We start from the raw sequence: 57,671 nt of genomic DNA on the forward strand, positions 1-57,671 counted from the left end.
AGAAGAATTGTAACAAAGGTAAAACTTTAATGAAAAATGTAAATCCATCACAGCGACAATTAAGGGTAGGAGAGCAAGTGCGTCATGCGATAGCTCATGCGCTGCAACGAGGTATTTTACTTGACAATATTTTAAAAGAGATTGTGATTTCTGTTTCTGAAGTGCGCATGTCGCCAGATTTAAAAATTGCTACTTGCTTTATTTCTCCTCTCTTCACTCTTAATAACGATTCTAATGCTGATATCGTTAATATCCTAAATAAATATAGTCGCTTTATTCGTGGAGAAGTCAGCCATTCGTTGCGGCAAATGAAATATATACCAGAACTGCGTTTTCGGCTTGATAGAAGTTTTGATAATTTTGCAAAAATTGATGCCCTACTCCGCTCCCCCGAAGTAGCACGTGATCTAAGCAATAATGATGAACGTGAGGAAAAAAAGCATGACAGAGAAACGTAAAAAAAAAGGGCGTTCTATTTCTGGTTGGATAATATTTGATAAACCAAAAGGAATGAGGTCAACAGAAGCTGTCTCACAAATTAAATGGCTCTTTAATGCGCAAAAAGCAGGACATGCAGGCACGCTTGATCCACTTGCTTCTGGACTTTTACCAATCGCATTAGGCGAAGCGACTAAAACTGTGCCTTATGTTATGAAAGGTACAAAAACTTACCGTTTTCATATCATTTGGGGAGAAGAACGCTTAACAGACGATCTAGAAGGTGAAGTCACTAAGACATCTTCTAAACGTCCAACACAAGAAGAGATACTTGCTCTTCTCCCTAAATATACAGGTGTTATTTGGCAAACACCTCCACAATTTTCAGCAATTAAAATTGCTGGGAATCGCGCCTATGATTTAGCACGTGAAGGTGAAATTGTTGAAATTCCGCCACGACAAGTGGAAATAAAAACTTTTAAATTAATCGAAGCAACCACCAAAGAGCATAGTGTCTTTGAAATAACATGCGGAAAAGGAACCTATGTACGTTCCTTAGCACGCGATATGGGGCGTGATCTTGGTTGTTATGGATATATTGATAATTTAAGACGCATTGCAGTAGCACCTTTTTATGAAGATGATCTCATTACATGGGATGAGCTAAAAGCAGCAATACGCGATAGTAGTGCAACAAATCAAAATGGTACCCTTCAGCAAAAAGATTTCACAGAACTTGATGGATTATTAATAAAAACAGGAGCTGCACTGGATTGCCTTTCTCATTATACTCTTAGCGAAACACAAGCACAACGTGTAAAAATGGGAAATCCAGTATTTCTATTTGATCATAATGCATCCATTGATGACGACGAAGTTTGTGTGATCTACAAAGATCAACTTCTCGCCATAGGTTCTCTTGACAAAAGTCAATTTAAACCGAAGCGAATTTTCACAATTTAATAAAAGCAACCGCTTAATATAAGCGGCCTGTCTACGACAACATTATACGGAAAGAATATTTTTTCATTCGCATAAAGCAGTGAGAACAATCTCATTGTTTTATGCTTGCCCCTAAATTATTAAGGTAAGTGGTCAGCAGATGGTTTTAAATGCATTTCATTGACTTGTGGTATTGTTTGCCTCTCAATCATGCGGTGTATTCTTATACCATTAGGCGCATAATTTAAGCGACGCAGGTGCTTATTCACCTCTGCATCTGCTTTTGTACGACGATGATTATGGCGCAAATAATCTACCCATGTTGGCATATGGTAAGCTTCTGTCCAACATTCAGGTCTTTCAAGGTCACGTAAAAGAACCCATTGGCGAGCACCATCACGTAAACGAATATGACGACGACGTGTCATCACTTTGAGAAATTCTTCAAGATCACTTTCATGAATTTGATAATCGATCATAATCATAATTGGGCCACTTCGTGCTTTCAAATCGAGTAAAAGCTCCGGCTCTCTAAAATGATCAAGGGGATCAAAATCTATCTGAGGAATTTCTTGAATTTTAAACTTTATTCCTGCAAGAGCTCCAAAAACCAAAAATAAAGCACAAGCACTCAAAGCAATTACTGGAGAATAACCATCCGCGACAGCGCCCCAAATTGCGCTTCCAATGGCCATACCGCCAAAAGATGCGGTCTGATATAATGATAAAGCACGCGCAACAACCCAACGTGGAGTAGAAAGTTGTACAGATGTATTAAACAACGATAACGCTAAAACCCAACATAAACCTGCTGGAAACAACACAAAATGACTTATAATCAATGAACGGCTTATTGCCAACAAAAAACAAGAAAAAGCAGAACCAATAAATGAACCTACAACAATCGTTTCTGACTTAAAATAATGCCGTACAGTTGAATTAATAACGCCAGCAACAATCGCTCCTAAACCGAAACAACCAAGCAACGTACCATAAAGAAATGCACTCCCTCCAAGAGTTTCATGCACAATAATCGGCAATAGTGCCAAAATCGAAATCGCTCCAACCCCAAAAAGGAATGCTCTGACCATAATGCTAAGGAGGTTAGGTGACATAGCAACATAGCGCAAACCATCTGCAATAGCTCCTAAAAATCTCTCCCGTGGCAGTGGATTGCTTTTATAATTTGGTTTCCACAAAAATAAAGTGCCAATTAAAAAAATATAACTTATCGCATTGAATAAAAAAGCCGCAGTTATGTCTAGAACAGCAATGATAGCACCACCAATAGCAGGTCCTACACTACGCATCAAATTAAAGCCAACACTGTTTAGACTAACGGCAGCAGGAATATTTTCTCTACTTACAATATCTCCCATTGTTGCTTGCCAAGAAGGATTATAAAAAGCGTTTCCACATCCAATCAAAAATGTAAAACATAGTAAAAGCCAAGGAGTCAAAAGTTCCAGATAGGACAGAATAACTAAATTAATTGATAGAACCATCATAATAATCTGCGCACACAACATAATGCGACGCCGATTAAAATTATCGGCTAATGCTCCTGCTATCAAAGAAAACACAACAAGTGGCAACACCGTCGCACTTTGAACAAGCCCAACCATAGAGTGCGAAGAACTAATCAACGCCATCAACCAACCGGCTCCTACATTTTGTATAAGCCCCCCTAAATTAGAAACGAGTGTGGCTGACCATAAATTACGAAATATCGAATTACGAAAAAGTTTTAATGTTGAAATGCTCTGCACCTTTTGCCTCCAAATCGACATTCTATCGCCCTTGCCCCCATAAATACGCTATGCAAAGCAGTAATTCTTATATAAAAGAATACGTAATTTTTCTTAAAATTTCTCATAAAACATCCTTAAAATCAACATTTCAAAGCAAAATCATTTATTAAGGAAGATTTTTTGAAATACCTTTAAGGACTAGCTTCAAGGACTAGCATTTTAACCTTCTTTCCTATATAAATGCCAAGGCAAGTAAGAGTCTCCTGCTCTTCTTGTTTCTTCGCAAACCCTTGCTGAACGACATCTCGGCTAGGGAATGAGTTTGGTGCTTTGTTTTTTGAAAGGATAATACGATGTCGATTACAGTTGAACGTAAACAAGCTATTATTGCAGAATATGCAAATAAAGCCGGAGATACAGGATCACCAGAAGTGCAAGTTGCTGTACTTTCTGAGCGTATTTCTAATTTAACTAATCATTTTAAATCTCACAAAAAAGATAACCATTCTCGTCGTGGTCTTTTAAAAATGGTATCTCAACGCCGTCGCCTTCTTGATTATCTTAAAAAAACTGATTCAAATCGTTATCAGATACTTATCGGAAAATTAGGTTTACGTCGCTAAAAGAAAATGAGTGGATGGTGTTTTATAAAATCCATCCACTTATTCTGTTTTACTGTTTTTAGTTAAAAACTTTAAAAATTACTGAATAACCGTCATGGAATAGGATTACTGAGTGCTTCGCGTTTTAATTGCGATTTATTTTTTCTTTTTGCACAAAAAACAGAAGTGTTTTGTTATCCTGCCCATAGCTTTAAAACATGCTAAACAGAACTGGAATTGTGAACACTTAACATTTAAGATGTGAACACTGGCCATTAAGGATAAAAAATGTTCAAAACGCATAAAGTAGAAATTGAATGGGCTGGTCGGCCTCTCACCCTTGAAACAGGGAAAATAGCGCGTCAAGCTGATGGTGCAGTAATTGCTACCTATGGTGAAACCATTGTCTTAGCAACCGTTGTGTCGGCAAAAAATCCAAAACCAGATCAAGATTTTTTTCCACTCACAGTTAATTATCAAGAAAAATCTTACGCTGTTGGCAAAATCCCTGGAGGATACTTTAAACGTGAAAGCCGGCCTAGTGAACATGAAACATTAATTTCACGTTTGATTGATCGTCCAATTCGACCTCTCTTTGCTAACGGTTATAAAAATGAAACGCAAATCATCGTTTCTGTCATACAGCACGATCTCGAAAATAATCCTGATGTTCTTGCAATGATTGCATCTTCTGCTGCACTAACTTTATCAGGAGTTCCTTTCATGGGACCCATTGCTAGTGCTCGTGTTGGCTACTGTAACGGACAATACGTTCTTAATCCCAATATCGATGAGATGCCTGAATCAAAACTTGATCTTATCGTTGCAGGAACAGAAAGTGCGGTATTGATGGTTGAATCAGAAGCACAAGAATTGCCTGAAGATGTAATGTTGGATGCAGTAATGTTTGGGCACAAAGGCTTTCAACCTGTTATTGATGCTATAATTAAGCTTGCTGAAGTTGCTGCAAAAGACCCTCGTGATTTCATTCCTGACGATCTCTCGGATCTTGAAAATGCTATGCTGAAAATGGCTGAGCAGGATATAAAAAAATCCTATACAATTACTGATAAACAAGAACGCCATGCTGCAATTGATGCTGTAAAGACAGAAATTATCAACAAATTGACGCAAGAAATCGAGGGGGATTGTAAATTTAGTGCCGATCAAATTGCAACCGTCTTCAAACAATTGCAAGCAAAAATTGTCCGTGCAAACATTCTTGATACAGGAAAGCGCATTGATGGACGCGACCTTTCAACAGTGCGTCCAATCCAATCGGAAGTTGGTATCTTGCCTCGAACACATGGGTCAGCACTTTTTACCCGCGGAGAAACACAAGCAATTGTTATTGCGACACTAGGGACTGGTGAAGATGAACAATATGTTGACTCCTTAACTGGTATGTACAGAGAAACATTCCTTCTCCATTACAATTTTCCGCCATTTTCAGTGGGAGAAGTGGGACGTCTTGGCTCCCCTGGACGCCGCGAAATTGGGCATGGAAAATTGGCATGGCGCGCCATTCATCCTATGTTGCCAGCTAAAGAATCTTTTCCTTATACTATTCGCGCTGTCTCAGAAATTACTGAATCAAATGGATCTTCTTCAATGGCAACAGTTTGCGGAACTTCACTTGCGCTGATGGATGCTGGTGTTCCTTTAACACGTCCCATTGCAGGTATTGCCATGGGATTGATTAAAGAAGGCGAGCGCTTTGCCATCCTATCTGATATTTTAGGAGATGAAGATCACCTTGGTGACATGGATTTTAAAGTAGCAGGCACAGAAAATGGTATTACTGCTTTGCAAATGGACATCAAAATTGATGGTATTACCGAAGAAATTATGAAAATCGCACTTGAGCAAGCCAAAGGTGGACGAATCCATATTCTTAACGAAATGGCCAAAGCTTTAACCAGCGCGCGTGATGAACTTAGTGAATTTTCTCCACGCATTGAAATTATGAACATTGCTGTCGATAAAATTCGTGATGTTATCGGCTCTGGTGGAAAAGTAATCCGAGAAATTGTGGAACAAACTGGAGCTAAAATTAATATTGAAGACGATGGGACAATTAAAATTGCTTCTACTGATGCTAAAATCATCAAAGCAGCAAAACAATGGATCCATTCGATTGTTGATGAACCTGAAGTTGGTGCTATCTATCAAGGAACAGTTGTAAAAACTGCTGAATTTGGCGCGTTCGTAAACTTTTTTGGCTCACGCGATGGGCTTGTTCATATATCTCAGCTCGCATCAGAACGTGTAGCTAAAACAACAGATGTTGTTAAAGAAGGTGATAAAGTTTGGGTCAAATTAATGGATTTCGATGAACGTGGTAAAATTCGATTATCAATGAAAATTGTTGACCAACAAACTGGTGAAGAAATTGTTAGTGATGATTTAGTAAAAACAGAAAAAGAAAATGGCGCTGATGAAAAAAATACATCTGAAAATAAGCGCCGTCGTAAGAAAAAAGAAGGTTAATATTTCTTTCTTATCATGAAATAAAATGCCATCCTAAAATTAGCATGGCATTTTTCTTTAAAAGAGTCACATGTGTTATTATTTTTACCCTTTAAAAATTGTGATCTTCCATTTCCCAAACCCAACCAATATTGGCTGAGTTTTGGTTTAATTGCCCCCCCTGCTCCAGAATGGGCAAAAAATTTGAAAGTTATAACACCTTGGCGACCAGACTTTTTGAAATTTTCCGATGCCAAATTTTGCTGTTCTCCCAACATAGATCAAACTTCCATATATGATGGTGCACTTTTGCACTTAAGCAAATATCGTGGACTTAACCAAAATTGTTTTCTCGATTTATTAGAACGCGTTAAACCTGGTGGATGGATTGTTATTGGTGGGAATAAAACTGCTGGCGCTGCTTCAATGATGAAATGGGTCAAAACAATTGTTCCCATAACAAATAAATTATCTAAAAATCACGGTTTAGTATTCTGGCTTCAAGTCCCACAACAAATAGACAAGCAGAACATTGCACAATTGCGCTCACCACCACTTTCTTTTGAAAACAAATTTCAAACCACTTCTGGCATGTTCTCGCACGGGCGTATTGATCTAGGATCTGCTGCGCTTGCTTTACATATGCTCAAAGCAATTTCCGGAAAGACCGCCGATTTTGGTGCTGGTTGGGGCTTCCTTTCTTACGTTGCACTTGAAAGAAGTGAAAAATTAACTACACTTGATCTTTATGAAGCCGACTATAACGCTCTAGAGGCTGCAAAACAGCACCTGCAGCATATAACAACTTCTCTTCCGATTCATTTTTATTGGCATGATCTTGTGCACGAGCCCATCACAGAACTGTATGATACAATCATTTCAAATCCACCATTTCACATACAGCAAGTTACAGATGTTTCATTAGGTCAGCATTTCATTATAAATGCTGCAAAACATTTAAAACCAGGTGGCAAACTGCTTCTTGTTGCTAACCGCCACCTGCCTTATGAAACACTATTAAGAAATATTTTTCATACAGTATGGATAAATGAAGATACTCCTGGTTTCAAAATTATCGAAGCACGTCGATAGACGATGAGAACAAGCAATCGTTAAAGAATGAAACGTGAAAGATCAACATCAGCAGCAAGATCGCCTATAGATTGTCTGACGTAAGCAGCATCAACCTTAAACAAAGTCCCTGCTTTATCAGGCGCAGTGAAAGAAATTTCATCCAAAACACGCTCCATCACCGTTTGCAAACGACGTGCCCCTATATTTTCAATCCTTGCGTTTAAATCTACAGCAATATCCGCTAAAGCATCAATCGCATCATCGGTAATTTCTAATTGCACCTCTTCCGTTGCCATTAAAGCGATATATTGTTTAATCAGACTAGCTTCCGGTTCGGTTAGAATGCGTCGTAAATCTTCTCTTGTTAAAGCATTTAGCTCCACACGGATAGGCAAACGACCTTGAAGCTCTGGCAATAAATCAGATGGCTTAGAAACATGAAACGCACCTGAAGCAATAAAAAGGATATGATCTGTTTTGATTTGTCCATATTTTGTGGCAACTGTCGTTCCTTCAACCAAAGGCAAAAGATCCCGTTGAACCCCTTCACGCGAAACGGCGGCACCTGCTCCACCATCTCTGGTTGCGATTTTATCAATCTCATCGATAAAAACAATTCCGTCATTTTCAGCGACGCGCAGCGCTTCTTGAATAATTTGATCTTGATCAAGAAGTTTTTCAGATTCATCATAAACAAGCGGCTTATATGCATCTTTTACTGTTGTTTTACGGATCTTCGTACGATTACCCATTTTGCCAAAAATATCTGACAAATTCATAATTCCCATTTGTGCACCAGGCATACCAGGAATATCAAAAGTTGAAGCACTATTGCTACTATTATCAGCTAATTCTATTTCAATTTCTTTATTATCCAGTTCACCATCGCGCAATTTTCTGCGAAAACTATCACGGGTAGCAGGACTTGCCGTTTTACCAACAAGAGCATCTAAAACACGCTCTTCAGCATTAATGTGCGCCTTTGCTTTGACTTCATCCCGCTTTTTTTCACGCACAAGAGAAATTGCAATCTCAACAAGATCACGAATAATCTGCTCAACATCACGCCCCACATAACCCACTTCAGTAAATTTAGTAGCTTCAACTTTTACAAAAGGTGCTCCAGCAAGCTTTGCTAATCGACGCGCTATACCTGTTTTTCCAACACCTGTTGGTCCTATCATCAAAATATTTTTTGGCATTACTTCTTCACGCATTGGAGCATCAAGCTGTTGTCGACGCCACCGGTTGCGTAGTGCAATAGCAACAGAACGTTTAGCATCATTTTGACCAATAATAAAACGATCAAGTTCAGAAACAGTCTCACGAGGGGAAAATACAACACACATTCAAATAGCTTTCTCTAAAGAAGATAATTCTACATCCAATGTTTCGATTGTGAAATGATCATTGGTGTAAACACAAATTTTAGAGGCAATATCCATAGCTTTACGAGCAATGGCTTCTGCATCCAAATCCATATCCATAAGTACCCTTGCAGCAGAAAGGGCAAAATTACCACCAGAACCAATCGCCATAACTCCATCCTCTGGCTCTAGGACATCACCAAGCCCTGTTAGCGCTAAAGTTACTTTCTTGTCAGCTACGAGCATCATTGCTTCAAGACGACGCAAATAGCGATCTGTTCGCCAATCTTTTGCAAGTTCTACACATGCACGCATAAGCTGATCAGGGTATTGTTCAAGCTTGGTTTCTAACCTCTGCAACAATGTGAAAGCATCTGCTGTAGCTCCTGCAAAACCAGCGATAACTGCTCCGCCTTTTCCAAGACGACGCACTTTACGTGCATTACATTTCATAATTGTTTGTCCCAGTGAAACTTGGCCATCACCAGCCATCACTACCTTGTCGCCTTTTCGTACAGTAATAATAGTCGTACCATACATTACATCAGGCTTATGTTCTGCCATAAAGAAACTCCTTAATATTGATTTCTCTTCATCAAACATAAAATCCAATCATTATTGTCTTTATTTAAGAACATATACAAAAAAACACAATGATTAAGCACAACTCAATTTATTGGAATAAAAAAATGATATCATTGCTGTCAATGCAAATTGTTGCTAAATAACTTTTGTAAACAATTTGCATTTTTTTGCATCTTTAAAGGAAAAATTATGAAAAAAATAGCCATAGGAACACTAGGAGGAACAATTGCAATGGCTGCTGACAATTTTGGCCAAATGCAACCAACTTTAACTTCAGATATACTCATAAAAAACGTTCCTGGCTTAAATAATATTGCTAATATTCAGGCACAAACACTAACCCAATTACCAAGTGGATCATTATCTTTTAAAATTCTTTTTGAAATAATAGAGTGGGCAACACAACAGATAAAAAATGGTGCAGAAGGTATTGTTTTAACTCAAGGGACTGACACATTAGAAGAGACAGCTTTCTTTCTTTCTCTTTACTGGAATAAAGCTGAACCACTCGTCATAACTGGTGCTATGCGTATACCTCATGAAGCAGGAGCTGATGGACCTGCTAACATTTTGGCCGCAACTCGTGTTGCTGCTCATTCACAAAGCTGGAATAAAGGCGTTTTAGTTGTAATAAATGATACAATTCATTCACCTTATTGGATTCAAAAAAGTCATACTGTAAAAGTTGAAACATTTCAGTCAGGATTAACAGGAGCTTTAGGAACTGTTTTAGAAGGAAAAATCATTTATTTCAATGATAAAAAATTTTTTCCTACGACTTTCGAGCTTCCCAAAAACAATAATCATCAAGTTGCTCTTTTATATTCCTCTTTATCCTCTGATACACAATTAATAAAATTTTGTCTTGAAAGTGGACATTACGCGGGTCTTGTTATCGCTGGTTTTGGCGCAGGACATTGCAGTTTTCAAGTAGCAGATATCGTGCAACAATATACACAAAAGATACCCATTATTATCGCTAGCCGTTGCTATAATGGCTCAACAACCCGTATGACCTATGGCTATAAAGGCTCAGAAACTGATATGATCGCTTCTGGTGCCTTAATGGCTGGTTATTTATCAGCAGTAAAAGCGCGCTTACTTTTATGGTCTTTTTTGGCACAAGGGTTATCATTGGCACAAATCAGTGCGTGCTGGAATGACTGGACTATAAGCTAACTGAGGATATCTTAAAGAAGAAAACATGCAAAAGAAAATTCGTTTAAATATAAAAAAGTTTATTCTTTGCCTTTAATTATTACCGTACCAAAAAATTTAACTAATATAAATTGTTGATATGCCTATATCAAAAGTCTTTCAAAAAAATAACCTGATTAAATCTATTGCTGATTCTTATCGGTATTCACCTTATAGTGTTTTTACTGCACAAGAATGGTCTCAATTTCGTGCAGATACACCACTCACTTTGACTTTTGATGAAATTAAACGTTTACGCTCAATTAATGATCCAATTGATCTTGACGAAGTTCAACGCATTTACCTCTCCTTATCACGACTATTGTCATGCCATGTTGAAGCAGTACAGGAACTCTTTCACAAGCGTCAACAATTTTTACATCAAGAAGAGACCCAAAAAACTCCTTTTATCATTGGAATTGCTGGCTCTGTTGCGGTAGGAAAATCAACTACCGCTCGTATTCTTCAAGAACTTTTGAAACGTTGGACATCTAGTCTTAAAGTCGATTTGATTACAACTGATGGTTTTCTTTATCCTAACGCTGTTTTACAGCAAAAAAATCGTATGCATCGTAAAGGATTTCCTGATTCCTATGACATTAATAAATTACTTTGCTTTCTTTCTGCTATAAAAGCTGGTATTGGCAATGTTAGTGCTCCACTTTATTCGCATTTGACCTATGATGTTTTGGAAAATCAAACAATTATCATTGATCGTCCCGATATCTTAATTGTTGAAGGAATTAATGTTTTACAGGTCAATGATCTCCCTAAAGATGGAAAAATCATTCCTTTCGTTTCAGACTTTTTTGATTTCTCAATTTATGTAGATGCCGAAACAGAAGTAATTCGTCGCTGGTACTTGGAACGCTTCAAACGTTTACGTAAAACAGCTTTTCAAAATCCTGAATCTTACTTTCACCGTTATGCATCGCTCAATGAGAAAGATGCTTTAAAAATTGCTGAAAACCTTTGGCAAACAATTAATTTTAAAAATTTACAAGAAAATATATTACCAACGCGACCACGATCCAATCTTATTTTACGAAAGGGGAAAAATCATTTGGTCGAATATGTCGCACTTAGACGATTATGATTATAAGGAATTTTGAATATGTATACCACACATCACATTAATTTTACCTCAACACGCGCTGATAATAGTTGCCCTATCCTCTTGGTAAATCCGACAAATCTTGCTAATTCGTCCCTTGATGAATCGACAAAAACATGGATAAAAGTTAATGATTTTACTGGAAAATCTGGACAAATATTATTCGTTCCTAACGAAACAGGTCATTTAAAAAAAGTTTTATTTGGGCTAGGCAATGGTGAAGAACCTTTTATCACAGGGCTCCTTGCCAAAAACCTCCCCGCTGGCAGACACTGGCATTTAGAAGGAGAAGCTTCAAATGAAATAAATGCCTATCTTGGATTGGCATTTGGAAGCTATCAATTTAACCGTTATCGTCAAAATTCTTCCTTCGACGCATTATCAATCCATGTTAACGACGCAGTTGACCTTAATGAAGTTCAACGCATTTATGAAACCGTCTTTTTAGTTCGTGATCTTATTAATACTCCAGCCAATGATATGAGCCCTGAGATTATTGAGGCAACAGCACGCAGACTTGGAGAAACCTACAGCGCTCATGTTGAAAGCATTCGTGGAGATGAACTATTAACACATAATTTTCCGATGATTCATGCCGTAGGACGAGCCAGTAGCACTGCACCACGGCTGATTGATCTGCGCTGGGGGAAGGAAAACCATCCTAAAATAACGTTGGTTGGCAAAGGTGTAAGTTTTGATACTGGAGGATTAGATATTAAATCAGCCAACAATATGTTACTCATGAAAAAAGACATGGGGGGCAGTGCACATATTTTGGGATTGGCTAAGCTTATTATGGACGCCAAATTGCCTTTCCGTCTACGTGTTTTAATTCCAGCCGTTGAAAATGCGATCTCTGCCAATGCTTACAGACCAGGCGATATTCTTAAAAGTCGAAAAGGTTTGAATGTTGAAATTGGCAATACAGATGCTGAAGGGCGACTTATTCTTGCCGATGCACTTACCTATGGAGATGAAGAAAGCCCACAATTCATGCTTTGCATGGCTACTTTAACAGGAGCAGCTAGCATAGCATTAGGGCCTGATCTTCCCGCATTTTATTGTAATGATTCAATATGGGCGCAACAAATTTCTCAATCGGCTCATTCTGTTTCCGATCCTCTTTGGCAAATGCCACTTTGGAAACCTTATCAGGAAATGTTATCATCACCAATTGCTGATCTTAACAATATAACTGGAAATAGTTTTGCTGGCTCCATAGTCGCTGCTTTATTTCTTAACTCTTTTGTTGAAAAAGCTGAACATTTTGCGCATTTTGATCTTTATGGGTGGGTTCAAAAAGAAAAACCAGGCTATCCTGTCGGTGGTTCTGCGCAAGTTATTCGTGCTCTTTATAACCTTTTTAAAAATCAATCATGACATGGAATTTCCATAAATATGTACAATTCATGATAGAAAAGATGATTGATCTGCGTCTTAGATTGCAATTTGTCCTTTTAAAAGGATAAAAATCCTACTCATATGGTTTTTATACACCTATTCAAAGGTAAAAAGCCAAAAAATGGAAGGCGAATAGATGGTTTATAAAGATCCAAGGTTGTGTGCATTCAGAAGTGATTTAGCAGATCAACATCTTGAAAAGGAAACTGTAGCTCAACGTTTCGTTCAAGGTAAAAGAAAACGCATTAATGTACCCGTCGCTGAGCTATTTAAAGAAAACAATAAAAAAAGTGAAAGACAAACGGAGTGTTTATTAGGGGAAGAGCTCTTAATTTTTGAGCAAAAAGAACTCTTGTCTTGGGGGCAATCGCTCAAAGACGGTTATGTTGGCTACATCGATACAACAGTTCTTTGTACATCAACGATAGAACAAACACATATTGTTTCAGTGCCGCGCACTTTTCAATATCTACAAGCTGATTTACGCGGGTCAGTAGAATATGCCCTATCCATAGGAAGCAAAGTAACCGTTGTTGATGAAATAGAAGTTCGTGGTACAAAATACTCTATTCTTGAAAACGGAAGAGCTATTGTTTCTCACCATCTCAGTCCCATTGGGTGCGTATATGAAGATTATGTTACAGTTGCAGAAGCCCTTATTCATACACCTTACCTTTGGGGCGGTGTCAGCGGTTTTGGAATTGATTGCTCTGGACTAGTGCAGCTCTCTATGATGTTAGCTGGAAAAATGGTATTACGTGATGCTGATATGCAGGAAAAAACTATAGGCAAAGAACTCACAGATAATGACAAACTTCAGCGTGGCGATTTAATTTTTTGGAAGGATCATGTCGCTATTATGATTGATCATGAAAATATTATACACGCAAATGGCTTCTCCTTGGATGTTATGGTTGAACTATTAGAAGACGCGGTTGTACGTATTGCTAAAAAAGATGGATATCCTATAGCAAAACGTCGACCAATTTAGAGAATCAATGCGTACATACTCTAATGAGTACAACGTACTCGTATCGACACTGTTTACACTCTTTCATCTAATCCGCGTCGAAAATCGTACAGGTAACGGCGATTTCTGGTTCATGTATGACAAAGAGATACCTTCACTTTTATAGAATTCATCTATTTCAAATAAAATTAACCATTTAGCCTTTTCCTAAATATCATTCAGCATTTATTCCAAAACTTTTATTAATCTTTTCCCGTTTTAGATATTATGAAGACTCACCAGCTTACTTATAAAACCTTCATTAAAGAGCCGCACGTTATTACAAGCCGCATTATATAAACCAAACAGACATTGAGAAATTTAATTTTTTCTTATTTTTTTCGCATTTCTATAATAATTTCCTCATTGTTTAGATCTCTTTAACTAGCGATATGCCATATTTTGATCAGTTCTCGATCCTATCTTTTGGATCTTAAATTGCCAATATATCAAACAAAGAGATAAGAGGTTTAAGTGTGCAATACTCTAGATGGTTTCGATTTTTAGTTTCCATATTATATATCTTAATAACGGGCGTATTTTTATCTGTTTCCTCTAGTTTTTCGCAGGCACAAACATCCAATCAAAATTTAGGACCAAGTGGTTTACCACTTCCACGATTTGCTTCAATTAAACCCACCCGCGTTAATGTACGTGTTGGACCAGGAAACAATTATTCCATCGTTTTTACTTATCAAAAACAAGGCTTACCTATTGAAATTATTCAAGAATATGATCAGTGGCGCAAAATCCGTGACGCTGAAGGCGGTGAAGGGTGGGTATATCAATCGCTTTTATCAGGCAAGAGAACTGCCATAACTGTTCCATGGCAAAAAGATAAAACAAAAAGGCTTATGCTGCGCAAAAACCCTGCAGACAATGCAACACTTGTAGCAGAAGTAGAGCCTAACGTCATTGGTCATATACGACGATGCGATGGATACTGGTGTGAACTAAATATTCAAAACATCCGCGGATGGCTCCGTCAACCCCAATTGTGGGGGATCTACCCTAACGAAAAAATTAACAATTGGTGAATTATCAAACAAATCCGCGATTATTTTCTTATATTACTCTTTATGAGACTTCTTTATTTCTACAATCAGATTGCATTTTTCGGTTTTAATCGAACTATCAAATCAATATGTGAAATTTCCATACCATCTGGTGGTTGAGGTAAATTCTCAATAATAAGAGATTTTTCCAAATTGCCAGGAATATCAAGAATACGATTTTCACCCTCAATATAAAAATGATAGTGATCAGAAGTATTAGTATCAAACCAAGTTTTTGAACCTTCTACGGCGATAATCCGTAACAATCCTGCTTCCGTAAATTGATGAAGCGTATTATAAACTGTTGCTAAAGATACAGGAACACCCAACTTAATTGCTTCCTCATATAGCTCTTCAGCAGCAATATGGCGGTTACCTTGAGAAAAAATCATATTAGCAAGTTCTAGTCGCTGACGTGTCGGCCGCAAACCATTTTGGCGCAAACGCCTTTCTAACACAGATATGGAATGACAATCCATAATCTTCCCATAATCTTTCACGAACCGCTCCTCTTCATTCAATCACCAACCACCTGCAATGCCCATTAGCATCTCAACAGTCGTACCACATTTTCATTCAAATAAGACCAAAATTTTATAAAATAGAAAAAGCATATGATATAATTTCTTTGTCCTATTTTAAATAACTTTCTGTGCAGGATACATAAAAAAGGGCTTTTGTCATCAAAAATGATATAAAATCATTTCCCTATCCTTAAAATTTGCTCTAAAAGTAAATTTGGGAAAAGCGCAGAAGTGAAAATATATGCAAATACATGGAGTAACAATGGCTGAACGAAAATCCCGCTACACTTATGAAGAGCTTTTAAGCTGCGCTCGCGGCGAAATGTTTGGTAAGGGTAATGCACAATTGCCTGCACCGCCAATGTTGATGATTCATCGAATCACCCAAATTAGTGAAACTGGTGGCGAGCACAATAAAGGAATGGTTCGTGCCGAATTTGATATTACTCCAGACCTATGGTTCTTTAATTGCCACTTTATAGGTGATCCTGTCATGCCAGGATGTCTTGGGTTAGATGGTATGTGGCAATTAACAGGTTTTTTTCTTGGTTGGTTAGGTGAACAAGGAAAAGGAAGAGCTATATCAACAGGTGAAGTAAAACTATCAGGTATGGTAACTCCGCAAACCCAGCTTCTTGAATATGGAATAGATTTTAAACGTATCCGAAGTGGAAGTTTAGTCTTAGGAATAGCCGATGGATGGGTGAAAGCAGATGGAGAAACCATCTATAAAGCAAGTAATTTACGTGTTGCTTTATTCAAAGAAGACTGAAACATTATTTCCATCAGAAGAGTCATTTTGTTATTCTGTATGAAACAAGGAGGTATGAATGCGTCGAGTTGTTGTAACCGGAATGGGAATTGTCTCCGCGATTGGAAATAGTCCTCAAACTGTTTTAGCTAGCTTACGTGAAGCAAGATCTGGAATTTCTTACGCACCTGAGTATGCCGAGTTAGGATTCCGCAGTAGAGTGCATGGGAAACCGAATATTAATATAGAAGAATTGGTTGATCGACGCGCCTTGCGCTTTCACGGGCGTGGAACCGCTTGGAATCATATAGCAATGGACCAAGCAATCGTTGATGCGGGCTTAGAACCTAACGAAATATCAAATGAACAAACAGGTATCATTATGGGATCTGGTGGAGCTTCTACGCAGTCAATCGTTGAAGCTGCTGACATTACACGCCAAAAAGGTCCAAAACGCATCGGCCCCTTTGTCGTACCTAAGGCAATGAGTTCTACAGCATCCGCAACACTTGCAACTTTCTTTAAAATTAAGGGAGTAAACTATTCGATCTCTTCAGCCTGTGCAACATCCAATCACTGTATCGGCAATGCTTACGAGATAATACAATATGGAAAACAGGATCGTATCTTTGCTGGTGGCTGTGAAGATTTAGACTGGACATTATCTGCTTTATTCGACGCGATGGGTGCGATGTCTAGCAAATACAATGATGTACCAGAAAAAGCTTCACGTGCGTACGATATTAATCGTGATGGGTTTGTTATTGCTGGAGGAGCTGGTGTTTTGGTTCTTGAAGAGCTAGAACTCGCAAAAGCACGTGGTGCAAAAATTTACGGAGAAATTGTTGGTTATGGTGCTACATCAGATGGATATGACATGGTCGCTCCATCTGGAAACGGAGCAGAACGATGTATGCGCATGGCGCTTGCGAACGTGAAAAATAAAATTGATTATATCAATCCTCATGCAACAGCAACGCCTGTTGGTGATCCCCCAGAAATAGAGGCAATTCGTCGTGTTTTTGGAACAGGCGATCAATGTCCTCCTATTTCAGCTACAAAATCTTTAACGGGACACTCTTTAGGCGCAGCAGGTGTTCAAGAAGCAATTTATACATTATTGATGATGAATCATAACTTCATTTGCGAAAGTGCACATATCGAAGAGCTTGATCCAGCTTTTGCCGATATGCCAATTATTCGTAAACGCTGTGATCATAAAGAACTTAATACTGTATTATCAAATACATTTGGCTTTGGTGGCACTAATGCGACGCTCGTTTTCCAACGCTATATATAAACGAGGAGGAAGTCTTAGCTAATTTTAAAATAGCACGATTTTATGGAGAATAATATGAAAGGTTTGATGGAGGGCAAGCGTGGCCTTATTATGGGGATTGCAAATGACCATTCAATTGCGTGGGGCATTGCATGTCAGCTTGCAAAAGCAGGAGCTGAATTAGCATTAACTTATCAAGGGGAGGCTTTTGGTAAACGTGTTCAACCATTAGCAAAAAAGCTTGGCTGCAAATTGTTATTTGAATGCGATGTTGAAAAAATTGAAAATGTCGATTACGTTTTTGAACATCTTGAAAAAGAATGGAAAACGATCGACTTTGTTGTTCACGCCATTGGTTTTTCAGATAAAACACAGCTTAAAGGACGCTATGTTGATATAACAACACGGGAAAATTTTAATCGCACAATGGTCATTTCAGCCTATTCCTTTACTGAAATTGCTCAACGTGCTGGTAAACTTATGCCTCATGGTGGTACACTTTTAACACTCACTTATGGAGCTTCACAGAAAGTTGTTCCCAATTACAATGTCATGGGTGTTGCTAAAGCCGCTTTAGAAGCTATGGTACGTTATTTAGCAGCAGATTTTGGTCCACAAAATATCCGTGTCAATGCAATTTCAGCTGGTCCTATTCGAACCTTGGCTGGCAATGGTATTGCATCTGCACGGATCATCTTTTCACATCAACGTCGAAATGCACCATTACGTCGTACTGTAGACATTAACGAAGTCGGTAAAGCTGCTCTCTATTTACTTTCCGATTTATCATCAGGTGTTACCGGTGAGATTCATTATGTTGATTCAGGCTATAACATCATGTCTATGCCAATACTCGAAGAACTAAAGAAAATTGAAGATATTCAAGAAGAATGATAAACAATAATTTTAAAGAATATTAAATATTTTCCCTAACATAAATGTTATATATATATCATCGCAATATAATGATTTTATTAACAAGGATACATCTTAAACGATGACTCAAATTTTATGTTTATTTAAGTCATCGTGATAAAAAATGGTTTGTACTATCTACAGTTTACTAAAAAATTATCGCCTTATTTATTGACAAATGCAATTCATGCCACGCTTCTATTATGATATAAATTATTTTTCTATATGTTTGAGGAGTTTAAAAACATCCATATCCTGCATTTCGTCTTTAAATGCACGATTCAGCAGTGTATCAGTTGCCTCTAATACGCTTTTACTACAATAGAGGACTTGATAAATTTGCTCCGTAATTGGCATCTCTACCCCGATGCGCTGTGCCAATATACGCACTTCCCTAGTATTTAAATATCCTTCAACAACTTGTCCAACCTGTTGTTTTGCTTTTTCTATATCCATTCCTTGACCAAGAAGCATTCCAAAACGGCGGTTACGCGATTGATTATCAGTACATGTCAAAACCAAATCACCTAAACCTGTCATTCCCATAAATGTGGAGAGCTCAGCGCCCATAACAATGCCTAAGCGACTAATTTCGGCTAATCCTCGTGTAATAAGAGCTATTCGAGTATTTGCTCCAAATCCCATACCATCTGATATTCCTGCACCAATAGCAATGACATTTTTGGCTGCCCCACCTAACTGAACACCAATCATATCTGAATTTTTATAAACTCTAAAACTTTTACCACAATGAAAAAGTTGTTGTAGCTCTTTACTAAATTCAGCATCAGAAGCTGCTACCGTAATTGCAGTAGGCAAGCCTATAGCAAGCTCTTTAGCAAAAGTTGGTCCAGACAAGACTGCTAAAGGAATTTTGTTACCTAAAATCTCGCGAGCTACCTCTTGTAAAAGGCGTCCTGTACCATATTCCAAGCCTTTCGTTGCCCAAATAATACGTGAATGCTGACTCAAATAGGGTTTGATATTGTGCAATACTTGGTGAAATACACAACTTGGAACAGCTATTAATATATTGCAACTTGCCATTACTGCAACTTCAAGAGACACTTCAAATAACACATTATCAGGAAAACGCACATCGGGTAAAAATGCTTGATTGCAGCGGTATTTCTGCAACTCTTGTATATGTTTATGATTATGTCCCCAAAGTAAAACACGATGACCATTACGCGCCAGTGCAATAGCTAACGCGGTACCATAAGAACCAGCACCAATAACTGTTATTGAAACAGCACTCATTAAATTTCCTGATAATCTTTCAAATCTCTATTTTAACCTATATATTACTGTTACAAATATCTTTAATATAAACCCACGAAAAGATAGTATTTAAGTTTCAGTGTGTTTATATTAACATAGTACGAATGAGCTTTTTTAAATTTTTGTGTATTGTATTGAATTTCATAAGTGTCATTGTTACACACTCTATAAATGACCATTCACATTAAATTTAAATTAAGGTTTTATTAAACTATCAAAGAACTTTTTTATACAATAAAAGTATACTTAAAGTTATGATTCTAATTAATTCAACAAATATGAATGTCCATCTTCTACTTATTGAAATAACAGTCATAATTTTTTCTTACAATTTTCTAATATGATCACTTCTCATTTTTGAGAATATAAGGTTTATAGCGAGCACGGAAGCACTAATAAAGAACCATTTTCTTCTTCATCAATTCAGCTATATCGCTCATACTTTTGCAGCATTTTGGCTACAAAAAATAAATCTTAAAAAAAATACAGCAAAAATCGATAAAAATGATCTAAGCAATGTTAGATATCGAGTGCTTAGCTTGTCATACAAATCTATTTTAATCTCCGCTTCAAAAGCCTACTCTGTTTCAGCTAAAAAGTAAAAGAAAAAACTTAAATATTATCTTCAATAACTTTATTTTTATCGTGATAATTCTTGACGCAAAACCTGCTTATCTAACTAAAACCTCTATACTAAAATTTAGATTATACTCTTTTTAAAGCATGCAACCCATTATTACCTACTTAAATAAAATAACATTAATTGCATATTCTTTATTTCAATGTTTCGCGTTTTACTGCTCTTCATAAAAGGAAGAAGAATTTTTTGGTTTTGCTTTTTCTAACTTCACATCCTCTAATATTACCTCTTCTGGTATCATCACTTTTATTTCTGACTCAATAATGCGCCCTGAACCACCCATCATATTATAATTTAAATGAGAAATAGCCCACCATGTCCCTCCGATGATAATAAAAACGCACATTACCGTAAACCATAAGGTTGCCAAATTCCACTTCGCATCTGGACCAGAATTTAAATGCAAAAAGAAAACGATCTGTACAGCAATCTGAATAAGCGCCATCCCAATAAGATAAATGACTTTCGTGCTAATTGCCCAACTATCCATCATCCCATACAACACAGGAATAAATGAACCTAAAGTGAAAAGAACAGCTAGAACAAAGCCAATAAAATAAGAACCAATACTTGGATCATGCGTTTTGTTATGTGAACCCATTATAATGCTCCTAATAAATAGACCATAGTGAAAACACCAATCCAAACAATATCAAGCAAATGCCAGAAAATTGACAGACATGTTAAACGTGTCTTGTTATCTTGATCCAAACCATGACGATACAAATGAAAAAACATGACCATCATCCAGAGTAAGCCAGCACTGACATGGAGACCATGCGTGCCAACTAAGGCGAAAAACGCTGACCAATAAGCAGATAGAACTTCTCGTCCAAAAAATTTTACACCTGTTACAGGATCAAGACCAGCATAAGCATTAGGCTCGAAATAAAACACCTCATTTAACAGTTCATGAAATTCATAAATTTCCATTCCAATAAAGCATAATCCAAGTGCAAAAGTAACAGCCATCCATAAACGTACACCAAAAAGATTATTTTTATGGGCTTGCACCATCACAAATCCATAAGTAATTGATGACAGTAATAAAACAGCAGTCTCAACCAAAACAAAACTTAAATTAATAAACTCATTGCCCGCTTTTCCTCCACCATAAGAAGCAGAAAATACAGCAAAACTCGAAAAAAGCGTTGAGAACAAGATCAAATCTGAAAGAATGTAGATCCAAAACCCAAATATCATAACAGAGCTACTGTCGTGATGATGTTCATCGGTATGAGCATTATTTGTTGTCACAGCACTCATGCTTTTACTCCCTGTTCTTTAAGAACGGCTGTGAAGGCATCTTCTGTCTTCTGCACTTCTTCAGATGAAATATAGTAACCATGATGATCACCCATCAATGAATGACAAATAAGCGTTCCGACAAAACCAATAAATCCAATCGCAACAAGCCACCAAATATGCCAAACAAGAGCAAAACCAATGATTAATGAGAAAAATCCTGCAATAACTCCAGCTGGAGTATTTGACGGCATATGAATTTTTGTAAATCCATTTGTTGGACGCTGATAACCATTCTTTTTCATATCCCAATAAGCATCTTCAGCCTGTACTTCTGGAATAGTTGCAAAATTATAAGAAGGAGGAGGTGAAGAAATAGACCATTCTAATGTGCGCGCATCACCCCAAGGATCATTCAACGTTACTGGTAAATTTCCTTTATGTTTAATACCATACCAAATAGCCAAAACAACTTGTAGCGCAAAACAAAGAATACCAAGAAGAATAATACAAGCCCCTAGCGCAGCAATAATGAACATTGGCTGCCAGCTCGGCTCAATATAATGCTGAAGCCGGCGCGTCGCACCCATCAAACCGAGCGTATAAACTGGGAAAAAAGCAAGATAAAAACCAACAAACCAGCACCAGAAAGATGCAATACCTAAAAAGCGGTTTGGTTTAAAACCAAAAGCCTTTGGAAACCAAAAAGCCAATCCAGCCAAATAAGCAAAAACAACACCTCCAATAATTGTATGATGAAAATGCGCTATTAGGAATAAAGAATTATGAAATTGCCAATCCGCTGGAACAATCGACATTAAAACGCCTGTCAATCCCCCGCCAACAAACGTAAATATCATTCCCATGCACCAAAGCATTGGAGGTTCAAAGCGAATTCGCCCTTTGTACATGGTTAATAACCAATTAAAAACTTTCACACCTGTTGGAATTGCAATGATCATCGTCGCAATACCAAAAAAAGTATTTACAGCTTCTCCACCACCCATTGTGAAGAAATGATGCCCCCAAACAAGAAGTGAAAGAATTAAAATAACCAAAATCGCCCATACCATTGAAGTATAACCGAAAAGGCGTTTTGAAGAAAAGGTTGCGACAATCTCTGAGACAATCCCAAAAGCAGGAACGACAAGAACATAAACTTCAGGGTGGCCAAAAATCCAAACATAATTAATCCACACCATTGGATTACCGCCAGCAGTATTCGTAAAGAAATTCATACCTAAATAACGATCACCAGCCAACAGTGCAAATGCAACAGCTAAAACAGGATAAATAATTAAAATCAAAATATTACTGACGAAAGCAGACCAACAAAAAACTGGCATTTTCATCATCGTCATTCCAGGAGCGCGCATTTTAATGATGGTTGCGACAAAATTAACTGACCCCATTGTCGTCGCAATACCAGAAAGCTGAAGCGACCACAAATAATAATCCACTCCTGTATCTGGGCTATTTTGCAATTCTGAAAAAGGTGGGTACATCAACCAACCACCACGACCAAAATTTCCAATGCCAAGTGATATATTAATTAATATCGCTGCTGCTGCAGTAATCCAGAACCCTAAATTGTTTGCAAATGGAAAAGCAACATCACGAGCACCAATCTGAAGCGGAACAAGATAATTGAAAAGACCAAACAAAATCGGCGTAGCCATGAAGAAAATCATAATAACACCATGAGCCGAAAAAATCTGATCAAAATGCTCAGGTGTTAAATAACCCGCAGCTTCACTCCCCACAGCCAACGCTTGATGTGTTCGCATCATAATCGCATCAGCAAAGCCACGAATAAGCATAATGATACCAAGAACGATATACATAATTCCAATACGTTTATGATCAACTGTCGTAATCCAATTACGCCAAAGAATGCCCCACCAGCCAAGTACCGTTAAAGAAATAACAGCAGCTAAACCACCCAAAACAATTGCAATACATGTATAAAGAACGATTGGCTCATGTGTAAGTGCATGAAAAGCACCCGCCGTAGGATCTGTAAGTCTTCCAAACATTTCTCATCCTATATCAAATGAACTTCATTTTAAAAAAAATCTTCTTAAAGGAAGAATTCTCTCTCAATTGATAATTTTTAAATAACATCAGCATCAAAAACAGAACAAAGAGCGCCCCAAAGTGACTGAGCAGCAGCACGCTTCATTAAGTTCTCGTTGCATATTGTATTTTCATCAACACATCGATTAACGACCCTATAATAAAGCCGATCCTCGACAGGAGCAAAATAACGCACTTCAGCATCCTTTTCTTTTGCAGCAATATCACCCATACGAGGTGCAACAGCAAGCTTACGGTAAGATAAACGATCAAGCTTTTGCCCATTTTTCTGAGCTTTAGCAACCCAACGATTGAAGTCTTCCAAAGACACAGAATGCCACTGGAAACGCATATATGCAAAACCATCACCACTATAATTGGCAGAGCTTCCATTGAATATTCCTTGCTCATCAGCCACTAAATGCAATTTAGAATTCATCTGTGGCATAGCATAAAGAACTGTTCCAAGTTTTGGAACCCAGAAAGCATTAACAGAGCTTTCTGATGTTATCTGTAACAACACTTGACGGCCTTTTGGTGCATAAATTTCATTAATTGATGCAATACCATATTCAGGATAAATGAATAACCATTTCCAGTCTAAAGCTACAACATCTACTTGTAATGGTTTTTCCTCACCAACAACAGCTACTGGAAGTGAATTTGAAGGCTCAAGCCTATAAGTATAAAAGGCTGTCAACGCACCCAAAACCATCACGATAATAACCGGAATACCCCACATAAAAGCTTCAATTTTATTTGAATGACCCCACTCAGGTAAATAATCTTCCGTTGTATTTGATGCACGATATTTAATTGCAAAAAAAACCACTGCAACCATGACTGGAATTACAACGCATAGCATAACAACAACACACATAATAATCAAAACAAGCTGTTGACGCGCAACATATCCCGATGGCTGAAGAACATCAATTTTACAACCAGACAAAAGCAACGTAATTCCCAAAATCACGAGCATATTTACCCGTTTAACAAAGTTTTTCATCCTACTTGCCCCATTTATATTGGAAGCTATCATCAAAAAGCCAACAACACCTTACAGATATGCTTACCCATTTAAAAAGAATTATCAAGTAAATTCAAATTTCCTCATTTAATTAGGTGATAATTCAATTAAGTGATATTAGATACATTTTGCCTTCGTACACCAAATTTAAGTCGTTTAGCAATATATTCAAGCGCAAACCGATACCCTTCACTGCCACACCCAGTAATAACTGCATCAACACCTGCAGAAATGTAAGAATGATGGCGAAAATTTTCACGTTGATAAATATTGGATAAGTGAACTTCTACTACAGGTCCCGTAAATATTTTTAACGCATCAAAAATTGCAATAGATGTGTGGCTATAAGCTGCTGGATTTATGATCAGCCCAGCACTCGTCTCGACCGCTTCCTGTATCCATCCTACCAATTGACCTTCACAGTTGCTTTGATAAAAATGCAATATCATACCAAGCTCTGTTGCAAATTCCCTGCAAAATTGTTCAATATCTTCGAGAGTATTAGTGCCATAAATTTTTGGTTCACGCTTCCCAAGAAAATTTAAATTAGGGCCATTTACAATCGTTATAACGGTAGACACATGAGGCCTCTCTTTCTAAATTATTACCTTTGAAATTTTTATCATATCTTTACTATGACAAAGCTCCAGCTTTAATTTCAAAAAACTCTGCTCGTCCTTTTAATGCGTCAAATAAAATGCGATCAGTTCCCGTCATAAATGTTTGCCCACCTAAATCATCAAGAATATCAAATAAGGCAACACGCCGATAAGAATCAAGATGAGCCACCACTTCATCGAGAAGAAGAATAGGCGCTTTATCAGACATCATGCCTGCTAAACGCGCATGACACAAAACCAAACCTGTCAGCAAAGCTTTCTGTTCACCTGTAGAACAAGACGCTGCAGCCATATTTTTATCAGCATAAAAAACCTGTAAATCTGTGCGATGCGGCCCTTCTAATGTCCGCCCTGCAGCTCGGTCTATTGCACGATTACGCCGCAACCGATTATAAAACTGCTCCTCAACTTCAACCGCTGATACTTTACTAAGAATTGTTTCTAAAAAACCATCAATTTGCAAAAAAGTTCGAGGAAAAGGTGTATGAATTAACGTTTGTGCAAACATATCATTCAAAAGTTCAATAACATCAATACGCGCCGCAGCAATAGCTGTTGCCAATTCTGCCATTTGCATTTCTAAAGCATCAAACCAAGCATGATCTTCATTTCCATCTGAAAATAAACGATTGCGCGCGCGCATAGCTTTATCATAATCAGCTATGCGACGACCATGCAAAGGATCAATAGCTAAAATCATACGATCTAAAAAACGGCGGCGCTCAAGTGAAGAACCTGTAAAAAGACCATCCATAGAGGGAGTCAGTACACTAATGTGACAATAATCCGCTAAACAATCACCTGTCTCACTTACACCATTAATATGTATTTTTCGACTATTATCACTAATTTCTAAAGCTGTACCAATATCCACTTCACCATAAAGATCACATTGAAGACGAGCAAACACAACAAATCCTTCACCTCCACTATCTGTAGAGCTAATATCAGAATAAGCTGCACGCCGCAAACCACGACCAGGAGAGAGAAAAGATAACGCCTCTAAAAGATTTGTCTTACCAGCACCATTATGACCAGTAAAAACCACATGTTGACCTGAAAAATGAATATTAAAGGAAGGATAATTGCGATAATGCGTCAACCTTAGCTGCCTCACTGCTACTTTGTGCACATGATTAACCATGCACCGCAAAACAACCGTCCTTAAACGCGAATAGGCATTAGCACATAAAGCGCATCTGCATCACCATCATCACGAATAAGAGCTGGCGCTCCAGCCTCAGCTAGCATAAAAACCATCTCATCACTTGAAAGTTGTCCAGCGATATCCAAAAGATAACGTGAATTAAACCCTATCTCAAGCGGATCAGATGTGTAAGTTACAGCTAATTGATCTTCTGCACTTCCCGAATCAGGATTATTAACAACAAGTCTTAATTGCCCATGCTCAATTGTTAATTTCACTGCACGTCCACGATCGCTCGAAATTGTTGAAACACGATCAACTGCAGAAGAAAAATCCTGTCTATTGACGACCAATTTTTTATCATTTCCAAGAGGAATAACACGTTGATACTCTGGAAAAGTTCCATCAATTAACTTTGATGTAAAAATCAAAGATCCTATAGAAAAACGAATTTTCGTTTCTGATAGTTCTATCTGCACATCACCATTAATTTCCTCTGAAAGAAGCTTTTGCAACTCTCCTACGGTCTTACGAGGAATAATAACACTTGGCATACCATCAATACCTGAAGGTGCCTCCATATCAACTTGCGCTAAGCGGTGGCCATCTGTAGAAACTAAACGCAGCTTCAAAACACCGTCATCAATGACATGAAAATAAATACCATTAAGATAATAGCGCGTTTCTTCAGTAGAAATAGCAAACTGTGTACAATCAAGTAAACGCTTTAAATCTGATGCTGATAAAGAAAAACAGTAACCAAACTGGCCTGGAAGCGACTCTGGAAAATCCGCTTTTGGAAGACACTGAAGCTTAAAATTCGCACATCCAGAAACAACAGACATTGTACTCGCCTGACCCGCATCAATAGATAATACAATCTCACTGCCATCAGGAAGCTTTCTAACTATATCATAGAGCAAGTGTGCTGGAACGGTTATCGCTCCAGCTTGCTCAACATTAGCCACAAATGATTCTGTAACCTCTAAATCAAGATCCGTTGCTTTTAATTGTACACTGTCACTGTCTGCATCAATTAACACATTGGACAAAATAGGAATAGTATTACGACGCTCAACCACACGGTGAACACGACCAAGCGACTTAAAAAATTGATTGCGATCAACTGTAATGCGCATAAAAATACCCGTTATAATTTACTAAGAATTACAGAAATCCCTTAAATTAAAAACAACCGACCCACTTAAAAGAATCATCTATAAAACCTTATTCAACCTCTGTTGAAATGGCAAGTAGCGACTATATAAGAAAACAATAACCGCGCCTCATCATTTCTCTTTTACATTTCCAATAACAGAGAAATAGCTAAAACTTATACAGCCTGCTCTCCAATTAATCTCTTAAGCAACTCAAGCTCTTTAGCTAACGTCTGATCAGCACAAACTAAATCTTCAATTTTACGCACAGCATGTAAAACTGTTGTGTGATCACGTCCTCCAAAACGACGCCCAATCTCTGGTAATGAGCGTGGTGTCAACATTTTTGCCAAATACATCGCGACTTGCCGCGGCTTCACAACTGTACGCGTCCGACGATTAGACAATAAATCTTGCTTGGAAATATTATAATGACGTGCAACCGCACGCTGAATTTCTTCAATTCGAATACGTTTAGGCTCTCCTGAACGTGTTAAGTGACCTAATAATTCATCAATCCGCTCTAAAGATAAATCAGACTCAAAAGATTGACGAAACAATAATTGATTGAATGCTCCTTCAATATCGCGCCCCGATCCTAAAACTGTCTTAGCAATATACTCCAAAACATCATCAGAAATTGTAATCATATTATCATCTTGCTGCGCTGCCTTTAATCGTTGGCGCAACATTTTTAAACGCATTTCATAATCTGGCGCTTCAATTTGAAGAGCAACCCCTCCTTGAAGACGAGACCGAACCCGAACATCAAGTGATTCTAATTCTGCTGGAGGACGATCAGCAGCCACAACAACTTGTTTTGCACTATCAAGCAACATGTTAAGCAAATGACAAAATTCGTGCTGAATCGACTTTCCTTGCAAAAATTGCATATCATCAATAATCAAAAGATCAATATCACGCAGCTGCTCTTTAAAAGAGAGAGCATCATTATCACGAATAGCCGTTGCAAAACGCCACATAAAATATTCAGCAGTCAAATAAATAACACGTGCAGGCGTCAAGCGACTCAGCGCTGCAGCTGCAATAGCTTGAAGAAGGTGTGTTTTTCCCAAACCAACGGAAGCATGAATAAAAAGAGGATTAAATCGCAAAGCACTTTTATGTTCCTCTGCAATTGAGCGCGCTGCAGCCAAAGCAACACGGTTAGAAGAACCCTCAACAAAGCTTTCAAAGGTATAACGAGAATCAAGTGGTGAACCAAAAACTCCTGCTTGCGTCCCCTTTGCTGAATGTTCTGGATAATTTTCAATAGAAGATGAAGTAGCACGCTCCTCAGGAACAGTAACAGAACTTGCAACAGAACCCACATTTGTTCCGCATGGTACACTCTTTGAAACACGTTTCATACCACGAACAATAACTTCAACACGAAGAATCGCTGCATTTTCCTGTTTCCATAAATTAGTCAAAAGAGAACCATAATGATTGTTAATCCATGAACGCAAAAATGCTGTAGGAACAGAAAGCTTCACGAGATTACGACTATATTCAGCAAGTTTCAAACGACCAAACCAACTTGTATAAGCCTCAATACCAACCTGTGCTTTTAGCTGCGCCATCACACGCGTGAAAGCCGCTGCACCTTCCTCCTGCGAGACAATCGCCTGTTCCGCAGAAGCACTTGTACCAATTTTTCCAGTTATATCCATTATATCACTGTTTATTATTCTTTCTGTTGACAGGATATTCACCGAAATCCTTTGAAAGGAACTAGCTTTAGAGTTCAATTTATCCACCATCTTTCATCCCGATAAAAACTAAAACCTTGCCCCGCCAAACAGTTAAAATTAACTTAGCGAAGACAAATACGCCTTACCCAAAAACTGAGATCACTCACCCTCCCCTAGGATAATCCCATCACAACCCAACTCATAAAGATGACCAATAAGATTTACTTGCACCCACGGTATGATACATCCTTCAATACAAAAACACATCAACCAAGAAAATAAAAAACGCGTCAAGAACCTATACAACATGAAGATTCATACAACTTTAAAAAAGCATCCCACATTCAATTATGAACCTTATTTTTTTAGTCTCCATAAAGACCATACAAAACAGCAGAAGTAAAATGCAAGAGGTCAAAATAAAATCAAAAGACCATAAAAATCGCTATAAATTTGCTAACATGAGTAAAAAATGAGAAAAACATTTGATTCAACTCATTTTTTTTCTCAAAATTTACCAATAATAAAGAATCTATCCAAATAAAAAAAAAAAATAAATAAAACTTGACACAAAAGACTCTGTAAAAATTTATAAAGCTTGTGGATAACCATAAAAAATTTTACGAATCCGCCCTACTTATTAATAGAAAAAAAACTTACTATTTTTCCTTCCTTAATCTGAAGAGATATATTTTTTCCAAAACATGAATAAAATAAAAAAGCCAGCATTCAAATGAATGCTGGCTTAACTTTTAACAAAATGAAAAAAGCTTAAGCGCTAATTGCCCTCAAACGCTTTGCTAAACGCGACACTTTTCGCGCCGCAGTGTTTTTATGAAAAACCCCTTTAGAAACTGCACGCATAATTTCAGGTTCAAAATCTTTAAACGCTACTTCTGCAGATGCCTTATCGCCTTTAGCTAAAGCATCATCAAACTTGCGTATAAAGGTACGAACGCGTGAACGGCGAGCTTTATTAACCTTTGTACGCGCTGTGACCTTACGCACCGCCTTTTGAGCCGAAGGTGTATTCGCCATAAATGTATCTCTCTTTCAACACATTAGTAGTAACAACCTTAGCGGCATCTCTACCAACATAAACAAAGCCACGCTATAAAGCCGCTAATAACTGCGGAGGGTTTATAGCGCATTCCTAGATCTAACGTCAATTAAATTTTCAAAAATAGGCATAAAAAAAACCTGCAATCCAACTTCTTGATACTCATTTTAACAGCGAAAAACAATCCCCAAACAAATACTTCTTAAACAGCCAGATTCCGCAAAACATATTGCAAAATGCCACCGTGGTGCAAATAATCTAACTCATCTTCAGTATCGACACGGCATAACAATGGAACAGTTTTTACCGTTCCATCAGCAAAAGTGATTATAGCCTCGGTTTTTTGGCGAGGTTTTAGGTCGTGGATTCCTTCAATCGTTACCTTTTCATCTCCTTTTAAACCAAGAGACTTCCAACTTGTACCTACCTCAAACACAAAAGGAACAATTCCCATACCAACAAGATTAGAACGATGAATTCGCTCAAAAGATTGAGCAATCACTGCTTTTATACCAAGAAGGTTAGTACCCTTAGCCGCCCAATCACGGGATGAGCCATTGCCATATTCAATACCAGCAAAAATAACGAGTGGAACTCCTTCTCGCTTATATGCCATAGCTGCATCATAAATTGCTTGTTCCTTCCCTGACGGATAATGAATTGTATAGCCCCCTTCACGACCGTTTTCTCCTAGCATAAAATTACGAATGCGAATATTAGCAAAAGTTCCACGCATCATAACTTCATGGTTCCCACGACGTGTTCCATATTGGTTAAAATCAGCCACTTTAACACCGTGATCAATTAAATATTTTCCCGCGGGAGAATCAACTTTAATGGAACCAGCAGGAGAAATATGATCCGTTGTGATTTTATCACCAAACAAACCTAAGATCCGCGCATCCTTAATGTCTGATAATGCCTCAGGAACCTTCTGCATATTATCAAAATAAGGTGGATTACGCACATATGTTGATTGCTCATCCCAAGAATAGGTAACACCCGTGGAAACTTGAACATTTTTCCAATTTTCATCTCCCTTAAAGACGTCTGCATATTTTTCAGCAAAAATCTTACGTGTAACATTCTTTTCGATAAATTCTTGTATTTCTTTAGAAGTTGGCCAAATATCTTTCAAATAAACTGGTTTACCATCTAAATCTTTGCCAAGAGGCTCTTTGGTCAAATCTTTACGTACTGTTCCAGCTAAGGCGTGCGCAACAACCAGCGGCGGCGAAGCTAAATAATTTGCTTGCACATCAGGCGATACACGCCCTTCAAAATTACGATTTCCTGAAAGAACTGCAGCAGCAATTAAACCATTATCATTAATCGTTTTAGAAACAGTTGGTAACAAAGGACCAGAATTCCCAATACACGTCGTGCAACCAAAACCTACTAAATTAAAACCCAATGCATCCAGATCATTTTGGAGACCCGAGTTTATAAGATAGGCTTCAACAACCTGCGAACCAGGCGCAAGAGAAGTCTTAACCCATGGTTTGCTCTTAAGACCCTTCGCCACAGCATTGCGAGCCAAAAGACCTGCAGCAATAAGAACACTTGGATTTGATGTATTTGTACAGGAAGTAATTGCAGCAATCACAACATCGCCATGACCAAGCTCATATTTTTCACCTTCAACCCGATAACGGTCATCTTGTCCAACAGTCTTCTTATAATCATTGATCAATGCTACCTCAAAACCTTGTCCAACATTTTCCAATGCAATACGCCCTTCAGGACGCTTAGGACCAGCCATAGAAGGTACAACACTACCCATATCTAATTCAATTGTATCACTAAAGATAGGATCAGATGCAGTCTCGTCATGCCACATGCCTTGTGCCTTAGAGTATGCTTCCACTAAGGCAATCCGGTTTTCGTCACGCCCTGTCATATTGAGATAATGTACCGTTTCCTTATCAATTGGAAAAAAACCACATGTTGCTCCATATTCAGGCGCCATATTCCCAATCGTCGCACGATCAGCAAGCGTCATGTGCTCCAAACCAGGACCAAAAAACTCAACAAATTTGCCGACAACACCCTTCTTACGTAAAATTTGCGTTACCGCCAATACTAAATCAGTAGCCGTAACACCTTCTTTAAGTCTACCTGTTAAACGAAAGCCAATAACCTCAGGCAACAACATAGAAACCGGTTGTCCTAACATTGCCGCCTCTGCTTCAATGCCACCAACACCCCATCCCAAAACACCCAAACCATTTACCATAGTTGTATGCGAATCAGTTCCTACACACGTATCAGGATAAATCATCTGACACTTGTCTTCATCCTTTATCCACACGCATTGTGCCAAATATTCTAGATTAACCTGGTGGCAAATCCCTGTCCCTGGTGGAACAACACGAAAATTTTGAAAAGCTTGCTGTCCCCATTTGAGAAAACGATAACGTTCACTATTGCGACCATATTCATGCTCAACATTGTTTTTAAAAGCAGTGGGATTACCAAAATTATCAACAATAATTGAGTGATCAATAACCAAATCAACAGGAATGAGTGGATTGATTTTTTCAGCATCATCTCCAAGCTTAACCATAGCATCACGCATAGCAGAAAGATCAACAACAGCGGGAACACCCGTAAAGTCTTGCATAAGAACACGGGCGGGACGATAAGCGATTTCTGCACCTGCACTGCCTTTGTCATCTAACCACTTAGCAACGTTTAAAATATCCTCTTTCTTGACTGAGCGACCATCTTCAAACCGTAATAAATTTTCGAGAATAACTTTCATCGAAAACGGTAAGCGAGAAATACCCTGAAGTCCATTTTTTTCTGCTTCAAGCAAGCTGTAATACGTGTATTCTTTGCCACCAACATTTAAAATTTTGCGACAATTAAAGCTATCTATTTGAGACATGAACTCTCCACCCTCACACTACAAATGACCCAATTTCCTGGAATAAACAACACAAACTATGAGTCAAGATCACAGCTTGAATACAGACGCAGTCACCTACGCCTTTCATTTTTCCCCCGCCTTACCCATAAGATAAATCAAGAAATCAGCGTTAAAGACCGTTCTACACCAATTGCTGGTGCAATATAATGACTTATAGAACTATTCTAGATATAATTAAATAAAAAACGTGTTTTTTATTTAATTATGCAATAAAGATTACAAAAATAATAGAAAAATAAGCAAAATAGGCAATCTACATGGTGTTATCGGGCAGAGATCTGGCAGCGCAGAGAAATGAAAAAATTCTGTTTCAAGGTCTTTCTTTTTGTTTATTTCCCCAACAACTTATGACAATAACAGGTTTTAACGGTATTGGAAAATCCACATTATTGCGAATCATTGCTGGCCTTTTTGAAGCTGCTGAAGGTCACATAATATTGGAAGACAACGGGCAAATGTATCCTGTAGCAACTGCATGTCATTATCTAAGCACCCAAGATGCTATGAAACCTCCTTTATCTGTCATCAATAATTTGCAATTTTGGTCAGCATTTTATGGACAACACATGCGCACCCCACATGAAGCCCTTGCCGATATTGGTCTTTCTGAGCTTGAACACTTACCTTTTAGCGTTTTGTCTACTGGACAAAGGAAACGTGTAGCCATTGCTCGCCTTTTGTTATCCTACCGTCCCATTTGGATTTTAGACGAACCGATATCTGGGCTTGATAATCACGCTCAAACTATCTTAGTTAATCTTTTTCAGCATCATCTAAACCAAGGTGGTATGATTATCGCTGCAACCCATATACCACTTGCCATTTCAGAAAATCATAGGATCAACTTAGAAAAATTTTTACCTACTAGGAGAGAATGGCATGAAAGCACTGTTCTGGCGTGAGCTTAAATTAACCTTAGCGCCACAAGCTTCTTCATTAACAGGACTTTTGTTTTTCATTGCTATTATCGTGATAACCCCCTTCGCTATCGGGCCAAACCCCAAAATTCTTGCGCAAATAGGTCCAGGTATATTATGGTTCGGAGCTCTTCTGGCAGGGCTTCTCAATCTGAATAAACTTTTTCAAACTGATCGCGATGACGGAAATCTTGATCAATTCATCCTCTCTGGACAAAGACAAAGTCTAATGCTCATTATATTGACCAAATGCCTTGCGCATTGGGTAGGGAATATGCTTCCCCTTATTTTTGCGACACCTATTTTAGCACTAATGCTTCATTTAGATGCAATCACAACTTTTACGACAACAATCACCCTTTTATGCGGAACACCAGCAATCATTTTTATTGGTGCCGTTGGAGCTGCACTAGCAATTTCATTGTTGCATAGTACTCTTCTCATTTTCATCATCATCTTGCCGTGGGTGATTCCAATCATGATCTTTGGTATTTCAGCGGCTACTGCTCCAACAAATCAAAACGTCTCTTTTTTGGTTGCCTTAGCTCTTCTCGTCGCTTTTTCACTCCTTTTAAGCCTTTTTAGCTCCTTTATGACAGCTATAACGCTTAGATATTTATCAGAATAGTAAAAGAGGATTGCTGCACAACTAAAACATGCATATTATACACCCATGAAGGAAACATCTCGCGTACATAAAGTGGAATCACTTCCCACAATCTTTCCCCGTTTTATGGAAATAAGCAGTGCTATTTTGCCTTGGCTAACTATCATAACATTGTGCTTCCTTATCTTAGGACTCATCCTAGTTATACACTCTCCTGATGATTATCAACAAGGGATCACCGTTAAGATTATGTATATTCATGTACCTTTTGCATGGTTATCTACCTTTTGTTATATAATAATGAGCGTTTCCGCACTAGGAAGTTTGATTTGGCATCATCGGCTCGCTGATGTAGCACTGAAGTGTGGCGCACCTATCGGAGCAATTTTCACAGCCTTAGCTCTCATGACAGGAGCTCTTTGGGGGCATCATACATGGGGGACATGGTGGGTATGGGATGCACGACTAACATCAGTTTTTATCCAGTTTTTTATCTATCTTGCCATTATCATGCTTGCTCGTGCTTTTCATAACCAAACAAAAGCTGCGCATGCCACAGCAATTCTAACACTAATTGGATTTGTGAATATCCCCATTATCAAATTTTCTGTTAATTGGTGGAATACACTCCATCAATCAGCCTCACTTTTACGTTTAGGAGGAACAACAATCGACTATACTATGTTATGGCCACTCATAACAATGATACTTTGTTTCACTTGCATGTTCGTTTTGTTATACGTGATAGCCATGCAAAACGAAATCAATAGTCGTTATATTCGGACACTACAAATTAAAAAAGCCCATCGTGCATGACATCAGGATTCTTTACTATGCTCAACTTAAATAGTTCTCAAGGCGGACTTTTAGGAAACCTGTCTCAGCAAATTGACTTTTTTCTTAGCGCCCTTCATCATGGACAAATTGTTATTTTAAGCTACATGCTTTCCACAATTTCTCTTCTTTGTTTTCTTGGATACATCCTTTACAAAAACATATACCAAAAAAAAATTCTGCGACAATTAAAAGAAAAAGAATTGTTTCAAAAAGAAAAATGTAATGAAAATCATCCCTCAAAAACCTAAAAAAGGTATATTTCTTCCAATTTTGTTCGGTATAGTTGGATTTTTTTTGCTTTTTTTCTTTATCATTATACTTCTCTTCAGCTTTATGAGTAGAAAGTCCTCCAAGGAGACTTCTTTTGCCCTAAATGCATTAGCTGGAAAATCCGCTCCTAAAATCAATCTTCCCTCACTTAATAATGATAACCATTTAGATTCAGAACAGTTTAAGGGGCGTGTAACATTGATCAATTTTTGGGGATCGTGGTGCCTACCTTGTCGCCAAGAGCATCCGCTTCTTATGAAAATTGCACAAGATCAACGTTTTGATCTTATCGGAATTAATTTCAAGGATAACAAAGAGAATGCCAAACGCTTTTTAACGATTTTTGGCAACCCTTTTAAATTTATTGGCTTTGATGTTTTAGGACATACCGCCATTAATTGGGGAGTGTATGGACCACCAGAAACCTTTCTCTTAGATAAAAAGGGCATTATCATTACCAAACATGTCGGTCCCTTAACATGGCAAATTTATCAGAAAAAAATCTTACCGCAAATCGAAAAGGCTATAATGACAGAAAGAATTCTTAACGGCACATAATCATGCAGTAACGTTGAAAGATAAAACTCAGATGAGCAAATCTAGCAAAGGGACTTTTATACTCAAATATACATTTCCGTAAAATTCCCCTCTAATACGGATTATATATTTAAACTAGTACGCAATAATCAAATATAGAAGTCAACATCAAGTGACATCTCGAATATTATACTCTTATTCTCCGTTTTTCAGATATTGGCTGAAACGCTATTTTGGCGTGAAAAGCACAATAAGGACTACTTTCACCAGAATCAGCACCACAAAAATAAAAATCTGATGACAAAGGATCTCCAACTGGCCATCTACATGTATTTTCACTCAACTGCAAAAGATTAAGATGGCGCGATATAGGCACAACCACATTTGATTTTTCTTGCATATCAACTGCTGTTACATCCTCAGCCACAAATGCCACCTTTAAAGTTGCTGTTCCAGCACTGCTAGGTGCAACACTTGTTGGTAATATCGTTGATGTTGTACGACGCACCCGCGAAGCCGATAAATTAGAACCCGCCAGTGTTTTTTGCACGCGTGACACTGCCTGTGCTGTTTTCCCACGTCCTGGTAATTTTAATCGATGCACTTTACCGATCACTGCATTCCTGCTAACTCCTCCTAATTGAGCCGCAATCTGGCTTGCGCTTAAACCTTCACTCCACAACTTCTTAAGAAGTTCAACACGTTCATATGTCCAACCCATAACCAGTACTCCATTTCGATTATCTCATTGAGATGCACCCCTTTACACCTCCAAAGGTCTTAATCATGTTTTCAATAAGTCGAAAAAAATCTTTATACTCTACCCGAGCACAAAAACCTCACTCAATTTGTGGAAGTTACAAATCAAAGCGTAATTTCGCTTGCTGATTTAAGTTACAATATGCACTGACTCCATGACAAGAGTCTTTCCCTTTTTAAGAGTTTATTTAGAATGTTTTCCCCAACTTGCGAATCAACTATAGGAAAGATTTTCTTTTTTCTTAAAGTTTTTTACATGAATTCATTTTTGTAAGACCCTCATTGACTTTTTGCTAATCAATGCAATCATCTATAATATGCTCAGCTAATTTATCATAATGACACAATCTATAGCTGAAGTATTGTTTTGTTTGCCGTATGCAGAGCCAAAAACATAAAGGAAAAATGATGAATACTACCACTATACAGCCACTTTATGAATGCTTTGCTCGACGTAATTTGCGTTTTAAACAAGGTAATGGTGTATGGCTCATTTCTGATAAAGGAGAGCATTATCTTGATTGTACATCTGGAATTGCTGTTAATGCATTAGGATACGCCCATACAAAATTAATTAATACTCTCAAAGTTCAGGCTGAAAAGCTGTGGCATGTTTCTAATCTTTTTGAATCTCCTGAACAAGAGCTTCTTGCTGCACGGCTTTGTGAAAACAGCTTTGCCGATAAAGTCTTTTTCTGCAATTCTGGTGCAGAAGCACTAGAATGCGCATTCAAAACTGCTCGTCACTATCATTATGCAGCTGGTTATCCAACACGCGTTGAAATTATTACTTTTGAAGGAGCATTTCATGGACGAACACTCGCAACGCTTGCTGCTACTGGGCAAGAAAAATATCTCGAAGGTTTTGGACCAAAAGCTGGTGGATTTCTTCAAATTCCCTTTTGTGATGAAATTGCTTTGCGTAACGCTATCAATAAAAATACCGCAGCCATCCTTATTGAACCTATTCAAGGAGAAGGAGGAATAAGAACGGTATCTCATAAGTATTTAAAACTTTTACGCAAAATATGCGATGATAATGATCTGTTGTTAATTTTGGATGAAGTTCAAACTGGAATTGGACGCACAGGAAAACTTTTTGCTTATGAATGGAGCGATATCATACCTGATATTCTTACTCTCGCAAAAGGACTGGGTGGCGGTTTTCCATTAGGAGCGTGTCTTGCAACAGATAAAGCTGCAAAAAGCATGACACCAGGTACCCATGGATCAACCTTTGGAGGGAATCTTCTTGGGATGGCAGTAGGCAATAGTGTTCTTGACATCATACTAGAACCAGACTTTCTTAACCATATTCAGTATATGGGACATAAGCTAAAAAGTAGAATTTCAACCATTATAAATGCCTATTCTGACATTATCTGTTCTATCCATGGTGTGGGGCTTATGCTTGGTATTCAATGCATTGTACCCTCTAATATTGTCATAAATGCCCTAGAGAAGGAATATCTTTTGGCTGTTGCTGCAAATAACAACATAGTGCGCTTATTACCTCCCCTTATCATTACAGAACAAGAAGTAGATGAAAGCTTGTATCGTATTGAAAAAGCTATCGCTTACCTTTCGCGAACAAACAAAAAATGGTAAATGTTAACATTATAATACTTAGATCCTCGCCACTTCACTGCTTATCTATTTGACCTTCGCAAAAAATGTACATTCTTATAAGTCATGCGGTATTTTTTCAAAGCAAATTTCAAAACAGAAAACGTTTAAAACTTTTTATTGGTAAAATGCTAGCAATTTATGAACATCGTCATAATGTAAACTACAGAATACATTATCAGATGCTCTCATTGGCGTAATATACTCAAAATCCTTCATTAGCAGCGTAATAGACAGCATGCTTTCTTGTTATTTTACAGAGAGCTTTATTTCTTTAAAAGTACAGTAAACCAATTTTTAGCAAAATATTTATGCAGAAATGGTACTAATGCTCTCTGTCTTCTAATCAACGCAACAAGCTCTTTTTACCTTCTTTATATTTTGCTATACTGAAATATAATGAATTATAAGCAAAATATGTCCATTTACCATATATGAATTAAGCTCGCTAACAATCTCCCAAAATTATCGAAGATATCGGATGCATTATAACGGACGTATAGGTTTTCCTAAAACAAAAGCTTTATTCACAGTAACCGCTCCATATCTCAACTTCACCAAGTCAATGAAACCTCAATGATTAGACTAAGTTTGACACCTTCTCTTCATACGCTTATCTGCTTGTTCATTATGATTAAGAAATCATAGATTTTACATTCGATGAACCGCATTATATCGGTTGACAAAATTAAAATTTTCTCATGCACAAAAAGTAGTTCCTTCATGGTGTTTACAAGCTATATTTTTCTCTCCACAATGATTAGCAAAAGCAAATCACATAAAAGGCAAAGATATGAGCGAAGAGCACGAACAAGCTAAAAATGAAATCTCTCTTAATAATGTCGACTTGAACGAAGACGATACAGTTATTCCCTTTCAAGTTGAAGAACTTGATATTCGTGGACGTGTTGTACAACTTGGAGAAGCTTTAAATTCTATTCTTACAAAACACCAATATCCTGAACCCGTTTCTTACCTTTTAGCCGAAGCGTTGGTTTTAACCGTTCTGCTTGGGACTTCTCTGAAACTTAAGGGGAAATTTATTTTACAAACAAATTCCAATGGACCCGTTAATATATTAGTGTGTGATTTTTCTCCTCCCTCTAGTCTGCGCGGCTATGCTCGTTTTAATGAAGAACAGCTAAAACAAGCTATAGCCAACGATCAGATATCTTCAAAAACACTCCTTGGCGAAGGAACTTTAGCTTTTACCATTGATCAAGGTGCTCATACACAGCGCTATCAAGGAATTGTTGCATTAGATGGATCAAATTTACAAGAAGTTGCCCATACCTATTTTGACCAATCAGAGCAAATTCCAACCGATATTCGTTTAGCAGTCGCTATCTTAATTAAACGTGATAAACAAGGAAAATCACAAAAAAGCTGGCGTGCTGGAGGTATTTTGACGCAACTTTTACCACAGACATCACATCACCATATAATGTATGAACCCTATAAACAACCAGAAAAAACCAAAACCCGAGCTCAACTTGAAAATCAATGGCAAGAAGCTAAAGCGCTTACTGCAACCATTGAAAGTACAGAACTGACAGATCCTCAAATCGGTAGCAAAAAACTATTATTTCGTCTTTTCCATGAGCAAGGTGTTAGAGTTTTTGAACCTCTTTCTCTTGTAAATAAATGTTCCTGTTCGCGTGAAAAAATTAAAGAAATACTGGAAGGATTTCCCACTGAAGAACGTATTCAAATGGTTAAGGACAAATATATTTCAGTCACATGTAAATTTTGCTCAACAACTTATCGTTTTAAACTGCAAGAACTGTCTGAAAAAGAAGCAAGATAAATCTTTTCATAACAAAATGCCAATGGCACCCAAAACTAATTTAATTATGCCATTGCACCTTAGCACCACCTAAGATCAACTATTAAAATTTTATTTAGCAATAAGTAACCAATAACTCTTTTGTAAAATTACCGTAGTAAATATTATCGTCCATAAAAATTAGCAATAAAAAGCAAATATCACGGAAAAATTCCGCTTTACCTCTAATCCAAGAAAATATAACATGCAAAATATTCTCTTTGATGAAATCAAATTAAATCTAAAACAGCTCCGAAAATATCATACCTTTCCCTCCTATACAAAGCGGCGTAATCGAACATAGAGCGCGCCATCGCCCCCATGATGACGAGCGGCACGCTCAAACTCATGAACATAATACCGAAAAGCTGGCGTTGATAACCAATGAGGAACAAATTGGTACAAAACACCATGATTCCCACGCAATCTACCTTTTCCTGTAATGACAAGCACATAGCGTAACCCACTTTGCAGAGATGATTGCAGAAAATTTTTTAATAAAAAATAAGCCTCTTCCTGCACACAACCATGAAGATCAATACGGGCTTCAATAGGATAACGACCTTTGGCAATTTTACGATGTGTAACGTAATCTAAGAGACGAACCTTATGTTCTTGTACAACTATCTTCTCTTTTACCATCCATTTCTCTTTGTTGATTTTCCTGAAGAAATGGAAAGTTTTGTGTTATATATTGTTTCTTATTTTTGATATTTGCAACATCTTCTGGAATAGAAGGATGAAATTTATCATGAAGCGGTATTGTAGTACAACAAACCTTCTCCCACAAAAGACGATCTTGTGAGATTAATGGATTCCTTTTCTTCCTTTCATCCATAGCCATTTTAATTTTTAATCTCTAATAAATCCTTATTCACACGGTTTTATCGATGATAAAAAGTTTCAATTTTCATCTTCTGTCGCAAAAAGCTTCCAATTTGGATCTGGCGATAAGCTATTGCGAACAAAAGTCCAAACATCTCTAATTTCTACAATAGTATCAGGATCACCATCTATGCGTTCCTCTTGCTTATTGTAAGTTACAGAAATCATTTCACTCACAATACGTACAGTCAAAAATTCTTCTTTTTCTTGCATTTTTGCCGCAACAAACTCGATATTATTAACTCCAACAAAAGTAAACTCAACTCTTTCACCGTTTTTCTCGCGTTGCTCAATAGCCGAACAAAAGCTTTCAAAAACACCCTGAGAAAGTAATCTCTTAAGTTGAACGCGATCACCTTTGGCAAAAGCTGTCACAATCATTTCATAAGCAACTTGAGCACCCTTTATAAAAAATTTAGGAGAAAAATGAGGATCACTTTGGCAAATAGCTCGCAAGCCTTCATTCAGTACGCTTCCTTCAGGTGAAATTGCATCAATTTCGCTAAAATCGCTTTTTTGCGAATTAGCTTGATGAGGGAACGAAACAACACTGTCATCTGTTTCTGTTTCAGTTTGTTTTTTAGAAGAACCAGAATAAGGATCGAAAGGAGGCTTTTCAAAACCAATCCGTTTTCCTAACACGTTACGCAGTTGCACAAAAACGGCAACCATAATAATAAGAGCTACGACAAGTACAACGTCAAATTCCATGGGCACTGTCAATCTCCAAACTTAAGATGATCTATAATAAATACTTCAGTCAATATCATTTATAAATAAACATGTAAAATAAGGAATTTACTATTCAAATATTTTTACAATCTTTAATATAACCTTAATATAAGTCTTAAAAAGGTAGCTCTCAATAATGTTCCACCTTAAATTTTAAAAAAGAAGTTTTCATGTGATCAAATTTTATCCTATAAATCCTCGTTTTTTTATCACAATCATTCTCGGCGCTCTTCTAGTTGAAATTGCTGGCTTTATCTTTGTTGGAAAAAGAATTGGAATTTTTGCAACTTTAGGTTTAGTTGTCCTCACAACAGTGGCAGGAAGTGTTTTATTGCGAATTCAAGGTATTAGCCTTTTAAAAAATATACAACGGGAGCTTATCCAAGGGCATACACTGGAAAATTATATAGTCAATGATACTTTCATCATTATTAGTGCGATTTTACTTATTCTTCCCGGATTTATAAGCGATCTTTTGGGAATATTACTCCTTATTAAACCAATTCGCACTGTTATTTGGCGTTTATTTGTATCATTTAACAATAAAACCAATAGCTATAAGAATAGTGCCAACACCAAAAATAAATCTGAAAAAATAATTGAGCTTAAAGCAGAAGATTATCAAGTTTATAATGAAAAAGAATCGCCATGGCGTAAAAACGATGATAACTATTGAAATACCTCAAAAATTTGCCATAAGCATAAAAATAATTAAAGACAAAGAGAGCATTTCTTGCAACCTTTTATGAGGCGTGATAACCAATTTGTCTTTAGATTTAAAATAGAAATACACACATTATGATGAGAGGTTCGTAATATGGCCGAAAGTGAGATTAACAACAATAGTGGAGAGCCAGTCTTTGCTGTATTAACGCAATATTTAAAAGATTTTTCATTCGAGAACCCCAGTGCCCCTCGCTCATTGCGCCCACGTGAAAAGGCACCCAAAATTGATATTGATATTAATGTTAATGCTAACCCAGTTGGTGATGACAATTATGATGTTGTTTTATCTCTCTCAGTCAAAGCTTACGATGACACAGAAATATTGTTTCACGTAGAATTGATTTATGGTGGTATTTTTCATCTTAAAAATATTCCGCAAGAACATGTCACGCCACTCGTTTTTATCGAATGTCCTCGTCTTTTATTTCCATTTGCTCGGCAAATCGTATCCGATGCTACCCAAAATGGTGGCTTTCCACCTTTGTGGATTGATCCAATTGATTTTGCAGCCTTGTTCCAAAAACGTATAGCTGAAGAACAAAAAAACAGTCCAACACAACCATCTTAAAAATTTATTTTTTAATTATAAAAAGGCCCTGAAATATCAGTGGCCTTTATTTTTTTTATAATTTTTTTGCATGGTAAGCAGCCAGCGTTGCAATATTAACAACATCTGTATCATTTCCACTAAACGGTACAATTTGGACAGATCTTTCCAATCCAATTAAAATAGGACCCATAATAGTTGCTTCACCAAGCTCTTGCAACATTTTGCTGGCAATAGAAGACGCATGATATCCAGGCATTATTAAAATGTTAGCAGGTTCTGTTAAACCCATAAAGGGGTATTGCTGCATCAATTTCGAATTGAGCGCCACATCAGCACTCATCTCTCCATCAAATTCAAAATCAACCTTGCGTTCACGCAAAATATTAATAGCACCCTGAATATGCTGTGTAACCTGTCCCCCTTTCAGATAGACGAAAGTAGAAAATGCTACAAATGCTACTCGTGGCTGATATCCCAAGCCACGAACAAAACAGGCTGCCTGTTCCGCTATGTCAGCAAGTTCTTTAGCATTAGGCTCCTCATAAACAGCTGTGTCCGCAATAAAAACAGTTCGTCCACGGCAAATAGCCATTGAAATACCAATCAATCGCTCGTTTGGTTTCTCATTAATTGCTCGGCGTATATCGATCAATGCTGTTTCATAATTGCATATCACTCCTGTAACCATTGCATCAACATCCCCTAATGCAACCATACAAGCAGCAAAATAATTGCGATCATTATTGATACGACGATAACAATCACGCAATAACCAACCTTGACGCTGCATCTTTTGATACAGATAATTAGCATAAGCATCAGTACGATGGGAAAGCTTGGCATTCATAATAGAAATACCTTCCCGCTCAAGATCAATTCCAGCAACAGCAGCGGTTTCCTTAACTTGCTCTTCACGACCAACTAAAATTGCCTGCCCAAGCTTTTGATGAACATAGGAAACAGCTGCCCGCATTACTTGCTCTTCCTCACCTTCGGCAAAAACAATTTGTTTTGGCGCTTGGCGAACATGATTATAAACACCACGCATCGCAGAAGAAATAGGATTACGCCTTGCATTCAAATCACGCTCATAAGCCTCTAAGTCATCAATGTGCTTCTGCGCAACGCCGCTTTCCATCGCTGCTTTTGCCACCGCAATTGAAACAACTGTGAACAAACGCGGATCAAAGGGAACAGGAATGATATAATTTGGACCAAATTTTAACCGCTTTCCACGATAAGCTTCCGCAACGCTATCAGGCACTTCTTCATGCGCTAAATTTGCAAGAGCTCTTGCTGCAGCGATTTTCATGTCTTCATTGATAACCGTCGCACGCACATCAAGCGCACCACGAAATATATAAGGAAAACAAAGAACATTATTAATCTGATTTGGATAATCTGAACGCCCTGTTGCAATAATGGCATCATGACGCACGCGCATAACCTCTTCTGGTGTAATTTCTGGATCAGGATTAGCCATAGCAAAAATAATCGGCTTAGGTGCCATCGATTGTACCATTTCAGAAGTAATTGCCCCTTTAGCAGAAACCCCAAAGAACATGTCAGCGCCTTCCATTGCCTCAGCAAGAGTGCGCTTATCCGTTCGAATAGCATGAGCCGCCTTCCACTGATTCATCCCCTCTTGACGACCTTCATAAACAACTCCCTTAGTATCACATAATATGATATTTTCAGGTGGGAATCCCATCGCTTTAATAAGTTCGATACAAGCAATTCCTGCTGAACCAGCACCATTACAAACTAGTTGGGTATTTTTCATATCGCGCCCAGTTAAATATAAAGCATTGAGCACGCCAGCAGCAACAATGATCGCTGTACCATGTTGATCGTCATGAAAAACAGGAATATTCATTATCTCGCGCAAGCGACTTTCAATCATAAAACACTCAGGCGCTTTAATATCTTCAAGATTAATACCACCAAAAGAAGGTTCTAAATGACGCACCAGATTGATGAAGCTTTCTGTATCATTTGTATCAACTTCCAGATCGATTGAATCAATATCTGCAAAGCGCTTAAAAAGCACTGCTTTGCCTTCCATTACTGGCTTAGATGCCAGAGCACCTAAATTTCCTAAACCTAAAATAGCAGTTCCATTTGATATAACAGCAACAAGATTGCCTTTCGCCGTATAATCATAAGCAAGTGCTGGATTTTTGGCGATTTCTCTAACCGGAACAGCAACGCCTGGCGAATAGGCAAGTGCTAAGTCATGCTGTGTTGCCATAGGTTTTGTTGCAACAATTTCAAGTTTTCCTGGCTGACCACGACTATGAAAATCAAGAGCTTCACGCTCACTGGGACTATGAACCGTTTGACATGTTTGCTGATCTTGTTCACTTTTTTTCATATTAATATATTTTCTCCAAAAACAGTATTACCCTGTTCGATAATGCGTGCGACTGTCTGATTTTAAAATTTGATTCATATGCCAAAAATCGCTATGCTCATTCTAGCAGCCCTAATCATGCGTTTCAATTCAGAGATAGTGAAGATAGATATTGAAGTAAATAAAAAAGATATAGAACCCCTCTATTGAAGGAAATGAGCGCATAAAAATGGATAAAAAGACCGACAATAAAAATGATTTAATCTCAAATCTCGTGCCCTCATCTGCTCCACATCAAGAACGCCTCACACCTATGATGGAGCAATATATCGAAATCAAAGCAGTCAATAACGATTCTCTTCTCTTTTATCGTATGGGTGATTTTTACGAATTATTTTTTGATGATGCAATTGAAGCTGCTCAAGCTTTAGGAATCACACTTACAGCGCGCGGCAAACATTTGGGTAAAGATATTCCCATGTGTGGTGTTCCAGTTCATGCTGCAGATGATTATTTGCAAAAATTAATTTCCTGCGGTTATCGCGTCGCTGTTTGTGAACAAACAGAAAATCCAACAGAAGCTAAAAAACGTGGAGCAAAATCAGTCGTTCGGCGCGATGTTGTTCGTCTTGTTACACCTGGAACCATAACAGAAGAAAAACTTCTTGACCCAACACGCGCAAATTATTTGATGACACTTTCCCGCATCAAAACTAGTAATGAAGAAGAATTTGCCCTCTCTTGGATTGACATCTCAACAGGTATATTTCGAGTAGCAGAAAGCCGCCATGAAAAACTTTTGGCAGATATTATGCGTGTGGACCCACAAGAAATTATTGTAGCTGACTCCTTTTTTCATGATAAATCTCACAAGTCGCTTTTTAATGTTCTTGATCGTATTGTTTCACCTCAACCAGCGAATCTTTTCGATACAATCACTGCTGAACGCGACATTTGCGATTATTTTAAACTTTCAACTCTTAAAGGTGTTGCCGACTATTCACGCCCAGAGATTTCTGCAATCGCCGCAGCTATTCGTTATATTGAAAAAACGCAAATTTCTCATCGCCCCCCTCTCATGCGCCCTGAGCGACAAAATGAAAGCGCAACCCTTTTTATTGATGCCGCTACCAGATTGAGTCTTGAGCTTGTTCGAACCACATCTGGTCAACGTGATGGAAGCTTACTAAAAGCTATTGATCGTACTGTTACAGGAGGAGGAGCACGTCTTCTTGTTGATCGCTTAATTGCACCTCTAACTACACCTTCAGCTATTGATAGACGCTTAGATTCGATTGCTTTTTTCTTGCAAAATATGTCTCTTGCAGAAGCCATAAAGCTCATTTTAAAAGGGGGACCAGATATGCCTCGTGCCGTTTCACGTTTGGCTCTTGGACGAGGAGGACCACGTGATATGGCTGCAATTCAGCATGGTTTTGAAATCATTCGTGAACTCAATCAACTTCTTGATAGCCAATTGCTTCCTCAAGAAATAAGCGATATACAACAGGTTTTTTCACACTTACCTGCCGCTTTACATTTGCATTTAGAACAAGCATTAGCTGATGATCTCCCGCTGCTTAAACGTGATGGTGGCTTTATTCGCCCTCATTATCATAAAGAGCTTGATGAAATGCGTGCTCTGCGTGATGAATCTCGCCGTGTCATTGCGGAACTGCAAGCACAATATGCTCGAGAAACAGATATTAAAACACTCAAAATAAAGCATAACAACATTTTAGGCTATTTCATTGAAGTAACCAATTTACAAGCGCCTGCTCTCACAAATACCCCACAAGCAAAAGCACGTTTTATTCATCGACAAACAATGGCAAACGCTATGCGTTTTACCACAACAGAACTTGCTGAACTTGAAAGCCGCATTGCTCATGCAGCTGGTCATGCTATGTCTCTTGAACTAGAAATTTTTGATAGTCTTGTTAATGAAATTACTGAGCAAGTTGATTTCATTCGTAAAGCTGCTGAAGCACTTTCTATTTTAGATGTATCCGTTGCTTTAGCGCATTTAGCTGAAGAGCAAAACTATTGCCGTCCGAAAATTGATCAGTCACTTACCTTTAATATCACCGCTGGACGTCATCCTGTAGTAGAGCAAGCATTACGAAAGCAAGCAGCAGAACCATTTGTTGCCAATAATTGCGACCTCTCTGCGCAAAAAAACCATCAATATGCAGCAATCTGGCTATTGACAGGTCCCAATATGGGAGGAAAATCAACTTTTTTACGGCAAAATGCTCTTATCGCTATTATGGCGCAAATGGGTTCTTTTGTTCCAGCCACAGCAGCTCATATTGGTGTTGTTGATCGTTTATTTAGTCGTGTTGGAGCTTCTGATGATCTTGCTCGAGGACGCTCAACCTTTATGATGGAAATGGTCGAGACCGCAACGATTCTTAATCATGCCAGTAGCCATTCCCTTGTTATTCTTGATGAAATCGGACGAGGCACATCAACTTTTGATGGGCTTTCAATTGCGTGGGCAACAGTTGAATATCTTCATGAAGTTAATTGCTGTCGTGCTATTCTCGCTACACATTTTCATGAAATGACAGCACTTACCGAAAAACTTAACCGCCTCCATAATGTAACAATGAAAGTCAATAATTGGAATGGCGATGTGGTTTTTCTACATGAAGTTACGCAAGGAGCTGCTGATCGATCTTACGGAGTACAAGTTGCAAAGCTTGCTGGGCTTCCTCCTGCAGTTATTACACGAGCTACAGATGTTCTGCATCAATTAGAACGAGGCGAAATGTCTGGAAAAGGACATAAATTAATTGATGATTTACCACTATTATCCCTGAAAACAACATCTTTTACCAATGAAAAAACAAACAAACATTGCGCACTTCATAAAGCTTTAAAAGAGATTCATCCTGACGAACTCTCTCCTAAAGATGCTTTAGAAGCACTTTATCGCCTCAAACAACTTGAAAAAAGTGAATCCTTATAAAAATCAAAGACAGCATTTATCTTTGATTATTTTGACTGTCTTTATATTTACTGTGCTTTTGTATCTACAAAGCATATAAAAATTCATGCAGAATATTTTATAAGCTATTATTTTTCATGCAAACCAGAGCAAAATCCGCACTAGCTTTAAAGCATATTCATAATAATAATAAATTAAAATATCTCGCTAAACCAATAAACAACCTGCTAGAATATTGGCAAAAAGATACAAAGAAGCTCTAAAAATCTTGTTTATCTTCTTTAAGAAAGCTTCTTTACTATCAAACATTACGAACAGCACCCTTTGCAGCGGAAGTTGTCATAGCGGCATAAGCTTTAAGAGCTTTTGAGACTTTACGCTTACGCTCCTCAATTGGTTTCCACGCTGCATTTCCCTTTTTTTCCATTTTAGCACGACGATGCATAATCTCAATGTCATCAACTAACATGTTAATGGTACGGTTAGGAATATCAATTTCTATTATGTCACCCTCTTCCACTAAAGCAATTTCTCCTCCTTCAGCAGCTTCTGGTGAAATATGTCCGATAGAAAGTCCTGAAGTTCCTCCTGAAAAGCGACCATCTGTTATAAGTGCACAAGCCTTTCCTAATCCTTTAGATTTAAGATAACTCGTTGGATAAAGCATTTCCTGCATTCCAGGTCCACCGCGTGGACCTTCATAGCGGATTAAAACAATATCACCTGACTTAATTTTGTCTGTTAAAATCGCCGAAACAGCAGACTCTTGACTTTCAAAAATCTTTGCGAATCCCCTAAAAGTTAAAATGGATTGATCAACACCTGCTGTTTTTACAATACAGCCATCTTTCGCAAGATTTCCGTAAAGGACTGCCAGTCCTCCATCTTGCGAATGTGCATGTTTAACATCTCGAATCACACCCTTTTCACGATCAAGATCAAGAGTATTATAGCGACAAACTTGACTAAAAGCTATTTGCGTTGAAACACCACCTGGTGCTGCACGATAAAATTCGTGAGTTGCTGGCTCATTAACCTGTTTCACATCCCATCGGCAAAGAGCTTCTTTCATCGTTTTAGCATGAACTGTATAAACAGATGTATCAATGAGTCCAGCTGCATCCAATTCTCCTAAAAGCCCCATAATACCACCAGCACGGTGAACATCTTCCATATGTACATTAGCAATAGCAGGTGCAACTTTACATAAAACAGGAACACGACGCGAAAGACGATCAATATCCGTCATAGTAAAATCCACCTCACCTTCTTGCGCTGCTGCTAAAAGATGCAGTACAGTATTGGTTGATCCCCCCATGGCAATATCAACGGTCATCGCATTTTCAAAAGCCTTGCGCGAAGCAATAGAACGCGGCAAAACTGTCTCATCACCTTTTTCATAATAATTCCTAGCTAATGTAACGATTTGTCGTCCAGCTTCTTCAAAAAGCATCCGACGATCCGCATGTGTTGCTAACATGGATCCGTTTCCAGGAAGAGAAAGCCCTAATGCTTCTGTAAGACAATTCATAGAATTCGCGGTAAACATTCCTGAACAAGAACCACATGTAGGACAAGCTGCACGTTCCATTTCAGCAACTTCTTCTTCTGAATTATGTTCAGAAGCCGCAGCAATCATTGCATCAACTAAGTCAACATGAATTTCTTTATTTTTCCATTTAATTTTGCCTGCCTCCATAGGACCACCTGAAACAAAAATTGTTGGAATATTTAACCGTAAAGAAGCCATTAACATCCCAGGAGTAATTTTGTCACAATTGGAAATACATACTAATGCATCAGCACAATGAGCATTGACCATATATTCAACAGAATCCGCAATAATTTCACGTGAAGGCAAAGAATAAAGCATTCCATCATGCCCCATAGCAATTCCATCATCTACAGCAATTGTATTAAACTCCTTCGCGACACCACCGGCTGTAGTTATTTCTTGTGCAACCAGTTGTCCAAGATCCTTTAAATGTACATGCCCTGGTACAAATTGTGTAAAAGAATTAGCAATTGCAATGATAGGTTTACCAAAATCAGAATCTTTCATACCCGTTGCACGCCAAAGACCGCGAGCCCCTGCCATATTGCGTCCATGAGTTGATATTTTTGAACGGTAAGAAAGCATTATTTTTTCCCCTCAAATAGTTCCATTTTTCTGTTGTGCTGTAACCAAACTTCAAAAACAAGCGCTTTATTATTAGAAATAGAAAAATGCCTTTTACTGAGACATTTAAACCACAAAACTGCAAAATTCTGTCTCGAACAGTCGCCATTATTCGTACTTTAACAAAGCTTTCTAGTACGATCTTTTGATGTTATTTCTTCTTATTAAAACAGAAATAATAAACAGCTTAGTTTTCTTTTTATATACATCGTAAAATAATATCGCTTACCTACTTTTTCACTTTTATTGCAATGAAATTCTATAAAATTACAAATGAATGAAAAACGCATAGCGTATCATTAACCTATTGAAAAATATAAAAATTACCATAAACACCATAGCACCTCTTAAACAACGCATAAAGACCTTTTTTAATGTTGGTGTTATCTCTAATTAAAAAAATACTCTGATCTTTTTGGTGGAGCTAAGCGGGATCGAACCGCTGACCTCTTGCATGCCATGCAAGCGCTCTCCCAGCTGAGCTATAGCCCCACAAAAGATGAATTCTTTGCTTAAAGGCGGTAAATAATCTTGAGTTTCTAAAACGAGAAAAATCGAAGATCAAGAATAATTTGCATTTAATGAGAAAAATGCCTTTTCACTTCTCTTAAACATCATCATCGCTAGAAACACCACCTCCGAGAATACCAGTGACGTCATCATCATCATCATCATCGTCATGAGACAAAAATGTATCATCGTCATCACCCAGATCCACGTCACTATCTCCCAAATCAGGAAGATCATCATCTTTAGAATCGTCAACATCCTCTTCAAGTAGCATAAAGGCAGATTTTTCAAGCGCTGTATCAAGCTCTTCAGCATCAATTTCTTCTTCACTACTCGCTTCAGCTGCCGCAACCTCAAAATAAGAACGAGGATAAGAAATTCCTGTATAAGGCGACACAATAGGGTCGCGATTAAGATCATAAAACTTCTTTCCTGTTTCTGGATCAATACGTTTAGTTCCAAGTTCTTCTTTTGCCATCAACCGTGCCCCTTTGGTTAACTATCATTTCATTAAAAAACAAATTTTACGGTGCTTAATAGAAAGACAATGCTTTTGTCAAAGATAAATGCACCCTTCCACATAGATTTCCTCATGACGCACTTCAAAGCATGTGCTAAAGGAGGTTGAATTTAGTAATTTAGACAAATTTAAATAGAATTTCTATGCAAAAAGCAATACCTGTAACAGCTCATAAATCTATCAATCTTTCTGGAAAAATTAAAATACCAGGAGATAAATCAATTTCCCATCGATCCCTTATATTGGGAGGATTAGCAAATGGCAAAACATGTATTCATGGATTGCTTGAAAGTGATGATGTTTTAAATACAGCTGCCGCTATGCAAGCCATGGGAGCTTGTATTCATAAAAAAAATAACTTCTATATCATTCGTGGAACCGGTAATGGCTGTCTCTTACAAGCAGAACATCCTCTAGATTTTGGCAATGCTGGAACAGGTGCTCGGCTGGTTATGGGAATGGTTGGTTCTTATCATATGGAGACAACCTTTATTGGTGATGCCTCTTTATCTAAGCGCCCAATGGGACGTATTCTTGATCCATTGCGTTTAATGGGCGTTGAAATTAAAGCAACACAAGGCGACCATCTCCCTTTAACGCTTTATGGTCCTAAAATGGCTAGCCCGATTCGCTATCATATTCCCATGGCTTCCGCCCAAGTTAAATCAGCAATCCTGCTTGCTGGCCTCAATACTGCTGGCACTACAACTGTTATTGAACCAATTCCTACACGCGATCATACGGAAAAAATGTTAAAAGCGTTTGGTGCTACACTTGAAATAGAAGTAGATGCACAAGGCACCCGTTTCATTCACCTCAATGGACAGCCGCACCTCACGGGGCAAAATATTGACATTCCAGGCGATCCTTCTTCTGCAGCTTTTCCATTGATCGCAGCACTTCTTGTAGAAGATTCTGATATCACCATTGAAAATGTTTTGATCAACAATTCTCGCATGGGACTTATAGAAACATTATGGGAAATGGGGGCGAATATTGAACTTTTGAATCAACGACAAACGGGAGGAGAAAATGTTGCGGATTTGCATGTCAAATCATCAATGCTAAAAGGTGTAACTGTCCCCAAAGAACGAGCTCCATCAATGATTGATGAATATCCCGCTTTAGCAGTCGCAGCAGCTTTTGCTAAAGGCAAAACTATCATGCTAGGAATTGAAGAATTGCGCGTTAAAGAATCAGATCGACTATCCGCTGTTGCTCAAGGATTAACAATCAACCATGTAAACTGTGAAGAAGGTAAAGATTTTCTCATTGTTCATGGAAAAAATTCTGCCAAAGGATTGGGCGGTGGACGCGTCATGACACATCTTGATCATCGAATTGCCATGTGCTTTCTTGTTTTTGGATTAGCATCAGAAAAACCTGTTACCATTGATGATAAACAAATGATTTCTACTAGCTTTCCAGAATTTATCCCTCTTATGCAACAACTTGGAGGAAAAATCTATTGAAACCTTTTGTTATTACAATTGATGGACCAGCAGCCTCAGGAAAGGGAACATTAGCACGCAAAATTGCTGCTCATTATGGTCTTCACCATTTAGATACTGGTTTAACCTACCGCGGTGTTGCTCATGCACTATTACAACAAAAATTGGCACTTGATGATGAAAAAAGTGCTATTGCTTATGCCACAGAACTTGATTTTAATGCTTTAAATCCGATTCTGCTTTCTTCTCATGAACTTGGTCAAGCAGCTTCAAAAATAGCACTTATACCAACTGTACGTAAAATTCTTGTTGCAAAACAACGTGATTTTGCTCAAATTTTACCCGGCAGTGTACTCGATGGTCGTGATATTGGTACTATTGTTTGCCCTAGTGCAGATGTTAAACTTTATATTTTAGCCAATATTCAAACACGTGCAAAACGCCGATATCAGGAAATTTTAAAAAAAGGATTCCAAGCAGATTACAATGAAATCCTTGTCGATCTTGAACAACGTGACAGTCGCGATCTAACCCGAAAACAAAGTCCATTAAAACCAGCACAAAACGCCCACTTGCTTGATACGTCAGAATTGAGTATAGAAGCAACATTCATAACTGCGTGCACTTTTATTGATCCCATCATAAAAATTCATGGAGTTGATTAAAATCGTTAAGGTAATTTTCAGCCTAGCGCTAATTTTTCTTCCTGTATATAAGAAATAAGGCAGAAAGTTACCTTATGTTCAACACTAACCTAGCGCTTACACCTTTTGCAATAAAGGTATGTATCAGGAGTTCTTATGTCACAATACAATCCCACAACAGCGGATTTTGAAACCCTTTTAATGGAATCTTTCCAAACCAATGATCTTAATGAAGGATCCGTTGTTAAAGGTCGTGTCATCGCAATCGAGAAAGACATGGCCATTATTGATGCTGGCCTTAAAGTTGAAGGACGTATTCCACTCAAAGAATTTGGAGCTAAAGGAAAAGACGGTTCTTTGCAAATTGGTGATGAAGTTGAAGTTTACATTGAGCGTATTGAAAATGCGATGGGTGAAGCTGTTCTGTCACGTGAAAAAGCACGGCGAGAAGAGAGCTGGATTCGCCTAGAAGAAAAGTTTAATGCAGGCGAACGTGTCGATGGAGTTATCTTTAGCCAAGTCAAAGGAGGCTTTACAGTCGATCTCGATGGTGCTGTTGCTTTTTTACCTCGCAGCCAAGTTGATATTCGTCCCATTCGCGACGTTTCACCATTAATGCACAATCCACAATCCTTTGAAATCTTGAAAATGGATCGTCGCCGTGGCAATATCGTTGTTTCACGTCGTACCGTCTTAGAAGAAAGCAGAGCCGAACAGCGTTCAGAAATCGTTCAAAATCTTGAAGAAAACCAAATTGTTGAAGGTGTCGTTAAAAATATCACCGATTATGGTGCCTTTGTTGATCTTGGTGGAATTGATGGTCTTTTACATGTCACAGATATGGCATGGCGACGTGTTAACCATCCGTCTGAAATCCTCACAATTGGTCAAACTATTAAAGTTCAAATTATTCGCATCAACCAAGATACGCACCGTATCTCTCTTGGCATGAAACAGCTGGAAAGTGATCCTTGGGAAAGCATCAGCGTTAGATATCCGATTGGTAAAAAAATTATTGGTGCTGTTACCAATATTACTGATTACGGTGGTTTTGTCGAAATCGAACCAGGAATTGAAGGATTAATCCACGTTTCTGAAATGAGTTGGACAAAGAAAAATATCCACCCTGGAAAACTTCTGTCCACATCACAAGAAGTAGAAGTGGTTGTCCTTGAAATTGATCCTTCTAAACGCCGTATTTCTCTTAGTTTAAAACAAACATTTGAGAATCCATGGGTAGCCTTTGCTAATAAATTCCCTGTAAATTCACAAATCGAAGGAGAAGTCAAAAATAAAACAGAATTTGGACTCTTCATCGGGCTTGAAGGCGATGTTGATGGTATGGTTCATCTTTCTGATCTTGATTGGAATCGCCCTGGTGAACAAGTTATTGATAGCTACAATAAAGGCGATATCGTTAAAGCTGTGGTACTTGATGTTGATATTGAAAAAGAGCGTATTTCTCTTGGAATAAAACAGCTTTCCAATGATAAAGTTGGAGGAGAAGAAGCATCTAGTGAGTTACGCAAAGGTGGTGTTGTGACATGTGAAGTTGTTAGCGTCAATGAAAACGATATTAACGTAAAGTTGATTGATTACAATCTGGAAACAACTATTCGCCGCTCCGATTTAGCGCGTGATCGTGATGAACAACGCCCTGAGCGCTTCTCTATCGGCCAAAGAGTAGATGCACGCATCACTGCATTCGATAAAAAAACACGTAAAATTTCAGTGTCGATCAAAGCTTTAGAAATTGCAGAGGAAAAAGAGGCAGTTGCACAATATGGTTCTACAGACTCAGGTGCTTCTCTTGGTGATATTCTCGGTGCAGCACTAAAAAAACAAGAACAAGATTAATGATCAGATAGCTTAAAAATCAAGCCAAGGTCGCTAATTTTTCTGGCGACCTTTTTTATTTTTTAATATAAAGTGTCTTGCCTATTTTAAAATTATTTGATCAAAAAAGTGTACACGCTTAAAAATATAAACTTTATTATAAAAATAAAAATGCCCATAACTTATTGAATAGCAATACGATATTATGGCGCGTACAATATCTTTCATGAAGTGTTTTCTTTCTAAACAAATAAAAATTGGTCGTCTTAGTGAAACCAATTTTCCTATTCGCTCAACTCATAAATCACAAGATGAGCTCTATAAATTAGGCCATGATATAGCCTCTAACGAAGAAATTTTACTTCCCGAATATAAAGGAGAAAATAATTTTCACAAGCGACTGAACGAAAATGCCAAATTCATTCTTCATGCTTTTCATACAAACGATGTTGCGGCACGAAACGACGAAACCATAGCACCGTCTGCTCAATGGCTCATTGATAATCATTACACCATTGATAAAACCATACAACAGCTACGCCGCAGCTTATCAAAGTCCTTCATCAAGCAACTCCCCCTTTATCAAAAAAAGACAAGCATGCCACGTATTTTTGTTTTAGCCTGGCTTTATATTGCTCATACAGATAGTGAATTTTCACAGAAAACACTCACTGCTACAATCAATGGATTTCAAGAAGTCTGTGCCTTAAAGATTGGTGAATTATGGGCACTCCCTTCTGTCATACAGTTGCTGTTAATCGAAAATATTCATCGTCTTGCGTTATATATTGAACAAGCACGACATATGCGCCATCTCGCTCATAAAGTCGCTGATAAGCTTTTTCTTGCAGAAAATAAAACAAAGTTACATGCTCTTTTTGCGCTGTATGAAAAATTTATTGCTGATTCAACCTTTTCAGCGCATTTGTTTTATCGTCTACGCAGCACGTCTGTTGATTCAACAACAGCATTAACTTGGCTTGAAAAGCAATTACAAAAGCAAAACAGTAGCTTAGAAATTGTAAAAACCAATGAGCATATCCGTCAAGCCGCAGATGGTGTGACCATGGGCAATATTATTCGTGCTCTTAAAGCTATTGACGATGTTGATTGGACAGTATGGTTTGAAGCAGTCAGTTCTGTAGATTCTATTTTACGTGAAAATAGTGATTTTTCTGAAATTGATTCTCAATCACGCAATATTTATCGACAAGTAATTGAAAAAATTGCACGCCTTTCACCTCTTAGTGAGTTAGAAGTTGCGCGCAAAGCTATAGAGATGACACATTGCTCTTCACAAAATAATCCTCATAGCAAAAATTATTCTGTTGGGTGGTATCTAGTCGACGATGGGCGTTATACCTTTGAAAAGGCTTGTGGATACATTCCATCCCCTTTCAAAAAATGGATACGAGCTTATTGTTGCTCAAAAATAAGAATAATTGCAATTCCTGTCTCTTTTTTAACGCTTGCTTTTTTGTTTGCAGTTTATTCTCTATTAAAAATATCCGGCGTAACATCTTGGATGTCCCTTCTCTTTACTGCATTAGCGCTTTTTCCTGCTATGGACGCTGCCTTTGCTTTCTTCAACACTGTTCT

47 protein-coding genes, 1 tRNA gene and 1 pseudogene (1 of these 49 cut by a window edge) are annotated in these 57,671 nt (G+C 37.9%); 27 read left to right on the top strand and 22 right to left on the bottom strand.

Going from position 1 to position 57,671, the window contains the following annotated elements; all coding sequences use genetic code 11:
- Positions 1 to 29: 29 nt before the first annotated feature.
- Positions 30 to 458, top strand: a complete 429-nt coding sequence (rbfA, locus tag V4B18_RS00875; RefSeq protein ID WP_455475980.1) for a 30S ribosome-binding factor RbfA — start codon at positions 30 to 32, stop codon at positions 456 to 458.
- Positions 442 to 1,401, top strand: coding sequence for a tRNA pseudouridine(55) synthase TruB (gene truB / locus V4B18_RS00880; protein WP_455475981.1), 960 nt, complete (start codon positions 442 to 444; stop codon positions 1,399 to 1,401). Before rbfA ends, truB begins: the two co-directional genes overlap by 17 nt.
- 119 nt (positions 1,402 to 1,520) lie before the next feature.
- On the opposite strand, the gene V4B18_RS00885 is transcribed toward truB, so the two are convergent.
- Positions 1,521 to 3,149, bottom strand: coding sequence for an MFS transporter (locus V4B18_RS00885; RefSeq protein WP_455476492.1), 1,629 nt, complete (start codon positions 3,147 to 3,149; stop codon positions 1,521 to 1,523).
- Positions 3,150 to 3,484: 335 nt separating this feature from the next.
- Between V4B18_RS00885 and rpsO the strand changes: the two genes are divergently transcribed.
- From rpsO to V4B18_RS00900, 3 genes are all read left to right on the top strand, one after another.
- The gene (gene rpsO, locus V4B18_RS00890; RefSeq protein WP_455475982.1) at positions 3,485 to 3,754 is read left to right on the top strand and encodes a 30S ribosomal protein S15; all 270 of its coding nucleotides are present in this window, start codon (positions 3,485 to 3,487) and stop codon (positions 3,752 to 3,754) included.
- Positions 3,755 to 4,021: 267 nt separating this feature from the next.
- Positions 4,022 to 6,223 (top strand): polyribonucleotide nucleotidyltransferase, encoded by a 2,202-nt coding sequence (gene pnp, locus V4B18_RS00895; RefSeq protein WP_455475983.1) that lies wholly within the window; start codon positions 4,022 to 4,024, stop codon positions 6,221 to 6,223.
- A gap of 72 nt (positions 6,224 to 6,295) precedes the next feature.
- Positions 6,296 to 7,294, top strand: a complete 999-nt coding sequence (locus V4B18_RS00900; protein ID WP_455475984.1) for a class I SAM-dependent methyltransferase — start codon at positions 6,296 to 6,298, stop codon at positions 7,292 to 7,294.
- 20 nt (positions 7,295 to 7,314) lie between these two features.
- Here V4B18_RS00900 and hslU read toward each other — a convergent pair whose 3' ends face one another.
- Positions 7,315 to 8,625, bottom strand: a complete 1,311-nt coding sequence (gene hslU, locus V4B18_RS00905; protein WP_455475985.1) for an ATP-dependent protease ATPase subunit HslU — start codon at positions 8,623 to 8,625, stop codon at positions 7,315 to 7,317.
- Entirely contained in the window at positions 8,626 to 9,207 is a 582-nt protein-coding gene (gene hslV / locus V4B18_RS00910; protein WP_455475986.1) for an ATP-dependent protease subunit HslV, read from the bottom strand.
- A 210-nt stretch (positions 9,208 to 9,417) separates the two neighbouring features.
- On the opposite strand from hslV, the gene V4B18_RS00915 reads away from it, so the two are divergent.
- From V4B18_RS00915 to V4B18_RS00935, 5 genes are all read left to right on the top strand, one after another.
- Complete coding sequence (locus V4B18_RS00915) at positions 9,418 to 10,407, top strand: asparaginase (protein WP_455475987.1); 990 nt, start codon at positions 9,418 to 9,420, stop codon at positions 10,405 to 10,407.
- Between the two features lie 118 nt (positions 10,408 to 10,525).
- Positions 10,526 to 11,521 (top strand): type I pantothenate kinase, encoded by a 996-nt coding sequence (gene coaA, locus V4B18_RS00920; protein ID WP_455475988.1) that lies wholly within the window; start codon positions 10,526 to 10,528, stop codon positions 11,519 to 11,521.
- Positions 11,522 to 11,539: 18 nt separating this feature from the next.
- Positions 11,540 to 12,919 (top strand): leucyl aminopeptidase family protein, encoded by a 1,380-nt coding sequence (locus V4B18_RS00925; protein ID WP_455475989.1) that lies wholly within the window; start codon positions 11,540 to 11,542, stop codon positions 12,917 to 12,919.
- A gap of 157 nt (positions 12,920 to 13,076) precedes the next feature.
- Positions 13,077 to 13,931, top strand: a complete 855-nt coding sequence (locus tag V4B18_RS00930; protein WP_455475990.1) for a C40 family peptidase — start codon at positions 13,077 to 13,079, stop codon at positions 13,929 to 13,931.
- Between the two features lie 494 nt (positions 13,932 to 14,425).
- The gene (locus V4B18_RS00935) at positions 14,426 to 14,986 is read left to right on the top strand and encodes an SH3 domain-containing protein (protein WP_455475991.1); all 561 of its coding nucleotides are present in this window, start codon (positions 14,426 to 14,428) and stop codon (positions 14,984 to 14,986) included.
- A 65-nt stretch (positions 14,987 to 15,051) separates the two neighbouring features.
- Here the strand turns inward: V4B18_RS00935 and irrA are convergent, their stop codons facing one another.
- Positions 15,052 to 15,483: an iron response transcriptional regulator IrrA gene (irrA, locus tag V4B18_RS00940; protein WP_455476493.1), complete on the bottom strand. Its 432-nt coding sequence runs from the start codon at positions 15,481 to 15,483 to the stop codon at positions 15,052 to 15,054.
- Positions 15,484 to 15,790: 307 nt separating this feature from the next.
- Between irrA and fabA the strand changes: the two genes are divergently transcribed.
- The 3 genes from fabA to fabI are packed head-to-tail and all read left to right on the top strand — an operon-like array spanning position 15,791 to position 18,452.
- Positions 15,791 to 16,300, top strand: a complete 510-nt coding sequence (gene fabA / locus V4B18_RS00945; protein WP_455475992.1) for a 3-hydroxyacyl-[acyl-carrier-protein] dehydratase FabA — start codon at positions 15,791 to 15,793, stop codon at positions 16,298 to 16,300.
- Positions 16,301 to 16,358: 58 nt separating this feature from the next.
- Positions 16,359 to 17,579: a beta-ketoacyl-ACP synthase I gene (fabB, locus tag V4B18_RS00950; RefSeq protein WP_455475993.1), complete on the top strand. Its 1,221-nt coding sequence runs from the start codon at positions 16,359 to 16,361 to the stop codon at positions 17,577 to 17,579.
- A gap of 54 nt (positions 17,580 to 17,633) precedes the next feature.
- Positions 17,634 to 18,452 (top strand): enoyl-ACP reductase FabI, encoded by an 819-nt coding sequence (fabI, locus tag V4B18_RS00955; RefSeq protein WP_455475994.1) that lies wholly within the window; start codon positions 17,634 to 17,636, stop codon positions 18,450 to 18,452.
- 234 nt (positions 18,453 to 18,686) lie between these two features.
- Here fabI and gpsA read toward each other — a convergent pair whose 3' ends face one another.
- The 11 genes from gpsA to acnA all read right to left on the bottom strand — a co-directional run bounded on the left by gpsA (position 18,687) and on the right by acnA (position 33,313).
- Complete coding sequence (gpsA, locus tag V4B18_RS00960; RefSeq protein WP_455475995.1) at positions 18,687 to 19,733, bottom strand: NAD(P)H-dependent glycerol-3-phosphate dehydrogenase; 1,047 nt, start codon at positions 19,731 to 19,733, stop codon at positions 18,687 to 18,689.
- A gap of 815 nt (positions 19,734 to 20,548) precedes the next feature.
- Positions 20,549 to 20,995, bottom strand: a complete 447-nt coding sequence (cyoD, locus tag V4B18_RS00965; RefSeq protein WP_455475996.1) for a cytochrome o ubiquinol oxidase subunit IV — start codon at positions 20,993 to 20,995, stop codon at positions 20,549 to 20,551.
- A complete protein-coding gene (locus V4B18_RS00970; protein WP_455475997.1) occupies positions 20,995 to 21,660 on the bottom strand; it encodes a cytochrome (ubi)quinol oxidase subunit III in 666 nt (221 codons plus the stop codon). The genes cyoD and V4B18_RS00970 overlap by 1 nt, the downstream gene beginning before the upstream one ends.
- Complete coding sequence (gene cyoB, locus V4B18_RS00975) at positions 21,657 to 23,675, bottom strand: cytochrome o ubiquinol oxidase subunit I (protein WP_455475998.1); 2,019 nt, start codon at positions 23,673 to 23,675, stop codon at positions 21,657 to 21,659. Before cyoB ends, V4B18_RS00970 begins: the two co-directional genes overlap by 4 nt.
- Before the next feature lie 77 nt (positions 23,676 to 23,752).
- Positions 23,753 to 24,724, bottom strand: coding sequence for a ubiquinol oxidase subunit II (cyoA, locus tag V4B18_RS00980; protein WP_455475999.1), 972 nt, complete (start codon positions 24,722 to 24,724; stop codon positions 23,753 to 23,755).
- A 128-nt stretch (positions 24,725 to 24,852) separates the two neighbouring features.
- The gene (gene aroQ / locus V4B18_RS00985) at positions 24,853 to 25,326 is read right to left on the bottom strand and encodes a type II 3-dehydroquinate dehydratase (protein WP_455476000.1); all 474 of its coding nucleotides are present in this window, start codon (positions 25,324 to 25,326) and stop codon (positions 24,853 to 24,855) included.
- 52 nt (positions 25,327 to 25,378) lie between these two features.
- Positions 25,379 to 26,509, bottom strand: a complete 1,131-nt coding sequence (recF, locus tag V4B18_RS00990; protein ID WP_455476001.1) for a DNA replication/repair protein RecF — start codon at positions 26,507 to 26,509, stop codon at positions 25,379 to 25,381.
- Between the two features lie 20 nt (positions 26,510 to 26,529).
- Positions 26,530 to 27,651: a DNA polymerase III subunit beta gene (gene dnaN, locus V4B18_RS00995; RefSeq protein WP_455476002.1), complete on the bottom strand. Its 1,122-nt coding sequence runs from the start codon at positions 27,649 to 27,651 to the stop codon at positions 26,530 to 26,532.
- 194 nt (positions 27,652 to 27,845) lie between these two features.
- The gene (gene dnaA / locus V4B18_RS01000; protein WP_455476003.1) at positions 27,846 to 29,432 is read right to left on the bottom strand and encodes a chromosomal replication initiator protein DnaA; all 1,587 of its coding nucleotides are present in this window, start codon (positions 29,430 to 29,432) and stop codon (positions 27,846 to 27,848) included.
- A 702-nt stretch (positions 29,433 to 30,134) separates the two neighbouring features.
- The gene (rpsT, locus tag V4B18_RS01005; protein WP_455476004.1) at positions 30,135 to 30,401 is read right to left on the bottom strand and encodes a 30S ribosomal protein S20; all 267 of its coding nucleotides are present in this window, start codon (positions 30,399 to 30,401) and stop codon (positions 30,135 to 30,137) included.
- A 224-nt stretch (positions 30,402 to 30,625) separates the two neighbouring features.
- Positions 30,626 to 33,313: an aconitate hydratase AcnA gene (gene acnA, locus V4B18_RS01010; protein ID WP_455476005.1), complete on the bottom strand. Its 2,688-nt coding sequence runs from the start codon at positions 33,311 to 33,313 to the stop codon at positions 30,626 to 30,628.
- A gap of 299 nt (positions 33,314 to 33,612) precedes the next feature.
- Here acnA and ccmA point away from each other — a divergent pair, with 299 nt between their 5' ends.
- Genes ccmA through V4B18_RS01035 form a run of 5 tightly spaced genes read left to right on the top strand, consistent with a single transcriptional unit; the run spans position 33,613 to position 36,544 of the window.
- Positions 33,613 to 34,257 (top strand): heme ABC exporter ATP-binding protein CcmA, encoded by a 645-nt coding sequence (gene ccmA, locus V4B18_RS01015; protein WP_455476006.1) that lies wholly within the window; start codon positions 33,613 to 33,615, stop codon positions 34,255 to 34,257.
- Positions 34,235 to 34,900, top strand: coding sequence for a heme exporter protein CcmB (gene ccmB / locus V4B18_RS01020; protein WP_455476007.1), 666 nt, complete (start codon positions 34,235 to 34,237; stop codon positions 34,898 to 34,900). The genes ccmA and ccmB overlap by 23 nt, the downstream gene beginning before the upstream one ends.
- Before the next feature lie 45 nt (positions 34,901 to 34,945).
- Positions 34,946 to 35,695, top strand: coding sequence for a heme ABC transporter permease (locus V4B18_RS01025; RefSeq protein ID WP_455476008.1), 750 nt, complete (start codon positions 34,946 to 34,948; stop codon positions 35,693 to 35,695).
- 17 nt (positions 35,696 to 35,712) lie between these two features.
- Positions 35,713 to 35,964, top strand: a complete 252-nt coding sequence (locus V4B18_RS01030; protein ID WP_455476009.1) for a hypothetical protein — start codon at positions 35,713 to 35,715, stop codon at positions 35,962 to 35,964.
- Entirely contained in the window at positions 35,939 to 36,544 is a 606-nt protein-coding gene (locus V4B18_RS01035) for a DsbE family thiol:disulfide interchange protein (protein WP_455476010.1), read from the top strand. Before V4B18_RS01030 ends, V4B18_RS01035 begins: the two co-directional genes overlap by 26 nt.
- 166 nt (positions 36,545 to 36,710) lie before the next feature.
- On the opposite strand, the gene V4B18_RS01040 is transcribed toward V4B18_RS01035, so the two are convergent.
- On the bottom strand, positions 36,711 to 37,244 hold the full coding sequence (locus V4B18_RS01040; RefSeq protein ID WP_455476011.1) for a GcrA family cell cycle regulator: 534 nt from the start codon (positions 37,242 to 37,244) through the stop codon (positions 36,711 to 36,713).
- Between the two features lie 446 nt (positions 37,245 to 37,690).
- On the opposite strand from V4B18_RS01040, the gene V4B18_RS01045 reads away from it, so the two are divergent.
- Positions 37,691 to 38,890, top strand: a complete 1,200-nt coding sequence (locus V4B18_RS01045; protein ID WP_455476494.1) for an acetylornithine transaminase — start codon at positions 37,691 to 37,693, stop codon at positions 38,888 to 38,890.
- An 811-nt stretch (positions 38,891 to 39,701) separates the two neighbouring features.
- Positions 39,702 to 40,715, top strand: a complete 1,014-nt coding sequence (locus tag V4B18_RS01050) for an Hsp33 family molecular chaperone (protein ID WP_455476012.1) — start codon at positions 39,702 to 39,704, stop codon at positions 40,713 to 40,715.
- 294 nt (positions 40,716 to 41,009) lie between these two features.
- On the opposite strand, the pseudogene V4B18_RS01055 reads toward V4B18_RS01050, so the two are convergent.
- Positions 41,010 to 41,577, bottom strand: a pseudogene (locus tag V4B18_RS01055) (Smr/MutS family protein).
- Positions 41,578 to 41,636: 59 nt separating this feature from the next.
- A complete protein-coding gene (locus tag V4B18_RS01060; RefSeq protein ID WP_455476495.1) occupies positions 41,637 to 42,329 on the bottom strand; it encodes a Tim44/TimA family putative adaptor protein in 693 nt (230 codons plus the stop codon).
- 193 nt (positions 42,330 to 42,522) lie between these two features.
- Here V4B18_RS01060 and V4B18_RS01065 point away from each other — a divergent pair, with 193 nt between their 5' ends.
- The gene (locus V4B18_RS01065; RefSeq protein WP_455476013.1) at positions 42,523 to 43,026 is read left to right on the top strand and encodes an FxsA family protein; all 504 of its coding nucleotides are present in this window, start codon (positions 42,523 to 42,525) and stop codon (positions 43,024 to 43,026) included.
- Positions 43,027 to 43,167: 141 nt separating this feature from the next.
- Positions 43,168 to 43,644 (top strand): protein-export chaperone SecB, encoded by a 477-nt coding sequence (gene secB, locus V4B18_RS01070; RefSeq protein WP_455476014.1) that lies wholly within the window; start codon positions 43,168 to 43,170, stop codon positions 43,642 to 43,644.
- A 55-nt stretch (positions 43,645 to 43,699) separates the two neighbouring features.
- On the opposite strand, the gene V4B18_RS01075 is transcribed toward secB, so the two are convergent.
- Positions 43,700 to 46,000: an NADP-dependent malic enzyme gene (locus V4B18_RS01075; protein WP_455476015.1), complete on the bottom strand. Its 2,301-nt coding sequence runs from the start codon at positions 45,998 to 46,000 to the stop codon at positions 43,700 to 43,702.
- A gap of 208 nt (positions 46,001 to 46,208) precedes the next feature.
- On the opposite strand from V4B18_RS01075, the gene mutS reads away from it, so the two are divergent.
- Positions 46,209 to 48,953, top strand: coding sequence for a DNA mismatch repair protein MutS (gene mutS / locus V4B18_RS01080; protein WP_455476016.1), 2,745 nt, complete (start codon positions 46,209 to 46,211; stop codon positions 48,951 to 48,953).
- A 280-nt stretch (positions 48,954 to 49,233) separates the two neighbouring features.
- Here mutS and ilvD read toward each other — a convergent pair whose 3' ends face one another.
- The 3 genes from ilvD to V4B18_RS01095 all read right to left on the bottom strand — a co-directional run bounded on the left by ilvD (position 49,234) and on the right by V4B18_RS01095 (position 52,099).
- Positions 49,234 to 51,072 carry a dihydroxy-acid dehydratase gene (gene ilvD, locus V4B18_RS01085; RefSeq protein WP_455476017.1) on the bottom strand — a complete coding sequence of 613 codons (1,839 nt, stop codon included), beginning with the start codon at positions 51,070 to 51,072 and terminating at the stop codon, positions 49,234 to 49,236.
- A gap of 455 nt (positions 51,073 to 51,527) precedes the next feature.
- A tRNA-Ala gene (locus V4B18_RS01090) sits at positions 51,528 to 51,603 on the bottom strand.
- 115 nt (positions 51,604 to 51,718) lie between these two features.
- Positions 51,719 to 52,099, bottom strand: a complete 381-nt coding sequence (locus V4B18_RS01095) for a TIGR02300 family protein (protein WP_455476018.1) — start codon at positions 52,097 to 52,099, stop codon at positions 51,719 to 51,721.
- A 185-nt stretch (positions 52,100 to 52,284) separates the two neighbouring features.
- Here V4B18_RS01095 and aroA point away from each other — a divergent pair, with 185 nt between their 5' ends.
- From aroA to V4B18_RS01115, 4 genes are all read left to right on the top strand, one after another.
- Positions 52,285 to 53,613 carry a 3-phosphoshikimate 1-carboxyvinyltransferase gene (gene aroA, locus V4B18_RS01100; protein WP_455476019.1) on the top strand — a complete coding sequence of 443 codons (1,329 nt, stop codon included), beginning with the start codon at positions 52,285 to 52,287 and terminating at the stop codon, positions 53,611 to 53,613.
- Positions 53,610 to 54,257, top strand: coding sequence for a (d)CMP kinase (gene cmk / locus V4B18_RS01105; RefSeq protein ID WP_455476020.1), 648 nt, complete (start codon positions 53,610 to 53,612; stop codon positions 54,255 to 54,257). The genes aroA and cmk overlap by 4 nt, the downstream gene beginning before the upstream one ends.
- 135 nt (positions 54,258 to 54,392) lie before the next feature.
- On the top strand, positions 54,393 to 56,093 hold the full coding sequence (rpsA, locus tag V4B18_RS01110) for a 30S ribosomal protein S1 (protein WP_455476021.1): 1,701 nt from the start codon (positions 54,393 to 54,395) through the stop codon (positions 56,091 to 56,093).
- 184 nt (positions 56,094 to 56,277) lie between these two features.
- A protein-coding gene (locus tag V4B18_RS01115) for a GH36-type glycosyl hydrolase domain-containing protein (RefSeq protein WP_455476022.1) crosses the window boundary here: on the top strand, positions 56,278 to 57,671 show its start. 7,234 nt of this gene lie beyond the right edge of the window; the window shows 1,394 of its 8,628 coding nt (coding positions 1–1,394); its start codon is at positions 56,278 to 56,280; the stop codon falls past the right edge of the window.

The sequence above is a fragment of the Bartonella sp. B17 genome (assembly GCF_053795755.1).

Excerpts from the sequence above, each read along its gene's own strand:
- rbfA (WP_455475980.1), top strand. The coding sequence starts at position 30 with ATGAAAAATGTAAATCCATCACAGCGACAATTAAGGGTAGGAGAGCAA.
- truB (WP_455475981.1), top strand. The coding sequence starts at position 442 with ATGACAGAGAAACGTAAAAAAAAAGGGCGTTCTATTTCTGGTTGGATA.
- rpsO (WP_455475982.1), top strand. The coding sequence starts at position 3,485 with ATGTCGATTACAGTTGAACGTAAACAAGCTATTATTGCAGAATATGCA.
- pnp (WP_455475983.1), top strand. The coding sequence starts at position 4,022 with ATGTTCAAAACGCATAAAGTAGAAATTGAATGGGCTGGTCGGCCTCTC.
- hslU (WP_455475985.1), bottom strand. The coding sequence starts at position 8,625 with ATGTGTGTTGTATTTTCCCCTCGTGAGACTGTTTCTGAACTTGATCGT.
- hslV (WP_455475986.1), bottom strand. The coding sequence starts at position 9,207 with ATGGCAGAACATAAGCCTGATGTAATGTATGGTACGACTATTATTACT.
- V4B18_RS00915 (WP_455475987.1), top strand. The coding sequence starts at position 9,418 with ATGAAAAAAATAGCCATAGGAACACTAGGAGGAACAATTGCAATGGCT.
- coaA (WP_455475988.1), top strand. The coding sequence starts at position 10,526 with ATGCCTATATCAAAAGTCTTTCAAAAAAATAACCTGATTAAATCTATT.
- V4B18_RS00925 (WP_455475989.1), top strand. The coding sequence starts at position 11,540 with ATGTATACCACACATCACATTAATTTTACCTCAACACGCGCTGATAAT.
- V4B18_RS00930 (WP_455475990.1), top strand. The coding sequence starts at position 13,077 with ATGGTTTATAAAGATCCAAGGTTGTGTGCATTCAGAAGTGATTTAGCA.
- irrA (WP_455476493.1), bottom strand. The coding sequence starts at position 15,483 with ATGGATTGTCATTCCATATCTGTGTTAGAAAGGCGTTTGCGCCAAAAT.
- fabA (WP_455475992.1), top strand. The coding sequence starts at position 15,791 with ATGGCTGAACGAAAATCCCGCTACACTTATGAAGAGCTTTTAAGCTGC.
- fabB (WP_455475993.1), top strand. The coding sequence starts at position 16,359 with ATGCGTCGAGTTGTTGTAACCGGAATGGGAATTGTCTCCGCGATTGGA.
- fabI (WP_455475994.1), top strand. The coding sequence starts at position 17,634 with ATGAAAGGTTTGATGGAGGGCAAGCGTGGCCTTATTATGGGGATTGCA.
- gpsA (WP_455475995.1), bottom strand. The coding sequence starts at position 19,733 with ATGAGTGCTGTTTCAATAACAGTTATTGGTGCTGGTTCTTATGGTACC.
- cyoD (WP_455475996.1), bottom strand. The coding sequence starts at position 20,995 with ATGGGTTCACATAACAAAACGCATGATCCAAGTATTGGTTCTTATTTT.
- V4B18_RS00970 (WP_455475997.1), bottom strand. The coding sequence starts at position 21,660 with ATGAGTGCTGTGACAACAAATAATGCTCATACCGATGAACATCATCAC.
- cyoB (WP_455475998.1), bottom strand. The coding sequence starts at position 23,675 with ATGTTTGGAAGACTTACAGATCCTACGGCGGGTGCTTTTCATGCACTT.
- cyoA (WP_455475999.1), bottom strand. The coding sequence starts at position 24,724 with ATGAAAAACTTTGTTAAACGGGTAAATATGCTCGTGATTTTGGGAATT.
- recF (WP_455476001.1), bottom strand. The coding sequence starts at position 26,509 with ATGGTTAATCATGTGCACAAAGTAGCAGTGAGGCAGCTAAGGTTGACG.
- dnaN (WP_455476002.1), bottom strand. The coding sequence starts at position 27,651 with ATGCGCATTACAGTTGATCGCAATCAATTTTTTAAGTCGCTTGGTCGT.
- dnaA (WP_455476003.1), bottom strand. The coding sequence starts at position 29,432 with ATGGTGGATAAATTGAACTCTAAAGCTAGTTCCTTTCAAAGGATTTCG.
- rpsT (WP_455476004.1), bottom strand. The coding sequence starts at position 30,401 with ATGGCGAATACACCTTCGGCTCAAAAGGCGGTGCGTAAGGTCACAGCG.
- acnA (WP_455476005.1), bottom strand. The coding sequence starts at position 33,313 with ATGTCTCAAATAGATAGCTTTAATTGTCGCAAAATTTTAAATGTTGGT.
- ccmA (WP_455476006.1), top strand. The coding sequence starts at position 33,613 with ATGGTGTTATCGGGCAGAGATCTGGCAGCGCAGAGAAATGAAAAAATT.
- ccmB (WP_455476007.1), top strand. The coding sequence starts at position 34,235 with ATGAAAGCACTGTTCTGGCGTGAGCTTAAATTAACCTTAGCGCCACAA.
- V4B18_RS01025 (WP_455476008.1), top strand. The coding sequence starts at position 34,946 with ATGAAGGAAACATCTCGCGTACATAAAGTGGAATCACTTCCCACAATC.
- V4B18_RS01030 (WP_455476009.1), top strand. The coding sequence starts at position 35,713 with ATGCTCAACTTAAATAGTTCTCAAGGCGGACTTTTAGGAAACCTGTCT.
- V4B18_RS01035 (WP_455476010.1), top strand. The coding sequence starts at position 35,939 with ATGAAAATCATCCCTCAAAAACCTAAAAAAGGTATATTTCTTCCAATT.
- V4B18_RS01040 (WP_455476011.1), bottom strand. The coding sequence starts at position 37,244 with ATGGGTTGGACATATGAACGTGTTGAACTTCTTAAGAAGTTGTGGAGT.
- V4B18_RS01045 (WP_455476494.1), top strand. The coding sequence starts at position 37,691 with ATGAATACTACCACTATACAGCCACTTTATGAATGCTTTGCTCGACGT.
- V4B18_RS01050 (WP_455476012.1), top strand. The coding sequence starts at position 39,702 with ATGAGCGAAGAGCACGAACAAGCTAAAAATGAAATCTCTCTTAATAAT.
- V4B18_RS01060 (WP_455476495.1), bottom strand. The coding sequence starts at position 42,329 with ATGGAATTTGACGTTGTACTTGTCGTAGCTCTTATTATTATGGTTGCC.
- secB (WP_455476014.1), top strand. The coding sequence starts at position 43,168 with ATGGCCGAAAGTGAGATTAACAACAATAGTGGAGAGCCAGTCTTTGCT.
- V4B18_RS01075 (WP_455476015.1), bottom strand. The coding sequence starts at position 46,000 with ATGAAAAAAAGTGAACAAGATCAGCAAACATGTCAAACGGTTCATAGT.
- mutS (WP_455476016.1), top strand. The coding sequence starts at position 46,209 with ATGGATAAAAAGACCGACAATAAAAATGATTTAATCTCAAATCTCGTG.
- ilvD (WP_455476017.1), bottom strand. The coding sequence starts at position 51,072 with ATGCTTTCTTACCGTTCAAAAATATCAACTCATGGACGCAATATGGCA.
- V4B18_RS01095 (WP_455476018.1), bottom strand. The coding sequence starts at position 52,099 with ATGGCAAAAGAAGAACTTGGAACTAAACGTATTGATCCAGAAACAGGA.
- aroA (WP_455476019.1), top strand. The coding sequence starts at position 52,285 with ATGCAAAAAGCAATACCTGTAACAGCTCATAAATCTATCAATCTTTCT.
- rpsA (WP_455476021.1), top strand. The coding sequence starts at position 54,393 with ATGTCACAATACAATCCCACAACAGCGGATTTTGAAACCCTTTTAATG.